The organism is Pseudomonas sp. S4_EA_1b, from assembly GCF_016307435.1.
GTDB lineage: Bacteria > Pseudomonadota > Gammaproteobacteria > Pseudomonadales > Pseudomonadaceae > Aquipseudomonas > Aquipseudomonas rhodesiae.
In genome coordinates, this window is sequence record NZ_JAEILC010000045.1 from 1 (window position 1) to 51,678 (window position 51,678).

A 51,678-nucleotide genomic window follows, 5' to 3' on the forward strand; every position below is an offset into this window, starting at 1 on the left:
TGCTGGGCGCACATAAAAAACCCGGCTCGATGGCCGGGTTCAGGGTTTCGTGTGCGTTTCGCGTTACTTGTGCACTATGGGAAAAGTACGCGGAATTCCCCGTCATGTCAATATGATTATGCCGCCTCCTGATCTTTTTCCGCGTGAATCACCTGCCACACCGGCTGCTGCGCCTGAATATCCACTTCCTTGATCACTTCTTTCAGGGATTCCCACAGGTCGAGCCAATCGCGAGTCCAGTTCTTCGGGTCGATGGTCACGCCGAAGAACGTGTTCATCTCGGCGGCTACCCGCGCCGGCCCCCACTCGGCAGATCCGGCCACCTCCCCTTTGTACGACTGCAGGGCCAGGGTCACCAGGTATTGCGCCTTCACGCGCTTGGCCGATGTCAGGTCCGGCAATGCTGCCTTGGCGGTGATCAGCAGCACCGCATTCAGCAGGTGCCGCATGTTCATCGCCGGGTGGTACAGGTAGTGGCCGAACTGCTGCACCTGGAAGGGCAGCGTGTCGATGGCGCGCAACACCTTACCGATGGTAGCCAGGTGAGCGGCGCGGGCAGTAGACCGGCCAAGCGGCGTTCCGCGTGTTTCGCTGATGCTGATCTTCTGGCGCACGACCTGAATGCGTTCCTCCTTGTCCTCCCCCAGTGCAGCAAATACGGCTTCTGCGCGCCGCATGCGCTGCCCCTTCTTGATCGGCGCGGATTGCGCTTTATCAATGGCCACGGCGCTGATCGACGCGTTCGATTCGTGCTGAGCCTCTGTCCAAACCTGCCTTGCGTTGATCAGCTTCATGCGGCTTGCTCCTTCTTCAGTGCGCGGGTCTTGGCCCGGTATTCGGCGGTGATCGCCTTGAGTTCTTCCACGGTGTGCTTGCGTGGCTGGTGATCGGCTTCGAGCGCTTCCACTGCTTCCAGGCCGATCCGAGCGACGAGCCCGGTGCGGAACGCCTGTGAAACGGTCTCGCCCTTGCGAGCGAACTTCGACGACCCGGCGTTACAGCTTTTGCACTGGAGCCAGATATTGGTCGGCACCAGCCTCAGTTCCGGGCGAGCGCCCTTGCCGAGGAAATGGCCTGCGTCAAATGCCCCTCCGGTCTTCCAGCCCTGGGCGCTCAGGATCGACTCCTGAGTGTCACCGCAGCTGATGCACCCACTGCCGATGCTCAGCTCGTAGGTGCGGCGGTAATCGCGCACGGCCTTCTCTGCATCCTTGAGGTGGTCGGCGCGACTTTTCAGGGCCTCCTTGCGGACCTTGATGTCCTTGCGCTCGATATCCGCCAGCGCCTTGCGTGCCTTCGGCTCATGCCTGGGCGCGTCGATCATTGCGCACGCTGGGCTGCACACCGCCTGACCCATGCGCGAAGGGACGAATAAGGCCCTGCACGTAGCAACGCGGCATTTCTTCGGCTTGGCCGGCTTCCGCTCGATGGTCATACAGCCTCCTTGGCTTTATGCTGCTCATGGGTGAATTCGCCGCGAAGGGGCATCAAATCGCTGGACTGATAAATCATTTCCCAGTACCTGGCGCGGCAAACCCACACATCCTTTGCAAGTGGTAGAGTCAATCCTTTGTAGGTCCAAACATCTCCAGTTTTTAGCGCCTCAATTAGCTCTACCTGGCTCATTGCCGGATACAGATCATTCCCCACCAGCGTCAGCGCCAAGTCGCCCGGCTTGAAGTTGTTAGTCATAGCGGCCACCCCAATGATCTTTTTGCGTCCAGCGCACCTGGTGCTCGGCGCCGAAGGCATGCACCCACTCGATCAACTCACCGCACTGCTTCACGGTGAGCTTGCTGGTGCGCTCGTAGATGACGTCGAAGCCGTTGCCGTCTACCGCCGGTATCATCTGCGGCTGATCGCCTGTCTCGCGCAGCCAGGCGGCCGTCAGAAGGCGTTTCCAGATCAGGACATCCCACTTCTTCCCGGCGTGTTCGACCTGGGCGGCGATATCGGCCAATGCCGCGTGCAGGGCCTTGTTCTGCTCCCCACTGCGGTCTACTTCGGTGATGGCCAGCTTCTTGGGCCTGGCCAGGTCCAATCCGGCGATGTAGCCCATGGCCCTGGTGCGGTCTGATTCATTGCGGATCTGGAGATTGGTCATGGCCGCTTCTCCAGGCTTTCGAGGTAGAACACCAGGGCACCACCGATCAGCAGGCCCAGCACGAATACGCCGAAGGTGGTCATGGCCGGTCTCCCTTGCCCATGGAGACGGCGTAATTCCAAACCTTGCACCATGCGCACTCCTTGCCGGCCTTGGAGCCGTTGTCTTCATCCCATACACCTGGAATTGAGTGACAGTGGCCGGGGGCATTCCCCGCACGGCTGATGCGCGCACCTGGAATCTCACTGACTACGGCGCTCATAACCCCTCGCAGCGCCTCGTTCTCAGCCTTCAGCTCAGCATTGACCCGCTCGTAGGCTTCGTAGCCGGTGCGTAGGCCGGCGACTTCGGCCTTGAGCGCTTCAACCTCCTGCCACAAGCGGTCTGCAAGTGGGTCATGCCAGCCTGGCATCTTCTGCAAGCTGCGCATGTGCACAGCGAGCTCGGTAGATGATTGCTCTCTGACGTAGGTCATGGCTTCACCTCAAACAGCTCAGGATGTAGTTGGCGTGCTGGACCTGCCATCCAGGGGCGCCGAATGACTACGTGGAATCTCCACGCCCAAATCGATAAGTGATTCGCCCCTCGGCTACGCATAAAGCTCCTGCATGCCTGATAGCGCCATGGCAGGAAGGTGACCTTCAGAAGGCAAGACTTCGGCAGGGCCTTGTGCTTGACCGTTGCGTCGTGTGGCATCGAATGAATGTTCATGACTTCACCTTCAGGCCGGCAGCTTCGACTGCCTCGTAGACATCACTCGAATACATGAGCGAACCAATTACCTTTGGCAGATCAATCACCAGCGCCTCGCGGGATGCCTGCCAGCCCCACCACGCAGATTGCACCAGCGAATTCAGGTAATCATCACAGTGATCCTTTGCGAAAACTGAAGGATCAAACCGCGCCACTGCACGGCTCAGGCATGCGGCCTGGTAGGCAACCTCAAACTCTTCACGCATCTTGTCGGTCATGTCCGCTTCTCCCCTGCTTCTGCGATCAATGCCATGCGCTCCAGGCGCTCGGCGGCCTGACTGGCCAGATTCATACCGTCCGCCTCATCCACCACCGGCATGCACACGAAACGGATTCCGCACTTGACCAGGGCGCTGGCAGCCTCAATGGATTGGCGTAGCTGGGCTGGGTTTGCTCGTTTCATCACGCGGCCTCCCGTGCATTCCAGCACTGGATGATTTTTTGAGAAAATTGAGAAAGTGCCCATTCGGCGCGACTGGCCTGGCGATGCTGTGCCAGCTTCCGGTGGTTGATTGGCCCGTGGAGGCCCTTCAGGTACGTCTCGCGCGCCTGACGATCCATCCAGCCGGTGATGACCTCTTCGACGATGTGGCCAATGCAGACGCAGTCAGGTCGTTGCTGATGCTCGCCGGCGGAAAGATATGCGGCGTAGGTGTGAATGCCGAACCACCGCCGTACCGCTGCGCCGATCTCGGCAGTCGAATAGCTGACCTCGCCGCGCTCACTGAAATAGCTCAGCATCCCGTGAAACAACTCACCGCCAATCATCTCGGCGCGGCCGTAAGCGAATACCACCGGGAATCCCGTGATTTGCTGGGCATCCCATGCCTTTTCACGCTCGGCCTGGCTCGGGACGGGCCCTTTAACTTCGACAAATGCGCCAACAGCCGGCAGGAAGAAGTCAGGCATGTAGCCGCCGTGGCGGGTGGTCACGGTGCGCGGCTCGTATAACCAGGCCACCCCCATCGCATCCATCATCGCCGCCCAGCGAGTCTCCGAATGGGAGCGCATTTCGTAACCGCCGTAGCGGAATATCGCTTGCTTGTCTCTCATCAGAAATTCACCTTTACGACGTTGTCTTGCCGGGCGTGGTTGGCCAGCGGCAGGAATCGGGACTTGGCACCCTGAAAGGCCGTAGGAACTGTGCCGATCTCGCCGTCTCGGTTCTTGCGGATGATGATTTCGCCAATCCCCTTGTCCTGGGTGTTTGGGTGGTACACCTCGTCGCGGTACACGAACATGACGATATCGGCGTCCTGCTCGATGGCGCCCGACTCGCGCAGGTCGCTGAGTACCGGGCGCTTGTCTGGACGGCTTTCACAGCCTCGGTTGAGTTGCGATAGGATGATCACTGGGCAATCAAGCTCACGGGCCAGCAGCTTGATTTGGCGGGACATGGCGGTAACGTCCTCAGTCCTACCCTTCCCTTCACCCTCAACCAAGCCCAGGTAGTCGATCACCACGAGGCCCAAAGAGCCCATGCGGTGCGACTGGCGACGGGAAATTGAGCGGATGCGCGGCATAGTCATGACCGGAACGTCCGACACGGCGATAGGCGCGTCACGCATGCGCATGACCGCCATGTTCAGCTCGGTGGCGTGATCATTGCTGCACTCACCAGTCTTCAGCGACGGGAGAGGAATCCCGCCTACGGCTGCAAGCAGACGATCCATCAGCTGGGTCTTGCTCATTTCCAAGCTGATCACTAGCACCGGTTTTTTCTGATTGATCGCCACGTCGGCGGCGATGTTCATTGCCAGAGTGGTCTTGCCCATCGCTGGGCGCCCAGCCACCACGACCATCTGACCGGACTTGAGCCCCTGGGTGTATGAGTCAAGATCAGGAATTCCGGTACCCAGTCCGTCGATGACGATCCCTGCGGCGAACTTGTCCAGACGATCTTGAAGTACCTCAACGTGTTCGATCAGGATGTCGCCAATCATCTGGCATTCACCATCGCTACCCGTGCTGTCCAGGCTAAGCACGATGGATTGAGCGAGGGAAATCTTGTCCTCGATGCTCGCCTCTTCGTGGGCCACCTCGTTGATTCTGGCGGCGGCGGCCGACATCAGGCGGCATACGGCGCGCTCCCGGATGATCTTCGCGTAGACCATTGCGTTGGCAACGCTGGCCGTATTCGACTGAATCTCGGCGGCATACGCGGCAACACGAACACCGCTGGCAAGTTCGGCGCGGCGGTCATGCAGCGTGACGATATCGACAGGCTGCCCGTCGGCGTGCATTTCGAGGATCAGGCGGTACAGCTCGGCGTTGTCTTCCCACGAGAAGGCGTCGGCCGATAACTGGTCGCTGAGCACATCGATCAGATGAGGCTGGCAAAGCATGGCGCCGATAACGCCGTGCTCAGCCTCGATACTGTGAAGTTCCATCATTGGGTCGCCTCCGAGATTTCGCGGAAGACGGCACGGTTGACCAGGGATTCAAGGCGAGGAGCCACGCTGGCGCCACGGAAGAACACTTGGCTGCGGTTGTTGGCCTTCTGGAAGAACGGGAGCCAGAAGCCCTGACCGCTTTGGTGCGACGGTGATTCATTCCAACGCTCGGCGATCATGCTGCGCAGCACTCTGTCGCTTGTCACGGTAACGGCTGGCAGGTTCGGGCAGACCTTGTGGTACAGGTCGATGATCTTGTCCACCGGAACACCTGCCTCGGACGCGCCCCATGGGTTTTTCTTGAATTCGCGCCCCAGCCAGTTGACCAGGAAGCGGCGCCAGTCCTTTTTCGGTTTGCTCCCGCTGGCCCAGGCGGCGGCACGTTTGATCTCGGCCTCAACGTCAATCGGCGAGTAGGCTTCTGCCCACTTGGTGATCAGGATGGCGTCGACTTCGAAATCTTCGCCATCGAACGAAACCAGCGTTGCGGCCTTTTCGATTTTGATTTCAGGCTGAGTGGGTTGAGCCCCTTGGGGGGCAGTAATCTGTTCCGTAGGAACAGTTACTAGGGGTTCTTTCTTTGTATAAAGAAGGGAGTCGTCGGATTTGGTCTGTCTCGCAATGCTGACGACTCGGCCAGAATGATCCGAGTCGGACGATATGGTCTGATTCGGACATTCTTTTTTTGTGTCGTAGAAGAGCCATTCAGAAGGCTCGCTGATACCGATATCACCACGCGCACCACCAACCCGGTACAGGATACGGCGCTTCAACAAGTGGCTGATGGCCTTGGAAGCCACGTCAGGGTGAATGTTGGTCGCCTTGGATATCTCGGTAGCCTGGATGCGTGCTTCGGCCACCTGATAGCCTATGGTGGCTCTGGCAACGTACAGCGCAACCTTCAGTTCGCGCCCAGGCAAATCGACAACCATCAAGGCCTCGATGAGCTTGTTTTCCATCCGGGTGAAACCCCCGGTGATTTTGAGAGGAATGACATTGCTCATGGGCGGACGCCTTTCGACGACGCCAGGAATGCCCGGAGCTGGTCAAGGCATTCGCGCACGAGCTTTGTCTTGGATGGCTTGGAGTACTGGAAGCGGATTTGCTTCGCGGCACTCATTGCTGCGCAAAGGTGAAAATCATTCCGCGCCACGTTTTGCGATTGCAGAAAACGTGGCGCGGATTCGTTAATGTTGACGACTGATTGGGGAATAGGCATTATTCGCTCCAGAACGTTTTTGAATGTGCTGCACGAAAAGCCACCATTGCCCGGTGGCTTTTTTGTGCGTCCGATTTACTGCTTGGTTGTTTCACTGGCAGATCCTCAATAGTCCCTGAGGGGCTAATCAGCCCTTTCGTCCTATGGAAGCGACGTTGCTCCGGCTCTTTGGTGGCCGGGTCATTCGATCCAGCGCCCGGTTCATGATTGTTGCGGCCAGCTCTTCGGGGGTTACTCCGTTGCGTCTGGCCAACAACTCCAGATCAGCGACTCCCTGCCAATCGAGCTGGATTTCCAGCGGTTTTCTTTCAGGCACAGTCCCTCCCTAGCCACTTCAGGCCACGTCTGTTTTCGCGTTAAGCTCTTCCATCATCTGGTTCAGGCCGCGCTCGAGGATTTCCCGGGCGAGTACTGCTTTCTGGGTCCGCTGGAACCTGGCCATGGCGGTCAGCAGGTCGTCGGCCACCTCATCCAGGCGGACCTTTGTGGGCTTGTCGTGCATGTGGCTTGGGTCAAAGTGCATCGTTTGTCTCCAGTGGCTGATGAATTGGTTTAAGCGGCTGATTTTTTAAGCTGGTTTTGGCTTGGGAACGGGCGAACCTCTTCGGCATGAAAGGTGCCGTCCGATGCCTCGGTCACGAAAATGTCCCGGCCAACCCTGAGTGCTTTGTTCAGCGCACCCTGGGACATACCGAGCAACTGAGCGGCCTTGGTTTGGCCCTTGCTGATAGCGAACTGATTGAGAGTGATTCGGCTCATGGCCATACCTCCATTGGCATTCATGCCGGCAGATTATCTCCCGTGGAGATACTTTGCAACTCCAATGGAGATGGTTAACTATTTCCTGTGGGAATATTCTTGCGAAATGAATAAAGAAAGACGCCAATTGCTTGATTGGGAGCGGGAGGAGTGCGCGGCCTTGAAAAAGGCCATTGCGGACTTCAATGCCTCACGCCCGAAGGACAAACGCCTGACCCAGGACGAGATCGCGCACGCTGTCGGTATGAGCCAGGGAACGCTTGGTAGCCATCTGAATGGCCATCGCCCGCTCACACAGAAGCTTGCTGTTTCTATGGCCGAAATGCTGGGCGTGCCGATTGGTTCTTTCAGTAAGCGCATCGAGGACGACATAGGCCGCATGGCTTCGGCTGCAGGCTTGAGTCAGGCGCTGGCCGCCCCAGATGCGGACGGCCGCACTCCCCCGCGCAGCTTCGATCTGAACGATGAGCCCGGGTACACCGGCGTACTGCAACTGACTGCGCGAGGATCAACCGGTGACGGCGAAGACAACCCGCACGTCGAGATCCGCGGCGTGATGGCGTTCAAGTCGGCCTGGCTGCGCGCAAACAACCTCAACCAGAAACACCTGGACGTGATCTATGCGAACGGACACAGCATGGAGCCGACAATCAATGACGGCGACGTGCTGCTGGTGGATGAGTCGAGAGTGGAACCGAAGGACGGCCAGATATTCGCCATGCAGAGCGAATCAAAGGGCACGATCGTGAAACGTCTGGTGAAGTCGGACTTCGACGGCTGGATCATTCGGAGCGACAACCCGCTCTACCGCGACGAGACACTGCGTGACGGGGAGATAAACGAGGTTCGCATTATAGGGCGCGTCGTCTGGCGTGGCGGGATGCTATAGGAGGAATCATGTCCCTTACCAAACCCAACCAGCAACTGCGCCGCGACCTGAAAGAGGCGGCGGCCCTGATCAAGTGGTCAGGCGTCGACCTGATGAAGATGGCCATAAGGCTGTCTGATGCGGGGTTCGAGAGTGATGCCAGGGAGCTGCTCACGATCATTGGCAGCTTTCCGGATGCCGAGGACAAGCTGGCGGGCTATGCGGATGAGGTCAGGGATCAGCGCATCACCAGGGCGAAATCGACATAGCCCTTTTCCTATATTGCATGCGATAGAATTCAACCTATGAACGACTCCAAGGAATAAGGATTCCGCATGCCTCTCATATCTTGCCCGGACTGCAACAAAGAAATATCTGATGCTGCCCCCATATGCCCTAGCTGCGGAAGGCCAATGGCAAGCGCTCCTTTTCGTGCAGATGCTCCCATTGGTGGAAGCTATGTCGCAAAAAGAAAAAGGTCGTCCGGACTCGGCTCTTTCGTTCTATTGCTGCTGGGCATGGCGATCACGGGCTGGTATTACCTGGGTGGAAATTCTGTTCGCACCACCAGCGATATGGTCCTGGAGTCTTACTTTTCTAGGCAGCCAATAGCGAGCGTAACTGCGCGCGATATAATTTCCGCATATGAGCAGAACGAAGTTTCCGCTGATCGCTCGTATCGCGGAAGCATTGTCGACGTAAGCGGATACATAGCAAGCATAAAGAAGGACCTAAGCGATGACCTGTACATAACGTTGGACGGTGCCGGTGCATCGCGATACCGATCTGTTCAGGCATATTTTTCTCCTGACCTTGCGAATCGCCTTGCAAGCCTCAGGAAAGGACAGGCGATTGTAGTCAGGTGTCGTATTGAGGGATTATTCATCAATGTCCGCGGACGGGACTGCACCCTTCCGTAAAGCTCATGGATATTAAGTAATTCCGGCCCGCCACTGAGCGGGCTTTTTTGTGCCTTCGATAAAAATTATCTCCATTGGAGTTGACACAAATATTTCCATAGGAGATATTAGCTCCATCGAGTCACCCAACAGGGACTCGCCAGGGCCTCACAGCCCGCCGCTCTTTACACAACCTGACGTGACCCAACGACGTACCGGCAACCCCGGTGGTGAGAAAGCTAAACCGTCGTCCATGCAGCCTCTGGTAGCTGCCGTACTCCCACATGTGAGTACGCGAAACCACGCACACAAACTGGCAATGCATCGAACACGAAATGTGCGGCGCCGGTGAGAGACGACTCGGACCGATGCGTGGTGGAGACAACAGATTTCCTCGATGACCTTGGCGACAGGGTCATCCGGAAAATCAAACGAGGGCAAGACGATGGGACTGGATATCACCGCTTACAGCAAGCTCGTAGAGGCGCCTGATGCTGAGCGCGATAGCGACGGCAAGCTGGTCGATTACGACAACTTCACCTCGTTCTACAGCAACGAGGACTTTCCAGGGCGGATGCAGGGGCTGACCGAGGGCATGGCTTACCGCACCGACGGTGAATGCTCAGGCCTCAGCACTGGATACGGCACCTACAACGCTTGGCGGGAAGAACTAGCCAAGCTTGCTGGCTACCCGGCTGAGATACGCGAACAGTACGGCCGCCAAGTTGAAAGCTATTGCGTTGCTTGCTGGGGCGGCGCTCAGGGGCCATTCGCCGAGCAGATCAACTTCAGCGACTGCGAAGGCACGATCGGCCCAGTGGTAAGCGCGAAGCTTGCTAAGGATTACGCCGAGTTCTCCGAAAAGGCCGAAGCAGTAGGCGGCTATTTCTGGGAGAAATACCAAGAGTGGCGCGTTGCTTTTGACCTCGGCGCAGATAACGGCGCCGTCTCCTTTCACTGAACAACCAGCGCCACGACAGCCTGTCGTTAACTGCCCGATCCCCTGGCGCCTGAAGGCATGCTCAGGCCGTATCGGATATAGCTCGGCCTTCTCTGTGATAGCAGGGTGGCCACCTTGTCCTGAGCCAGAGCGGGTTTTGTCGCGGCGAAGACGGGCAACATTCGGAGGGATTCGAGCTATATCCGATGCGGACGAAACTGCGGCCTATAACCGCCCACCTGCATCCCCATTCATTCCAGTGAGCGAACAACGGAGGGCTTCATCATGGACTAGCCAATAGCTGCCCGACGCCTCATGCGCCCGGCAGGCTTGTTACATACGAAGGTAAAAGCCCGGGCAATGTTCGGGCTTTTTTACGCCTCGCCTTTAACCGGGTGAACCAACGAATGGAGAGAGTCATGACGACGATTTACTTGGTCTGGAATGAGTCAGGTAGTGAGTGCGTGGGCTTCGATGATCGCGCTGACGCAGATTACGCGGCCACGGGGTTTACATCGGGCAATGGCGGCGGGGTTTCAACTCTTGCCGAGGCATTCCGCGAAAACTACGCGGACGATGACCCTGACGCAGAGTTTGAAGTTACCGAAATCGAAGCCTAACCCCAAACACTGGAGGTCGCCATGAGCGATTGGAAGGAAATTGCGAGTGCGCCGCGCGATGGCACCGAAATCATCCTGCGCAAAGGCGACCGGGTAACAGCGGGTGCCTGGATTGAATGGACAAAATCAGAAGCAGAGTTCCACTCAAATGGCACCTACTTGGGCAACTACGAGTATGACTCAGGAGCATGCTGGTCATCGTGGGATGGCGGCTTCTGTGACGACGACGAGCCGACCCACTGGCAGCCACTCCCCGCCCCGCCCACCGAATAACGCCACCCTGGAGGCAATCATGGAACACGAAATAGTTGTTGAGGGGTTTGTCCTCCAGGTGGAGGTGACCCATTGCGTGAATGAGCCGCCGTGCTATGGCAGCTGGAACAGCGACTGGGACGCCCAGGGCGACCGGGAACTGGAGTTCAAGCTGGTGTCGGGCGTCTGCTACGACGAGGACGGTGTTCGGATGGATGTGCCGGACTATCAACTGCCGGTGCTGGCCCATCAGTACGGGCCGCAGATCACCGTGGCCCTTTGGCATGAAATTGATTCCCGCAAGAGCCGGGAAAGGCGGTGTGCAGCATGAGCCTAAGTGAGCATTCACCATCCCAGCACGACCTCGCTGTCGGCATGCTGGAAAGCTACATCGCACGGGTGATTGACCCCGAGTGCAGCCCGATAGCCGTCAAGGCTTCGGCCAACACCGCAATCCTGATCTTCCGCACCCTTGGCGTGATCGACGCTGCCGAGGATGCCCACTACACCGAGCGCCTGCACCGTATCTACGAGAGCAGCTATCAAGGAGACGCGGCATGACAATCACCGCCGGTTCATTCAAAGGTATCGCCGAGGCCCTGAGAAATCAGGGTTTCTTGTTTCTGGTAGACGTGAAATGGATCGAGCAGCCTTGCAAGTGTGCGGGCCGCTGGACTTGCAAGGTGAGTGTATGAACCCGCGTATCGAGAAGAAGCTGAGCAAGCGCCTTGTTCAGCTGTATCCATGCTTGTACGGGCGAGCCTGGATCGATGATGACCACTCTGAACTTGCCTACGATGAAAACTCAAATGTTCGTCATTGCCCGAGCGTCGGCGGCGGGTATGACTCATACAGCGGCGACAGCTACGAGTCGTACACCGTATGGGCTTCCTGGCTCCAGATGTGGCCTTGGCACGGCCCGTTCAAAGAGTATCCACACGATCATCAATTCGCGATGTATCCAAATACCGAGGGCTTCAGGCCGACTACACGGAATCTCCTGAAACTGGCTGCGGAATGCGAAAAAGCTGAACGGGTATAGCCATGACCAATTACCAAAGAGCCAAGCGCTACTGCTTCTGGCGCGGGTCTGCCATAGCACTCGCATTGTTTACGACCTGGATGATGCTCAGCGCATACGCCGGGGCAATTACTCAATAACCAATACCTTCAATCGCTGCGAGCATCGCGGCAAGGATTCTCTATGTCCGCAGTAATGAAGCAGGACGACAATACGCCTGCGATGTCCGAGGCCGCTCTCGTTGAGGTGCTGAGTAGCAGCCTCTACCCCGGCGCAGAAAAGAACTCTGTTGTGATGGTCCTGGCCTACTGCCAGGCCGCGCACCTGGACCCAATGTTGAAACCGGTGCACATCGTTCCGATCTGGAACTCGAAGACGAAAAAGATGCAGGACACGGTGATGCCCGGCATCGGCCTGTACCGCATCCAGGCAGCGCGCACCGGCCAGTACGCAGGAATCAGCGAGCCAGAATATGGCCCTCCAGTGACTGCGAAGTTGAGCGGCGTAGATGTCACGTACCCAGAATGGTGCCGCGTGACGGTCAAGCGCCAGATGAGCAACGGCCTGGTGGCCGAATACACAGCCAACGAGCGCTGGATCGAAAACTACGCAACAGCCAGCAAGGACACTGCGGCGCCCAACGCCATGTGGAAGCGTCGAGCATTTGCCCAGCTCGCCAAATGCGCCGAGGCCCAGGCCCTGCGCAAAGCATTCCCTGAAGTCGGATCGGCGCCAACGGCGGACGAGATGGAAGGCAAGGCCTTCGAGGAACCGCCGCGCGATGTCAGCCCTCGGCAGCAAGCCCAGCCCGAACCGGAAGCGCTGCCCGCCTACTCCGACGACTTGCTGACCGAGAACATCGTGAAGTGGCAGCCACTAATTGACTCGAACCGCACCAGTCCTGAACACCTCATTGCGACCATCAGCAGCAAATACACGCTGAGCCCGGCGCAGATTGAAAAAATCACCAACCTCAAAGCCCTCGATGGAGACGCAGCATGAAAATTCACAACGTAGCTCAAGGCTCCGCCGAGTGGCTTGCCCTCCGCGCTCAGTACCGCACCGCTTCCGAAGCCCCCGCAATGATGGGCGTGTCAAAGCACCAATCGCGCACCGACTTGCTGAAGGCCAAAAAAACCGGTATCACACCGGACGTCACGCCATCGCAGCAGTTCATCTTCGAAAAAGGCCACGCAACCGAAGCCATGGCCAGGCCGTTGACCGAAGCGCTGATCGGCGAAGAGCTTTATCCGATCGTTGCTACCGAGGGCAATCTGCTCGCCTCCATGGATGGCGCCACAATGCTCGGCGAGACGCTGTTCGAGCACAAGCTTTGGAACGAGTCGGTCGTGGCCCAGGTGAAGGCTGGCGACCTGGCTCCGCACTATTACTGGCAGCTAGAGCAGCAACTGCTGGTGAGCGGCGCCGAGCGAGTGATCTTTGTTTGCTCGGATGGCACCCCGGAAAACTTCGTGCACATGGAATACCGGCCCGTCGCCGGGCGCGCGGCCCAGTTGATCGAGGGCTGGAAACAGTTCGAGGCAGACTTGGCCAGCTTCGAGATGGCCGATGCGCCCTCAATTGTCGTCGGCAAGGCGCCTGATGAGTTGCCAGCCTTGCGCATCGAGCTGACTGGCATGGTTACCGCCAGCAACCTGAAGGCGTTCGAAGACTCGGCGCTGGCTGTCATCGACTCGGTGAAAACCACACTTTCTACGGACCAGGACTTCGCCGACGCGAAGAAGGCAGTCAAGTGGTGCGGCGATGTTGAGGAGGCTGTCGCTATCGCCAAGAAACAAGCTCTGTCGCAGACCCAAAGCATCGACGAGCTGTTTTCGTCGCTGGATCGCATCAGCGCCCATGCCCGCGAGACCCGCCTGAAGGTAGACAAGCTGGTTAAGGCTCAAGAGCTGCTGGTGAAGACCAACATCAAGCAGAAGGCCGAATTGGCGCTGGCGGATCATATCGCCGCAATCAACAAAACCCTTGGCAAAGTCACGCTACCTCATGTCGTTTCGGACTTCGCCGGCGCCATGAAGAACAAGCGCACCATCGCCAGCCTTCAGGATGCAGTTGATACCGAGCTGGCCCGCGCGAAGATCGATGCAAGTCAGGCAGCGGACAGCATTCGATTGAACCTGACCAGTCTGGCGGAACTCGCTGCTGATTACGACTTCCTGTTCAGCGATGTGCAGCAACTGGTTACCAAGGCCAATGACGACCTGGTGACGCTGATCAAATTCCGAATCTCCGAACACCAGAAGGTGGAGCGAGAAAAGGCCGAAGCGAAGCGTATCGCCGAAGAGCAGGAAGCGGAACGCTTGGCAGCCATCAAGCCAGAGCCGGTCGTAGAGAAAGCGGCGACACCAGAGCCAGTCCGCGCCGCGCCGATCCAGACGGCCCCCGCCGCTCAGACCGCAAAGCCAATATCGAGCCAAGCGGTGGAGCAGGTAACGCTGCAGGCCAACGTGACGGACTTCGAGGCCCTGGTGAAATCCGTGGCATATGGTCAAGCGCCGATCAGCGTCCTTTCGGTCAACTGGGAAACGCTCGACGCGATGGTCGCGGCGCAGGGCGCAAACTTCAGTATGGCCGGGGTGACACTCGGCAAGGCGGCAGCATGATCAGCATCCTACAGAACGAAGTAGAGCGCCTTCGGCCAGCGTCCGACGAACTGGCGGCCCAGGTTGCGCAGTTCCTGGCAGACGGCGGCAAGATCGACAGCTCTGGAAAGTCAAAGCCCAGGCCGGAAGTACTCGCCAGCCTCAAGCAGCCACCATTCTTTCAACGCCAAGCGGTCAAAACTGAGACCGATCTACAGGTGGCGCGCATCCGCGAGATGGCGCCAACCATGAGCCGCCGCGATATCTGCGAGAAGGAAGGCATCACCATCGGCGTATTAAAAGGGATCGCTGGCCGGTACGGAATCACATTCCCCATCAGGCCAAAGCAGCCAAGCCCGCCAAACAAAGTTGACTCAATCATCGATGCGTTTTTGGTCGTCCGTATCGGCGAGTGCATCGCCGCTGGGGTCAGTCAGAATCAGTGCAGCATCAAGCTCAAGATCAGCTCAACCCTGCTCCGGCGCCTGATCAAGGAATACGAGATCGACTATCCAAAGCTGAAACCCGCATTCCGATGAAGCGGCGAGTTCAGCAACGCAAACGTCAAACCTGGCTCGCACTGCCGGCCAGCGGAATAGAAGAGGTAGGCCATGGCCAAGACTCCCACAGAACGAAAACGCGAACAGCGCGAGCGGGACAAGATGACCAAGGCGGACAAAGAAGCCGCCCTGCTGTCTCGCCAGATCGTCACGAAGCTCTATCACAACGATGACGCAGCGCTTAAACGGGTCATGGCCAGGACCGGGATCGACGAAGAGCAAGACCTTATTTCTCGATTCATCCGTGGCGACGACCGCATGACCGATGAGCAACTGGCTGCGCATATTCGCATTGCGTGACATGCCGTCGTGACTACCCCACTCCACCGCCCGGGCATGGCCCGGCAAGGAATACCGTATGACTACTGAAGCCAAGCTTCTTGCGGCAGATAACGACCGCGACATGCTTGAGTACCTGCATGACGCGTTCTCTAGCCAGGTCAATGTTTGCGATAACTGCGGGCATGAGACTGCCACCAGTGAATGCGATTCCGCTTCGGACCTGCGCGACTATCTGAGCAATTTTCCAACCCTGCCGCAACCCATCTACAACGAGGCCAAGGAGCGGGAGTTGTTTGAAGCTTCGCTTGGGTCGACGTTAGTCTCACTCAACACCAAGGGTGACTACTTGTACGTCTCATCCCGCGATAAATGGGAGGGCTGGAAAGCTTGCGCCCAGTCCCGCGCCAAAGCTGGGGAGGTGGGTCATGAGTGAAGTTCACCGATACCAGGTCGTGACGATGCTTTCCGACGCTGGCAACAAGATTGCGTACGACCCGCACGGCCCGTGGATTGTGATGGCGGCCGATCACGACCGCGTAACCGCCGATCAGAAAGAGGGAATCGCCAAGCACTGGCAGGTGGTCTGTGATCAGCGGGCAAAGATCGACGCCCTGCAACAGCGCCTGACCGCAGCGGATGAGCGGGTGGATGTGCTGGAGGGGTTTTTGCGCAAGGCGCCTCGTGGCGTTCCTGGCTTTGCAGAGTGGGAGAAGAAAAGCATTGCCGCACTCAAGCAAGCGGAGGCGCCCCCTAAGAAGGTCAAGCCAACGTGTCACTGGGCTTGTACGGGTTGCGATATTTGTGGGAGCGCGGGCCGTGGCGACACCTGGTCTTAATCCCCAACTCCCCGCCTACTGCTGGTGCCTGCTGGCACTGGCACAACTGATTTGAGGTGATTTATGAGTGAATTAAGCCAAAAACCGAAAGCCAACAATGCACCGACCTACATGTGCTTGTATCCGGGGCTGGCAGAGATCGCCCGAGCCAATGGTTACGCGCTTGCAGTGCACGGATCCCTGGCTCGCGATATGGACCTGATAGCTGTTCCATGGATTGACAACCCATCCTCGCCAGAGGCTGTGATCGCAGCCATTGAGTCCGATTACGGAATTCGCCGCATCGGTGATTTGACTGCTGCACCGCATGGGCGAATGGTTCAGACGATAGGTATCCAGTTCGGGGAATGCTTCATCGACCTTAGTTTCATGCCTTCATCAGGTCGAAACTTCAATGCAGGAACCGCGTCAGACGCCCAGCCCAGTGGCGATCATATGGAGAGTGGGGAATTCAACGATCCACTTTACAACGCCGAGTCTGATGCCAGAAACGCTGCCGCGCTGCTTGAAGAAGTACTTGAGTGGTTCGATGACGGCGTCGGGCGCAGCCCTGAGGAATTCAGGTTGATGCGCCGGATCGGAGACTGGCTGGGCCGAAGCGTTGCAGAAATCAAAGATAGCAGTGATGAGTGCGCCCACAGTGAGGCGAACAAGATCGGCTGCCCTGAATGCGGGGAGGTTTTCAAGTGATTAGCGAGAAACCAGAATTGCTGAACTGCCCATTTTGCGGAAAGGAACCGCGCTATGTTCCTGCAGATTACGTTGATAACCACGGTAGACCATGGCCATTCGCAGAATGCGATCCATGTAGCGTTGGCGCACCAGTAGAGTTTTGGAACAGGCGAGCCGGTGACGCTGCTCTACCTGCTCGGGTGTCTGTCGAAAGCGGCCCTCACTACAGTGATAACCCCGCATCAGAATACGGTTATCTGGCTGGCTGGAACGCCTGCCTAGACGAGCTGAAACGCCTCAACCCCTCTCTGTAACCCCTCCCCCTTCAAAGTCAGCCGCTATAGCGGCAAGGACAGGTATCGTCATGCCCAAACATCAGCCAGAACTGGCCCGCATCTACAACGTGTTCGGTCTCAGCTCAAACCATGAGCTTTCGACCCTGCTGGTCAATATCGAAAACACGAAGCGTTTCTCCGATCTGTTGCACGCAGTTGAGCGCGAGTTTTTCATGGTGCCCGGCGAGCCATCTGATGAACCCGAAGACACAGGGCATCCGGTAGATGACGACTGCCTGGTAAATAGCTGGGGGTCCACACCGGCTGACTATCTCAAGCAATTCAAGGCAGCATTACCGATAGCTGCCGCGAACTCGGTACCGGCCTATGAGGCGCTCGTGACCGGTGAAAAGTGGTCGTTGGACGGCGAAAACGGCTCCTGGGATTACGACAGCCTGGACGAGCTGCTCAAGGACAACTACGGCCACGACAGCGATGGCGACGGGCATCCGGCAAGCTACAGGCCAGGCCTCTACGAAGGCGGCACGGTCTATCGCGGGACGGTGTGCAAGGACGACCCCGCTCGCTTCCTGCCAGATGCCAACGATGTGACCGAGCGAATGTACGAAAACGCCTGCGATAGCGACGCTGGAGAATGGGTTGATGCCTATCCAGACATAAGCACGGCGGCCGAGGCAGAACTGCAGATCGCCCTCGCACCGCTAAAGGCCTGGGCGCGCAAGCATTGCCAGCCAGATTTCTTCACGATCAAGGACGTTACGCCGCACATCGTCACCGAAGAGGATGTCACCCGGAGCAGGAAGTCGTGATCGCCACCCTCTGGTTCGCCTACGTCTTCATCTACCGAGGTCCAAAGCCATGAACGATTGTGAGCTTTTGGATCTGGCGGCGAAGGCGGCAGGCATTGATCTCGAAGAAAACCGCCACTGCCCTTCCGGCGGGATGTGGATTGTCGATAAAAAGTCAGGACTTGATGTCGTCTGGTCCCCGCTGACCAATGACGGCGATGCGCAGCGCCTGGCAACAAGCCTTCAGCTCAGCATCCTCTGGTTCACCAACCTGCAATACGTGATGGTGGAGCGCTGCGGTTTCGGCGAGAACATCGGCTGGACCGATGACGCGGGCCGAGGTGGCGCGCTCCGCAGAGCAATCACCGCCGTCGCAGCACAAATCGGCAGCACGCTTCCATAACCCCAATCCCCTGCATACCTGCCGTCGAATGGCGTCAGGGCAATTGACTATCAACCCAGCGCTCAGCAGCAGCCATTGCCTCATCGAGCGCCGCCGGATAGTCAGGCCAGGGCCCGGTCAGTTCAGCAGCAACTTCGCCCAACCCATCAATTGACGCGGGCTCGATGATCTTCGCGGCAACCGGTGCATCGTCGTTCGGACGTCGCCAGTCGAACTTGAGGAACATCGTGTGACCCCGATATGCGTGGGCAATCGGAACATCTATTTGGTGTGACACACGCCCTCCTGGCAATTGGGTGGAATGAATACCCGTTTTACACCCATCCCAACAACACAGATATATAGGCATAACGCCATCACTCCATTCCCCTACATGCCTGCCGGTGAGCGGCGGGCGAGGTACTTCCGCATGCTCGAAACTATTGAGGTGTCGCGCGTGAAGCGCTTCGCCGCAAACACTGCCGGCCGGGATTTCGCGGTTGGCGACATTCACGGGCACTTTACCCGGCTACAGATGGCACTCGATGCGGCCGGGTTCGATCCTGCCGTTGACCGACTGTTCAGCGTAGGCGATCTGGTTGACCGTGGGCCAGAGTGTCGAGCTGTGATCGACTGGCTGGCAAAGCCTTGGTTCCACCCTGTGCGCGGCAACCATGACGACTACGTGGCGCGCTTCGATACCTGCGACGTCGAAAACTGGGTCTACAACGGTGGCAGTTGGTTCGCCGGACTGGCATGGGATGAGCAGCGAGAGTTCGCCGTGCAGTTCCGCGACATTCCAATCGCGATTGAGGTTGAGACGGAAGGCGGATTAATCGGCATCTTGCACGCTGACTGCCCCTTCCCGTCATGGGGCCAGCTACGCACCGAGCTTGAGGCTCCAGAGAGCAACAAGCGCCTGAAGCTGGTGCAGAACACCTGTATGTGGTCGCGCAGCCGCGTCGAGCAGTTAGACCAAACCTTCGTGACAGGTGTTCGTGCGCTGGTAGTCGGACACACGCCAATGAAGCGGCCAGCCGTCCTGGGTAACGTCCATCACATCGATACGGGTGGATGGATGCCGGAGCGCGGCTATTTCACCCTCCTCAACCTCGAAACGCTCGAAACCATCCCCTCAACCCTGCCTGCACTCAGTCAGGACTGGGATTAACCACCTTCAGCCGCCCAGCGCGGCAAGGACACCCTATGTTCGCAATCAAACTCACCCTGATCCTGCTGGGCGCTTTGCTGTACCTGGTCGGCAGCGGCTGCTGGTTCTTCTGGGCCGGGCCTGACCTTGTGGGCGCTGGCACCACCGAGGCACTGCTCTACGCCTTCGCCGGCACATGCGCCTGGCTGCTGATCAGCTTCGGCCTGGCCATCCACATCATCAATACAGCGCGGCCCACGGTGGTCGGGAGGTAGGCATGGCAGTAGCGGAAAAACTTAGCGATGAGTCGGGCCACGACAAGGTCACCGAAAAAAGGATGGCCGAGCTGCTGGGCACCACGCCGAAAGCCCTGCAGCGCAAACGAGAACGTAACATCATCCCCGCCGGCGTCTGGTCGAAGATCGACGGACGAATCATGTACAGCAAATGGAGGTACGACGAATGGCTAGAGAGCCAATGGAGCTGCCCACCGGAGTTGAGCTTGTCGGGAAATCGATCAGGATCAGGTTCTCCTGGAACAAGAAGCGGCACTGCGAAACGCTCGCTCTCCCGCAAACCCCAAAAGGAATCGCAGCAGCCGAGGCTTTACGTTCTCAAGTGATACAGCTGTCAAAGCTGGGAGCGCTCACGCCAGAGAAGTACAGGGAGCTATTCCCCAATAGTAGGAGCGATTCGACTGGGCATATGCCGATATTCTTCGACTACGCCCAGGACTGGCTGAACAGCCTTCAGATAGAAGACAGCACCCGCAAAAACTACCGCAGCACCATGCAAACCTACTGGGTGCCGTACCTCGCCGAGTACCCACTCGACAAGATCACCCCAGTACTGATGCGGAAAATCGTCAACGGGATTACTTGGACCTCTCCAATTCGCCGGAAAGGCGCCATCCGGCTGGTGACTGGCCTCCTGACACAGGCTGTGAATGACGAACTGATATTGAGGAATCCGGCCAACTCGATCCCGCCGACCCGGGTAACCAAGCGCGAAATCGACCCGTTCAGTCGCGAAGAGGCGGACGAGTTGATCAAAAAGCTGTACGAATTGACGAGCGGTTTGCAGGCCATTTACGCGTGTTTTTTTGAGTTTTCTTTCTATACAGGAATGCGTCCAGGCGAGGCTATGGCCCTGCGGTGGAGCGAGGTTGATACGCGCTCGCGGCGCGCCAAGGTGTGCCGTATCAGGCTGTACGGCAAGATCAAGGAGAGGACCAAAACGAAGGTCTCGCGGGAAGTTTTATTGAACGATCGAGCTTTGCAGGCACTCGAAAAAGCCAGACTACTTACGGCGGCGCGCTCTGATTACGTTTTCGCGCCGGACGGTTCGGGTGACAGATCAGAGCTATACATCCGATCCGAAACTGGAGCTAAGCGTTATTGGTTGTCAGCACTGCGCAAGAGCGGAATGCGGTATCGCCGGATGTATGACACCAGGCACACCTACGCAACAATGTGCCTGATGTCCGGAATGAACCCCGCATTCATCGCTGCGCAACTTGGGCACAGCGTCCAGGTCCTGCTTTCAACCTACGCCAAGTGGATCAGTTCCTCGAGTGATTTCGCGGAGCTTGAAAAGCTGGATTTACCGAAAATCGGTACAAGTTTGGTACATGAATCTCGGTAGATGCGCCTAGGTCCAGCAAATACAAGGCCCTATGCAATATGTGCGGATTAGCTGGTGAGTTACGTTTCGATGCCCAACCTGCCGACCTGGCTGCGGTTGAGCGCATCACCCATCATTTGGCGCCACGCGGCCCTGACGCGTGGGGCTTCCATGCCCAAGGGCCGATTGCCCTGGGCCATCGCCGCCTGAAAATCATGGACCTGTCGGATGGCTCCGCCCAGCCGATGGTCGACGCTCAACTCGGGCTGTCCCTGGCATTCAACGGCGCGATCTATAACTTTCCGGAGCTGCGCGAGGAACTTGAAGCCCTCGGCTACGCGTTCTATTCCGGCGGCGACACCGAAGTGCTGCTCAAGGGCTATCACGCCTGGGGCGAAGCGCTACTGCCCAAGCTCAATGGCATGTTTGCCTTCGCCATCTGGGAGCGCGACGCGCAGCGGCTGTTTATCGCCCGCGACCGCCTTGGCGTGAAGCCGTTGTACCTGTCGCGCACCGGCCAGCGCCTGCGCTTTGCCTCTGCATTGCCGGCACTGCTCAAGGGCGGCGATATCAACCCGATCCTCGATCCGGTGGCGCTCAATCACTACCTGAATTTCCACGCGGTGGTGCCAGCGCCGCGCACCTTGCTGGCGGGCATCGAGAAGCTGCCTCCGGCCAGTTGGATGCGCATCGACGCCCAGGGCAACATCGAGCAGAAAACCTGGTGGACCCTGCCCTACGGTCCCCATGACGATGAGCAACACCTGACCCTGCAAGACTGGACCGACCGTGTGCTCGACAGCACCCGCGAAGCCGTGGCGATCCGCCAACGTGCCGCGGTGGATGTGGGCGTGCTGCTGTCCGGTGGTGTGGATTCGAGCATGCTCGTGGGGCTGTTGCGTGAAGTCGGCGTGCAGGACCTGTCGACATTTTCCATCGGTTTTGAAGATGCCGGCGGCGAGCGCGGCGACGAGTTCCAGTACTCGGACCTGATCGCCAAGCATTACGGCACGCGCCATCACCAATTGCGCATTGCCGAAAGCGAAATCATTGAGCAATTACCTGCGGCGTTCCGCGCCATGAGCGAGCCGATGGTCAGCCACGACTGCATCGCGTTCTACCTGCTGTCGCGAGAAGTTGCCAAGCATTGCAAGGTGGTGCAGAGCGGCCAGGGCGCTGACGAATTGTTCGCCGGTTACCACTGGTATCCGCAGGTCGATGGCGCCAGCGATCCGTACGCAGCCTATCGCGAAGCTTTTTTCGACCGCAGTTACGACGACTACGCGGCCACCGTCGCGCCCAAGTGGCTGACCGTCAACGACGCTGCCGGCGATTTTGTGCGCGAGCATTTTGCGATGCCGGGCGCCGATGCCGCAGTGGACAAGGCCCTGCGCCTGGACAGCACGGTGATGCTGGTGGACGACCCGGTCAAACGCGTCGACAACATGACCATGGCCTGGGGCCTGGAAGCGCGCACGCCCTTCCTCGACTACCGCCTGGTGGAACTCTCGGCCCGTGTGCCATGTAAGTTCAAACTGCCCGATGGCGGCAAGCAAGTGCTGAAAGAAGCCGCGCGCCGAGTGATCCCCAGCGAAGTCATCGACCGCAAGAAGGGCTACTTCCCCGTGCCCGGCCTCAAGCACTTGCAGGGCGACACCTTGAATTGGGTCCGCGAACTGCTGCTGGACCCGAGTCAAGACCGCGGCCTGTTCAACCCGGCCATGCTCGATCGTCTGCTGACCGACCCTCAAGGCCAATTGACCCCGCTGCGCGGCTCCAAACTGTGGCAACTGGCGGCGCTGAACCTGTGGCTCAGCGAACAAGGAATCTGATTGATGAAACCTCACGCCGCGGCTTACAGCCAACGTTTGCTGAAGGGCCAGACGCCGACCTATGAGCGCCTGCAAGCCCGCCTGGCCGAAGATGGCAGCCCCCTGGCCGCCGAGCCGATTGCCGTGCACTGCGGCTGGGGCCGCTTGTTGATCGGTCACACCTTCCCAGACCCGTCCAGCCTGGCCCAGGAACTGCTCAAGGAGCAGCCGGGCGAGCGCGATATCGCGCTGTATGTGGCCGCGCCCCAGCAGATTCTGGGGATCGACCCGCAGCAATTATTCCTCGACCCGTCCGACACCTTGCGTCTGTGGTTCAGCGATTACCGCCCGGCCACTCGTGTGTTTCGCGGGTTTCGTATTCGTCGCGTACAGAGCGAGGCCGATTGGCAGGCGGTCAACCGTTTGTATCAAGGCCGCGGCATGTTGCCGGTGGACGCTGAACGCCTCACCCCGCGTCATCAGGGCGGCCCGGTCTACTGGCTGGCTGAAGATGAAGACAGCGGCGCGGTGATCGGCAGTGTGATGGGCCTGAATCATCAAAAAGCCTTCCACGACCCTGAAAACGGTTGCAGCCTCTGGTGCCTGGCGGTCGACCCGCAGTGCACCCGCCCCGGCGTGGGCGAAGTGCTGGTGCGCCACTTGGTCGAACACTTTATGAGCCGTGGCCTGAGCTACCTTGACCTGTCGGTGCTGCACGATAACCGCCAGGCCAAGAACCTCTACGCCAAGCTGGGTTTTCGCGCGCTGACCACGTTTGCGATCAAGCGCAAGAACGGTATCAACCAGCCGCTGTTTCTCGGCCCCGGTCCGCAAGCGGAGTTCAACCCCTATGCGCGGATCATCGTCGAAGAGGCCCATCGCCGCGGCATCGATGTGCAGGTGGACGATGCCGACGCGGGCCTCTTCACCCTCAGCCACGGCGGGCGCCGCGTGCGCTGCCGCGAGTCGCTGAGCGACCTGACCAGCGCCATCAGCATGACCCTGTGCCAGGACAAGAGTCTGACCCACAAAGCCTTCAAGGCGGCCGGGTTGAATGTGCCGTCCCAGCAGTTGGCGGGCAGCGCCGACGACAATCTGGAATTTCTCGACGAACATCAGCGCGTCGTGGTCAAGCCCCTCGACGGCGAGCAAGGCCAGGGCGTGGCCGTGGATCTGCAAACCATCGAAGAGGTGCAGCAGGCCATCGAGGCGGCGCGGCAGTTCGACAGTCGTGTGCTGTTGGAGAGCTTCCACGAGGGCTTGGACCTGCGCATTCTGGTGATCGGCTTCGAAGTGGTCGCCGCCGCGATCCGGCGCCCTGCTGAAGTCACCGGCGATGGTCAGCATTCCATCGGCGCGCTGATCGAAGCCCAGAGCCGACGCCGCCAGGCCGCCACCGACGGCGAAAGCAAGATCCCATTGGACGGCGAAACCGAGCGTACCCTCGCCGCCGCCGGCTATGACTACAGCAGCATCCTGCCACGCGGCAAAACCCTGGCTGTGCGTCGCACCGCCAACCTGCACACCGGCGGTTGCCTGGAGGACGTCACCGCGATCCTGCACCCCACGCTGGTGGACGCTGCCGTGCGCGCCGCCCGGGCCCTGGACATCCCCATGGTCGGCCTGGACCTGATGGTGCACGCCGCCGATCAACCCGAGTACGTGTTTATCGAAGCCAACGAACGGGCCGGCTTGGCCAACCACGAGCCGCAGCCAACGGCGGAAAAATTCGTGGATCTGTTATTTCCCCATAGCCAGCCCAGCGCTCTATAGCCGCTGGCGCACTGGCTTTCTGTGGTGACGGCCTGCTCGGTTGAGCAGGCGTGTCGGGCAAGTCAGCCCACTCCACCACCGTGTTAAATCATCAGGAGTTCTTATGACCCGAACCATTCCCGAACCGGATCTCAACTACCTGCAAAAAGTCCTGCTGGAAATGCTCGCCATTCCCAGCCCTACCGGTTTTACCGACACCATCGTGCGGTATGTGGCCGAGCGTCTGGAAGAACTGGGCATTCCGTTTGAAATGACCCGGCGCGGCACCATTCGCGCCACCCTCAAAGGTCAGAAAAACAGCCCGGACCGCGCAGTGTCGGCGCACTTGGACACCATCGGCGCCGCCGTGCGCGCGATCAAGGACAACGGCCGCCTGACCCTGGCGCCGGTGGGCTGCTGGTCGAGCCGCTTTGCCGAAGGCAGCCGCGTCAGCCTGTTCACCGACAACGGCGTGATCCGCGGCAGCGTGTTGCCCCTGATGGCCTCCGGGCACGCATTCAATACCGCCGTGGATGAGATGCCAGTGAGCTGGGACCACGTCGAACTGCGCCTGGACGCCTACTGTGCGACCCGTGCCGACTGCGATTCACTGGGCATCAGCGTAGGTGACTACGTGGCATTCGACCCGTTGCCCGAGTTCACCGAGAGCGGACATATCAGCGCCCGTCATTTGGATGACAAAGCCGGCGTCGCCGCCCTCCTCGCCGCCCTCAAGGCGATTGTCGATAGCGGCGAACCGTTGCTGATCGACTGTCACCCGCTGTTCACCATCACTGAGGAAACCGGCAGTGGTGCGGCGGCGGCGCTGCCGTGGGATGTGAGTGAATTCGTGGGTATCGACATCGCGCCGGTCGCCCCCGGTCAGCACTCCAGCGAACATGCGGTGAGCGTGGCCATGCAGGATTCCGGCGGGCCCTACGACTACCACCTGTCCCGGCACCTGCTGCGTCTGGCGGCGGATAACGAACTGCCGGTGCGCCGCGACCTGTTCCGCTATTACTTCAGCGATGCCCATTCGGCAGTGACCGCCGGCCACGATATCCGCACCGCGTTGCTGGCATTCGGCTGCGATGCCACCCACGGCTACGAACGCACCCATATCGACAGCCTTGCCGCCCTGAGTCGCCTGCTGGGTGCGTATATCCTCAGCCCGCCGGTATTCGCCAGCGATGCGCAACCGGCCCAGGGCTCACTGGACCGCTTCAGTCATCAGATCGAGCACGAAACGCAGATGGAGAGCGACACGCGAGTGCCGTCGGTGGACAGCCTGGTGGGGCAAAAGTCCTGACACTGGCAACTGGGGTCCCGGCGCAGTAGGATCGCCGGGATCCAACACCTGAGGCTTGTATGCTGATTCCCTACGATGCACTTGAAGTCGATACCCTGACGCGCCTTATCGAAGACTTCGTCACCCGCGATGGCACCGACAACGGTGACGACACGCCCCTGGAAACCCGTGTACTGCGTGTGCGCCAGGCGCTGACCAAGGGCCAGGCCCTGATCGTGTTCGACCCTGAGAGCGAACAGTGCCAACTGATGCTCAAGCACGACGTGCCCAAGCATCTGTTCGATTGACGGAGGTTATTCAGGGGTTGGGGACTGCCGCCGGGTGTGTGGCGGCAGCTTGGCGTTTGCGGATTTTCTGATGCACCTCGGCGCGATGAACATTCACCCCGGCCGGTGCGTGGATGCCGAACTTCACTTGGTTACCGTTCAATTCGACGATGTGCAGGGCGATTTCATCGCCGATGGCAATGCTTTCGCCTACAGCGCGGCTTAAAACCAGCATGGCGGTTGTCCTTTTTAGAATGACAGGACCCCGACCATGCTCGCCCGATGTAGAAGCATCAATGCCCTGCCACTAAAACAGGCAGGACCTACATCAACTGGTAATTTAGCTGACAGACTAAGTGAAAGATGCAGAGGGTTTTCCCCGCTTTCATAAATCCAAACGCTGACGCATAACCCATCGGGGGCAAGCCCCCTCCCACAGTTGGACGTGTTCACAGTTCAAAAGGTGGGAGGGGGCTTGCCCCCGCTATGGCTACAGGTAGCTGCACATCTTCGGTGAAAACTTACCCTGAGAATTGAGGTTCTTGTGGTGAGTTCAGCTTTTGGTCGCCTGTGCTTTGGCGCGCATTTTGTCGGCCATACTGGTCATCTCATCGTAGAGCAGCTGCGGATTCTTCTGCTTCAACGCCCACGCCATCCGCCCTTGCTCGTGGGGCAGAATCATGAATTCTCCCTCAGCCACACGCTGGTAGATGTAATCGGCAATATCCGCCGCCGAAATCGGCGAACTCTCCAGCAACTTACCGACCTGCGCTTTCATGGCCGGCGTCGGGCCTCGGAACGAGTCCAACAGGTTGGTCTGGAAGAACGATGGGCAGACCACATGCACACCGACCTCCTGCTGCTTGAGTTCCACCAGCAGACTCTCGGACAGCGCCACCACACCGGCCTTGGCCACGTTGTAGTTGCTCATGGCCGGGCCCTGCATCAGTGCCGCCATGGAGGCGATGTTGATGATGCGCCCCTTGCTCTTCTCCAACAGCGGCAGGAACGCCTTGCAGCCCTTGACCACCCCCATCAGGTTGATTGCGATCTGCCAGTCCCAGTCTTCCAGCGACAACTCGGCGAAGAACCCACCGGAAGCCACCCCGGCGTTGTTGACGATCACATCGATGCCTCCCAGCTTGACCTCGCAAGCCTGGGCAAACGCGGTGAGCTGGCTGTAGTCGCGCACATCGCAACGCTGCACGAAACCATCGCCGCCGGCTTCGCGTACCTGCTTGAGGGTTTCCTGCAGGCCGGGCTCGCTGACATCCGACAAGGCCAACTGCCAGCCCTCGCGTGCCCAGCGCAGCGCGATTTCGCGACCCAGGCCGGAGCCGGCACCAGTGATCATCATGCGATTTTGCATAAGAAGTAGCCTTGTGGTTCACAGTAGAAGTGATCGGCAGTGTAGCGAAGGTTTCCACGCGCCCCACGCACCATCAGAGTGATGAATGCCCCAGGCAAACCCGCGGCCGGGTCAGATGCCTCAGCTCTCTCTAAGTTCAATCTTTTTCAACTAAGCAGGGTTTTAGCCACGTATTTAAAAGAAATAACCAGGTTATCGAAATGCTTTAAAAAAACAGGGAATTTTCTGTGAAGCACTACAGTCGGAGTTGTTAAGGCGCCCGTAACTAAGAGTACGGTCCTACCGTTAAATAACCTGTCCTTGCATAAGGCCTATAAGGAAATAAAACCATGAGCCTCATTCTCATCATCATCCTGATTCTGTTGCTAGTCGGCGGTCTTCCGGTGTTCCCGCACTCGCGTAACTGGGGTTATGGCCCGTCGGGTATTCTCGGCGTGGTACTGGTCGTACTGCTGGTGCTGTTGTTGCTCGGCAAAATATAAAACCGCGGTAAAAAAAGAGGCCCTCAAGAGGGCCTCTTTTTTATTGCCGGTTAATCAGTCCGGCTTGCCGTCCACCACACCGGCGGTGTTATCCAACAGGCTCTTGGTCGCCGTTTGCAGGAACGACTCAAGTTTCTGCTTGAGGGCCGCCTCATCCGAAGACTCCGGAATCAGTTTGCCGGTCGGGTTGGCACCCAACTCGTACTGCCACAACTTCGGTGGCATTTCCTTGGGCAGTACCAGGATGCGGTCCGCAGTGACCAACGCCACGGTCTGATCGCTGCCCGAAGGCTTGATCACGCCGAAACCCTTGTCCCCTTCCGGCAGGTTGAGCAGGTCGCGGCCCCAGCACTGGTGCAGAGTTTCCCCACCCAGGCGGCCCATGATGGTTGGCACGATGTCGATCTGCGTACCCACGGTGTGGTCGCGCTCGCCGAACTTTTCCTGCATGCCCGGCGCAATCATCAGCATCGGTACGTTGAAGCGGCCCAGGTCCATCTCAGTGATTTGCTGTTCGTTGCCGAAGCCGTGGTCGCCGACGATCACGAACAAGGTTTCCTTGAAGTACGGTTCCTTGCGCGCCTGCTCGAAGAACTGGCCCAGGGCCCAGTCGGAGTAACGCATCGCGGTCAAGTGCTCGTTGAGGCTGCCACGGTCAGTGACTTTCTCTACCGGCAACGGCGTCGGCAACGCGTACGGCGTGTGGTTGGACAGGGTTTGCAGCAGCGCGTAGAACGGCTTGCCGCCTTCACGGGCCTTCAGCTCTTGCAGGCCACGGTTGAACATATCCTGGTCGGACACGCCCCACGTCGGGTCGGAGAATACCGGGTCGACGAAGTCATTGCGGCCAATGAAGTTGGTCATGCCCTGGTTGCTGAAGAAGCCAGACTGGTTGTCCCAGGCGAAGTCGCCGTTGTAGACATACACGTCGTCAAACTTGCGAGCGCTGAGCAACTGCGGCAGGCCCGACAGTTTGTGGCTGCCTTCGGGGGTCTGCATCAGGTATTCGAAACCGGGCAGGTTCGGGAAGCAGGCCATGGTGGCAAACATGCCCTGGTGGGTATGGGTGCCGTTGGAGAAGAAGCGATCGAACAGCAGGCCTTCCTTGGACAATTTGTCGAAGTACGGCGTGATGTTGCCCGGACGGCCCAGCGCGCCCACCGAGTGGCCGGCGAAGCTTTCCATCAGGATCACCACGACGTTCTTGATCGGCAGGGTTTTCTCGGCCGGCGGCAGGAAGTTACGGCGCACGGCGGCGGTGTCGGTATCCACCAATTTTTCCGTCGGCAGTACCAGCATGTCGCGCACGGTCTGGGTCGCCAGCGGCTGCTCCAAAGTGGCCTTCCAGATGTTGGAGCGGTCTTCGGAGAAGCGCGACTTGGCCGCCGCAATCAGCGACAGCGTGCCATTAAGGCCCAACTGGTTGGCGAAGTTGGAGTCAGTGGTGTACACGTCGCCCCAGCGCAGCGGCGGGCCCTGGCGCAGGGTGCCACGGGCGGCGACCACGGCCACCAGCAGGCACACCACGAACACGGCGATGCGCGAATACCACGGCGCCACTTGGCGCGTGCCGATGCTGCCGCCGCTGAACGGGCCGCGCGGGCGCGTGGCGCGGTCGGCGCCTTTGAAGGCCATGCTCAGAATCAACGTACCCACGGCCCACGCCAGCAGGTAACGCACCACCGGGAAACCGTACCAGAGCATGCTCATCACGGTTTTCGGGTCTTCCTTCACATATTGGAAGACCAGGCCGTTGAGGCGCTGGTGAAACTCGCGATAGAAGTCCATTTCCATCAGGCCCAGGAACAGGGCGATGCTGGACGCGACGGTCAACCACAAACGGAAGAACCCACGCGCGGCCATCGCGCGCACGCTGAACAGCGCCAGCAACAGCGGAATGCTCAGGTACACCACCAAGCGCAAGTCCAGGCGCAGGCCGTTGCCGAACGCTTCAAGGAAGGTCGAGGCCGGTGTGTCGAGGATCATCTCGCGGTTGTATACCAGCAGCGCCAGGCGCAGCAGGGAGAACATCACCATCATGACCAGTGCGCAGAGCAGCGTGTATGCCAGATGGGATTTGACGGTCGGTTGCAGCAGACGAGTCGAGGCTCGCTGCTGGCTCAGGGCGTCCGGGTTTGCCATGTCGTTTCAGGACCCATTGGAAGTTGAAGTGGCGAAGTATTGCGTGGCGCGAATGGTGCCCGATCAAGGCCGGCAAGGCTATTAAATTACTGAACGGGGAGCTTTACCGCGCCTTGATTGGCGCGCAGCTAGAACCGGGGGGAATTGTCTTGGAGGGAATGTGAAAATTCCGTGCAACGCATATTTCGATACACAAATTTCCAGACCGGACGGCAAGCCCGTGTGGGAGGGAATGGCTCCCTCTCACACATAGACCCTGAACCCGTGGTCAGATCCGCACGTTACCGCGCGGGCCGGCGATCGCCCAGATAATCAGGCCCAGTACCGGCAGCAGCAGGATCAGCAGGATCCACAACACCTTGGCCCCGGTGCTGGCGCCGCTTTTGAAGACGTTGATGATCGCCCAGATATCCAGCGCGAGGATGATCAGGCCGATCAGGCCATTGAACGTGGAACCCATGGTGTCGCTCCTAAGTGAGGGCATGCCCTTGTAGGATAGTCAGCCCCTGCCAGGGTTCCGTTTTATTTCAGACATGTACGGCGACTTTCAGGGCTTCCAGGGACGGCTCGGCCTTGATCCCGACCTCGGCGCACAATTCCAGTACCCGTGGCAGGACGTTGCCATAAACCAGCACCACTTGAATCTCATCGTCCAGCAACTGGCTGAAGTTCACCAGCACATAGCCACCGTCTTCCTGGCTCAGGGCGCTCATCTGCACCTGGATGCGATTGAGCGCGGTCAGCGCTTCGGTCTTGGCCAGTTGTTTGGCCTTAAGGTTGAACGCCACACCCGGGCCGAACGACGCGACGATCTGGGCAAACAGGTCGCCATAAGTGTCAGCCTGGAACAGCACCGTGTCCGGCAGGCTGCCGACCACCACCCACTCCCCCAGGGGGATCGGGAAAGTGTCGTCGTAGTTGATATCCGGGTTGGCGGCCAGAAACGCCGCCGGATCGGCGTAGGCCTGAGCGGCCTCCTCGGCGATGCGCGCCACCTCATCCTGGCCCATGACGCCGGCGCTGATGTGGCTGATGAGTTCGACGAGGGCGGTTTTCATGGGGCGTTCCTGTTGCGGGCTGATTTTCGAGGGCGCAAAGCCTACACCAGATTCTGCAAGCGCGCCGCCGTATCCATCGCGCCCATGGTCTGCGCCGCTGCCAACGCGGTGGCGCCCTGGGCGTCGGTGGCCTTGGGGTTGGCGCCCTGGGCGAGCAGGTAGTCGAGCATTTCGACGCGATTGAACATCGCCGCCATCATCAATGCGGTGCGACCGTCCGACGACGCGGCTTCCACCGGCGTGCCGCCTTCGATCAAGGCCTTAACTACGGGCAGGTTGCCTTTGAACGCCGCGCCGGCAATCGGCAATTGGTTCTTATCGTTAGCGATCAACGGGTCGGCCTTGAACTCCAGCAGCACTTTGACCGCCTCGGCGTGACCGTGGTACGCCGCCAGCATCAGCAAGGTGTCGCCATTGTGATTGCGAAAGTTGGCCGGCAAGCCCTTAGCCAGCAGCGCGGCGAGCATGGCGGCATCGCCTTTGCGAGCCACATCGAAAACCTGTTCGGCAAATTCGGCGGCTTCGTCTTCGGTCATTTGTTTGGGGGCAGACATGGGGGCTCCTTGGCGGGTGCGAGTTCAAGTACTGAATATGGCGCCCAGTGTCGCGATGGAGTTCCCCACTGTCATGGCTTTTTTGTCAAAAGTTTCCATAGACACACTCAATCAATAGCGGAAATGGCCACCCTGAATCTGCGCCAATAGCTCGCCAGTGATCGGCACGTAACCATCCGACCCCGGCAGCCAGGCATACACCGGGTCGTTGCCCGCCTTGGCCGGGTCGAAAGCCTCTTCCTTGAGCCGCACCTTCTGGTACTTGAATGTGCCGGTGGTTTCCATCTGCACCTTGATCCGCAGGAACAGCGGCACCGCGTATGGGGGCAACTGGCCGTGGGCGAATTGCAGCAGTTCACGCATGTCCAGCGCGGCCAGGGACTCGCTGGGGGTGATGGCGACCATGCCGGCGCGGCCATTGGTGTTGTCGATTTCCACTCCGTAGGCCACCACTTCGGCAATCTGCGGGTGTTGCAGCAGGACGTTTTCGACTTCGGTGGTGGAGACGTTTTCCCCTTTCCAGCGATAGGTGTCCCCCAGGCGATCGACGAACTGCGCGTGGCCGAAACCGATGCTGCGTAATAGATCGCCGGTGTTGAAATAACGGTCGCCCGGTTCGAAGACGTCGGTGAGGATGACCTTGCGGTTTTTTTCTGGGTCGGTGTAGCCGTCGAAGGGCGACTTGTCATCGATCCTGGCCAGCAGCAGCCCCTGCCCGCCCGTCTGGACCTTGCGCATGAAGCCATCGCCGCCACGGATCGGTTCGCCGCTGTCGTGGGCGTAGTCCACCAGCGCCCAGTGCTGCAGGCAAAAACCGATGGTGTTGTCGAAATTCAACACATTGGTGAAGCCGATGTTGCCGTCGCTGGCGGCGTACAGCTCGCAGATATGAGCCACGCCATAGCGCGCCTTGAACTGCGCCCACACGCCGGGGCGTAGGCCATTGCCGACCATCTTGGTGACGCGGTTGTCGCGGTCGTTTTCGCTGGACGGCTGGTCGAGCAGGTAACGGCACAACTCACCCACGTAGCCCAGGGTGGTGGCGTTGAACTTGCGCGCATCGTCCCAGAACTGACTGGCGCTGAACTTGCGACGGATGGCGAACCCAGACGCGCCGACAATCGCCGAGCCCCAGCACACACATAGGCCGGTGGCGTGGTACAGCGGCAAGGTGCAATACAGGACGTCGTCGGGGCCCATGTCCAGGGCAATGCGGCCGAAACTCACGGCGGTCTTGGTCCAGCGTCCATGTTTCATGATGCCGGCCTTGGGTAGGCCAGTAGTGCCGGAGGTGTAGATATAGAAGCAGGGGTCGTTAAAGAACACCTGGGCGGTGCTGGCAGGGTTAGCCTGCGCGCAGTCGGCGCTGGCTGCGATCAGGTCGACATAGCCCTCGGGCAGCGACGCTGACGACTGATCAGGCACGAACCATGTCCGTTCGGCCTGGATCGGCACCTGATCGCGCACCGCGTCATAAACACCGACCAACTCCGCGCCAACCACGATCGCCACCGGGCTGACCAGGTTAAGGCTGTGCACCAACGTCGCCTGGGTTTGCGCGGTGTTGACCATCGCGCAGATGCCGCCCAGCTTGGCCACGGCCAGTACGCACAGCAATAATTCCGGGCGGTTTTCGATAAACAGCGCCACCACATCGCCCTTGCCAATGCCTTGGGCGTGTAAGTGGTGGGCAATCCGATTGGCCTGTCGGTTGACATCGGCGTAACTGAGCACGCGGTCGCCGTACAGCACCGCGTTGCCGTCGGGGTTGCGCAAGGTGGCTTGCTCGAACTCCCAACCCAGCCCGCAAGGTTGGCCGGGGTCGGTGACATTCGCCGCGCGCATGCCACGCACCACGCGCGGCAAAGCGCGAACAATGGCGGGCACCTTACGTAGCATCTTGCCCCAGGTGATCATGTCGTCATGCGGAGGGTTCATGGCGGAACGTCCTTTTTCTTATTCTTCGTATGATCCGCACACAGCAGCATCACCGTAGGAAGCTGCTAAATGCCTTGCAGGAAAATACGTCAGCCCTTCTTCAGCTGTACACGCAGGATTTGAAAAGTTTTGTATCCCGACGGATGCGCTCGGGAAAAAGGGAATTTAGCCGCGCTTAAACAGTCTTTAAACGTAATGAGGCACCAGTGGCACCGCGCCGGGTAACGCAAAATGCAGGATGCATGATGGCCATTCATGCAAATTGCACGAAAACGAAAACTTCTATTTTTTATAAGGCCCTGATTTATAAGGAATTTTTAGTATTCGTTAAGCTGGCACAATCGCTGCACCTATCACTCCATGCTTGCCCACTTGAGCCAATGGAGCTGATAAACATGAGCCTGATCCAAGATAAATTCGCTTCGGTATTTTCCAACTACGACGTCACCACTCAGCCTCGTCCGGACGGCGGCATCCTGTTGACCTTGCGTAACAGTGAAGGCAAGCAGGTCAAACGCTCGATCTCTTACCAGCAATTGCATACTGCCGACCAACTGACCTGGGTGATCAGCGCCATCCGTCGTGACCTGGCTGAGCAAGCCAGTGAGCTGCCGCAGATCTCCATGCTGCAAAGCCAGAATCGCTTCGCCCTGCCGACCTACCACTCCGCGTAAGTCAGCCGCGCACAAAAAGGGNNCGTCGCGGCCCTTTTTTATGGGCTTAACACAGGCCCTGGCGCGCGGCTTCGTTCATGGCCTGTACGCGGTTGTTGACCTGCAACTTGCCGTAGATGTTGCGCAAGTGGAACTTCACCGTGGCCTCGGAGGTGCAGCGAATCTGGCTGATCTCCCAGACGGTCTTGCCTTCGGAAGCCCATCGCAGGATTTCCAACTCCGACGGCGTCAGCGGCTTCCCCCATAAGTTAAGGCGTCTTCTGACGGCATTGGGCACGGTATACGACGACTCAAACGACTCCTCTGGGCGATTCATTGCGTCTCTCCTTTTTATTGGCTAATGCCCGATCACCCTTCGGATTCCTCCTATTGACAGGTGACATAAACACTGAGGCCGCAGAAGAGTTACACAACCCATGCACGTCGTGGGCAGGGGTCCGCATAAACAGCAAAGCCCTACAGATAACCAAGCCACTTCCCACAGCAATTTCAAATTTGCCGGGGTTGAAGATCCTATTCGTTGAGGTTAGTCGTCCAAACCCGGAAAGCGTTCGGCGAGAGTATCGCCCGTCAACGCAGGCTTGGTGCCCTCGGCACTGTTGAACAACCGCAGCATGACAAAATGCCCATGCTCGCCCTGATCAAACCAATGCGCCATGCCAGCCGGAATCATCAACAGATCGTTTTTTTCGCAGCGTACGCTGTAGACGTAATCGCCGACATGCAGGCTGAACAGCCCCTGCCCCGCGATAAAGAAGTGGGCGTGGGCTTCGCGGCAACGTTGCTCGGCAAGCGGCGGGCGCGGGTCGATGACTGTGAGCACCTCGACGTTGGCATACCCCAGATCATTGATCGGCGCCTTATACGCCTCGATCAGCGCGCTATCGGTGGCGCCCTTCTCGATCGCGGCCGGTTGCCAGCGCTCGAAGCGCGCGCCGTGCTCGGCCAGGGTGCTGGCGATATCGTCGAGATGGGTCAACACCTTGTTCGGCGTATCCGGTGTAGCGACGTGGTAGACGGCGACATAACTCATTGAAGGGTTCCTTGGTTCTGCTCGTGCAATCGAAAGCCGATGATAACGGCCGCGGCCAGGGCGGCGACGCTGGCAAGACTAAAGGTGAAGGTCGGGCCCAGCAGGTTCCAGCTGTAGCCGGCATACAGCGCGCCCAAGGCTCCGCCGGTGCCGGACAATGCGGCGTACAGCGCCTGGCCCTGGCCCTGTTGTTTAGCCCCGAAGCTGCGCTGCACAAAGGCAATCGCCGCCGCATGGAAACTGCCGAAGGTAGCCGCATGCAGCACCTGCGCCAGCAGCAGCACCCAAAAGAATTCGGCCAATGTGCCTAGCAATACCCAGCGCAGCGCCGCCAGCAGAAAACTCGCCAGCAGCACCCGGCGCAGCGAAAAGCGCGTAAGGATACGGCTCATGCCCAGAAACATCAGCACTTCGGCCACCACCCCCAGCGCCCACAGCAGTCCGATCACGCCCCGGCTGTAACCCAAGTGTTCGAGGTGCAAGGTCAGGAACGTGTAATACGGGCCATGGCTCATCTGCATCAGCGCCACACAGGCGTAGAACGCCAGCACGCCGGGGCTGCGCAGTTGCTTGAGGAATCCGTCCCCGGCCAGGCGATTGCCGTGGTTGGCCGGCTGTGCATTCGGCACCCACAGGCTGGCACCGATGATGCCGGCCATGATCACCACAACCACCACCGGGTAGATGTCCAGGCTTAGCCAGTCGAACAGGCGGCCCATGATGACCACGGTAAGAATGAAACCGATGGAGCCCCAAAGGCGGATCTGGCTGTAGCGCGAGGTGTGTTTTTGCAGATGGGCCAGGGTGATCACTTCAAACTGCGGCAGCACTGCGTGCCAGAAGAACGCATGCAGCGCCATCACCAGCGCCAGCCAGGCATAGGTGTGGCTGACGAAAATCAGCGAGAAGCTCAGCAACGTGCACACCGCGCCAAAACGCACGATGGCCAGGCGGCGGCCGGTGTAATCCCCCAGCCAGCCCCACAGGTTCGGCGCCACGCAGCGCATCAACATGGGGATGGCCACCAGCTCGCCGATGCGCGCGCTGGAGAACCCCAGGTGATCGAAGTACAGCGCCAGGAACGGCGCGGTGGCGCCCAGCAGGGCGAAGTAGAACAGGTAGAAGCTGGAAAGGCGCCAGTACGGGATCAGCATGGTGTGGGGGGCTGCTTCGCAGCCCGGCGCGAGCAAGCTCGCTCACCACAACAATTTCGCTTACCACAGCCAATATTGCGGACGGTCACAGCTGGCCCAGTACCGGGGTCGTCACCTGCACGTCGGCGTTCTGCCCGCGATTGCGCAGCAGGTGGTCCATCAGCACGATGGCCATCATCGCTTCGGCGATCGGCGTGGCGCGGATGCCGACGCAGGGGTCATGACGGCCTTTGGTGATCACGTCCACCGGGTTGCCGTGCACGTCGATCGAACGGCCCGGGGTGGTGATGCTGGAGGTGGCCTTGAGGGCCAGGTGCGCGACGATGGGCTGACCGGACGAAATACCCCCGAGAATGCCACCCGCGTTATTGCTGAGAAACCCTTGGGGCGTCAGCTCATCGCGATGCTCGGTGCCGCGCTGGGCGACACAGGCGAAACCGGCGCCGATTTCCACGCCCTTGACCGCGTTGATGCTCATCAGCGCGTGGGCCAGCTCAGCGTCGAGGCGGTCGAAAATCGGCTCGCCCAGGCCCGGCTTGACGCCTTCGGCGACCACGGTGATCTTGGCGCCGACCGAGTCCTGGTCACGGCGCAGCTGATCCATATAGGCCTCCAGCTCCGGGACTTTGTCCGGGTCGGGGCAGAAAAACGCGTTGTCTTCCACGCTGTCCCAGGTCTTGAACGGGATTTCAATCGGGCCCAACTGGCTCATGTAGCCACGGATCAGGATGCCCTGGGTCGCCAGGTATTTCTTGGCGATGGCCCCGGCCGCCACGCGCATGGCGGTTTCCCGGGCCGAGCTGCGGCCGCCGCCACGGTAGTCGCGCTCGCCATATTTGTGGTGGTAGGTGTAGTCGGCGTGGGCCGGGCGGAACAGGTCTTTGATCGCCGAGTAGTCCTTGGACTTCTGGTCGGTATTACGAATCAGCAGGCCGATGGCGCAGCCGGTGGTGCGGCCTTCGAACACGCCGGAGAGGATCTCGACTTCATCGGGTTCCTGGCGCTGGGTGGTGTGGCGGCTGGTGCCGGGTTTGCGGCGGTCGAGGTCACGCTGCAGGTCGTCCAGGGTCAACTCAAGGCCGGGCGGGCAGCCGTCGACAATGGCGACCAACGCCGGGCCATGGCTTTCGCCCGCGGTGGTGACAGTGAACAGCTTGCCGAAGGTATTGCCGGACATGCAGGGCGCTCCGTGAAATCAGTTGTAATCACTCAGGGGTGATAACCAAGCGCGCCAGTATACGCGGGCACACCGACTAGTTCATCCTCGAAACCTTACCGGTCGGCATGGGTCCAACCGGCACTTCCCTGATGATGGCGCGATGATGCTGCGAGTTTTGCTGTTCACCCTCACCCTCTTGACCACCCTGGCCCACGCCGCGTCCCCTGTTGTCCTACAACGGCCCATCAGCCTCGACACCGGCAGTGGCAAGCTATTCGGCTCGTTGTTGCTGCCGCAGTCCGACAGCCCGGTGCCAGTGGTATTGATCATCGCCGGTTCCGGCCCCACCGACCGCAACGGCAACAGCGCCGACGGCGCGCGCAACGACAGCCTCAAGCGCCTGGCCTGGGTGTTGGCCCGGCACAATATCGCCAGCGTGCGCTACGACAAGCGCGGCGTGGCCGCCAGCCTGGCCGCTACCCCGGACGAACGCAACCTGACCCTGGATGCCTACGTCGCCGACGCGGTGGCGTGGGGCAACCTGCTCAAGGCCGATAAGCGCATGGGCCCATTGATCGTACTGGGCCATAGTGAAGGTGCACTGGTGGCCGCGCTGGCCGCGCCGCAGTTGCAGCCTGCCGGGGTGATTTCCCTGTCCGGCAGCGCGCGCCCGGTGGATCAAGTGATCCGCCAGCAACTGGCGGATCACCTGCCCCCTGCCCTGTTGTTACGCAGCAATGAAATCCTCGATCACCTCAAGGCCGGTCAGGTGGACGCCGATGTGCCTGGCCCGCTGCAAGGCATTTTCCGACCCAGTGTGCAGCCGTATCTGATCAGCCTATTCCGCGCCGATCCATCGGCCGCGTTCGCCAAGCTGAACATGCCGGCGCTGATTATCCAGGGCACCCACGATATCCAAGTGGGCGTGGGCGATGCCCGGCAACTCAAGCAGGCCAAGCCCGACGCGCAACTGGTGGTGATCGACGGCATGAATCATGTGATGCGCATCGTGCCCAAGGAAGTGAAACAGCAACTGGCGTCCTACAACGACCCGCAATTGCCCCTTGCCGCTGAATTGGGGAAGCGCATCGTGAGCTTTATCGACGGACTTCAACCCCGTTAAGCAACAAATGGCCTCCAGTCCTGGCAAATCCGGCCGATAAGCCCAGGGTCGACAGTAAAAAGACCGTCGACTCGCTGGGCCTGGACAGGATCGCACCGCATGACAACCACAGAAGCACTACCCGAACCGACCGCCGACACCTCGGCCGCAACACCCGAGGCCGCCGACACGGCGCCTTTGCCATGGGCGGACGTTCAAGCCGAACATTTCAAGATGCTGCGCCTGGCTCCCCTGGCCACCGACCGCGCCACCGGTGCGCGGCCGTTGCGGTTTGTGCAGTTCGGCTATGCCGAGCGCAACGACAAACACCACAGTCTTTTGCGCATGGTCATCCAATTGCCCGGTCAGCGCGTGCGCCGCGAGCAGAACCATTTGGATGTGTGGGTCGACCACGATAAACATCGCGTGCATTTTGGCCCCGGCAACAGCCTGGAAATCGAGCCGCCCAACCGTGGCATCGGTCGATTCCTGGTGGCCCAGGCCGCGGCTTGGGCGAAAAAGCACTGGTCCCATTACCGCGTCGATGGCGTCGACCTGTCCAACAAGGACGCCCTCAACGAATCCACGCGCCTGCGCCGCGATCACTTTTTGCGCATCCAGGGTTTCGATGTGGCCTACGCCGATGTGCAGCACCTCAAAGGCAACGTACAGCCCGGTAAGGTCAGCGCGGTGCTGGACAGTTGGAACACCGAGAAGGTGCAGTTCGTGGAAATCCTCGAAGCCGCACAGATGCTGCAGCAGGCCGAGCAGAATCTGCTGGAACAGGAAGTGAAGCTGCGCAAGGAAGAAGAAAAGGTCACCAAGTTCAAGCGCGAAGACAGCGGCTTGCGCTTTACGATTACCTGCCTGGTGGCGTTTACAGTGTTTCAGGCGGGGTTGTTGATCTGGATTGCGACGCACCGATAGCCGTTTGAAAGGCGATCGATGTGGGAGGAGGCCCCCTCCCACATCTTTAACGGTGGTCCCGCCGTTACACCTTGGCCGCGAACACCGCTTGATGGGCGCGGCACTGTTCGGCGGTCAACATAAACACACCGTGCCCGCCACGCTGGAACTCCAGCCAGGCGAAATCCACCTCCGGGTACAACGTTTCGACGTGAACCTGGCTGTTACCGACCTCGACGATCAACAGGCCTTTCTCCGTAAGGTGGTCCGCCGCCTCGGCCAACATGCGTCGCACCAGGTTCAGGCCGTCGTCGCCACAGGCCAGGCCCAGCTCGGGTTCGTGCTGGTACTCGTCCGGCATGTCGGCAAAATCCTCGGCGTCCACATACGGCGGGTTGGAGACGATCAGGTCGAACCGCTGGCCCGGCAGGCCGTCGAAGCCGTCGCCCTGCACGGTGTACACGCGCTCGTCGACGCCATGACGCTCGATGTTCTGGTTGGCCACTTCCAGGGCTTCAAAGGACAGATCCCCCAACACCACTTCGGCCTCCGGAAATTCGTAAGCGCAGGCGATGCCGATGCACCCGGAGCCGGTGCACAGGTCGAGAATGCGCGCCGGCGGTTGGGCCAGCCAGGGTTCAAAGCGGTTTTCGATCAGTTCGCCAATCGGTGAGCGAGGGATCAGCACGCGTTCATCGACGATAAACGACATGCCGCAGAACCACGCCTCCCCCAGCAGGTAAGCGGTGGGCACGCGTTCATGAATGCGACGATGCAGCAGGCGCTGTACGTGGGAGATTTCCTCTTCTTCGAGGTTGCAGTCCAGGTAGCTGTCGGCCATTTCCCAAGGCAGGTGCAAGGCGCCGAGTACCAACTGGCGGGCTTCGTCCCAGGCATTGTCGGTGCCATGCCCGAAAAACAGCTCTTCCCCATGGAAACGGCTGACAGCCCAACGGATATGGTCGCGCAAGGTGCGCAGGCGGGAAGTGATCACGGGGCAGACTCCTGGAAAAAACGACTGGCGATTCTAACAGCCTTCGCCTGTACCGACGATGTACGAAAAACCTGGCGCCGTACGTCGGTTTTCATCCAAATTGCCAGTATTGCGCCCCACACGCCCACCCCTTGACATCGCTGCACGCCAGCAACGGCGTACCTTACGATCGTAGCGATTCACAGAAGCGCTCAGCCAGTGGACAATGTCGCAAACGCCCCCCTCACAGGAGCCCCAGAATGTCCGTTCCAAAGACGATGTTTCAACTCAGCGGTCGTGGTTACGCAGCTGCCAATCTCAGCCATGCGACCCTTGTGATCATCGACGCCCAGAAGGAATACCTCAGCGGCCCGCTCGCCCTCTCGGGCATGGACGCGGCCGTGGCCAATATCAAGCAATTGGTCGCCGCGGCGCGGGAAGCCGGGCGCCCTATCGTGCATGTACGTCACCTGGGTACCGTCGGCGGCCTGTTCGACCCACAAGGTGAGCGCGGTGAATTCATCCCCGGCCTGGAACCCAGCGCTGACGAAACCATTATTGGCAAGCTGCTGCCCAGCGCGTTCCACGGCACCGAACTGCTCGACTGCCTGCAGAACCTGGGTTCCCTGGATCTGATCGTCTGCGGGTTCATGAGCCACTCCAGCGTCAGCACCACTGTGCGCGCCGCCAAGAACCTGGGCTTTCGCTGCACCCTGGTGGAAGACGCCTGCGCCACCCGCGACCTGCCGTACAAAGGCGGCGTGCTGAGCGCCGAGCAGGTGCAGCAAACCGAAATGGCCATCATGGCCGACAACTTCGCCACCCTCGCTTTGACCAAAGATCTGATCTGATCGCCGCCGGGATGAGCGGCGGGTTTATTGCCCCGCTCATCCGCTAAGCCCTTTCATTTGGCGCAATTACCCCTGCCCCCGGAACAAGCCGGGTATCTTCCGGTCGAAGGGCCGATACCCTGGAGGAAAGGTCGGGATGAAGATATCCGATGGTTTTGACGCTCGTCGCTTGCGCCCCAAGGGCCCGAGCAATTGGCGTCTGCGCTTGGTGGCCGGCATTGCCGCGCTGCTGGCGATTGTAGGTGTGCTGTTGGCGGGCGCCGGTGGTGCTGGTCTGTTTGGCCATTCGCCGGCCCTGGGCGAACTGAATGCCAGCCCGGGCGGTTCTGCCTTGCTGTTGGGCATTGGCCTGCTGGTGCTGTGGTTGGGTGTGTGGTTGTGGCGCCGCAGCCGACGCCGCATGCGGCAGCCGCTGTCGTTGAACATTGCCTCACACCTGATGAAGAAGCACGACTAGTGGCGCTTGGATAGCGTTTCCTGCGCCCGGCCGCCGCGATTTAGGTAAACTGCCCGCCCTTCGCGGAGGCTGACATGCAAGACGACGATTTTTCCCTGTTCAAAAACGAGCTGCGCGGTGTCAAGCCGATCAAGCATGACCGTGCCGACACCGGTAAACCCAAGACCGATCGCGCGCAGATCGCCAAACTGCGCCAGGCCGCGACCGTGCGCACCGACGCCACCACCGTGGATGGCCTGTCGGACCAGTTCGTCATCGACGTCGGCCCCGAAGACGAGCTGATGTGGGCCCGCGACGGCGTGCAGGAAAGCCAGATGCGCAAGCTCAAGGCCGGCCAGATCCCTTTCGAAGGCAGCCTCGACCTGCACGGCATGACCGTGGAAAAAGCCCGGGAAACCTTATGGGCCTTTCTCGCCGAAGCCACCAAGTTCGAAATCCGCTGCGTGCGCGTTACCCATGGCAAAGCCGTGCGGCTCGACGGCAAGCGGCCAATGATCAAGAGCCACGTCAATACCTGGCTGCGCCAGCACACACAAGTACTCGGCTTCACCTCCTGCCAGGCCCGACACGGTGGCGCGGGGGCGGTGTATGTGATGCTCAAGCGGACCATGATGGAAGGGCGTGACGAGTAGGTAATTCAACAAAAAGCCCAGCGGATTAGCTGGGCTTTAAAGGAGCCTCTCAGAGGTTCAACTGTCGAAAAGCTCTCTTGCTTTCTTCTCCCTCGCCTGCAAGATCATTTCTTTTTGCAGAGTTATCGCAGCATTGGCGACACAACGGTATACCGCACGCCTTTCCTCCACCGAACCACTTCGAAAAAAATCCGACATCGTGGTTGAAGACGTCCCTATGACTTCTGTGACTTCACCTTTCATAAGGCTACTCCGGTCAAAATTTGCTCAAGTTGGTCTGGATGGTAGGGCTGCCTGACCAGTTCGTCAATTTCCTCGGCCGATAGATCGATGCCAATTTCCGCCTCGCCTCCATCGGTATCTTTAATAAGAACATCGACTTGCAGATGTCCCAGAAACTCTCGCTTCAATCCGCACACTGTCGTCTTTGAGGCATAAAATTGACGGATGAACTCCTTACACGGAATGTTTCGACCTTCTACCGCCTCCCGTGCCAGCACAAACTCCCAGGCAAGCTCAGGTTTTTGATAAACATAAATGATTTGTGCAGACCTGTTTTCCTTATCCAGCGCGCGCTGAATGTTCTTACGAGCCACTGCGAAATTCGCCAACGTCCCGTCCAACAAGAAGGATTGGTTCTGCTGATAAACCAAGTCTATGGTCCGTTCGACCATCAAAGTTACGCCACGTTGAAACAGGCTGGAGTTCGCTCCGTTGTATTCAGGAAAATAAACCCGAAAATCATCGGGGTCTATTCGCAATGCGCTAGTCCCGCCATCCTCCATTAGGCGAATAAAGGATTTAGAGACTTCTGTCTTCCCCGCCCCCGGAGAGCCGGCCATAAATACCGACACTGGGCAGCGTTCACCCGGATATTTAGTCAAGCAGGCCAACTCACGCGCGATACGCGTGCGATTTGCCTTGGCAAGATCAGCGCACGCTCGGAAACACTACGATCCTGCAAGGTCATCAGATCCTCCCTCTGAACGGAGGTCGACTCTAGCACTGACATCGCCCAGGAATACAACTGTCCGCGTACCTAGGCTACTATGTGCGCCACATTAACTGCTGCCGCTGCATACGGCGCAGCGCTCCATCTTGGTACAGGCATACACCGTACCGTCCTGAAACCCATACGGAAACAGTCCTGTGACATTGGAACAGAATTACACCGCGATCCTCGGCCAACTCGGCGAGGACGTTTCCCGCGAGGGCCTGCTCGACACGCCCAAGCGTGCCGCCAAGGCGATGCAATACCTTTGCCGCGGTTATGAACAGACGCTCGAAGAAGTCACCAATGGTGCCTTGTTCAGTTCCGACAACAGCGAAATGGTGCTGGTCAAGGACATCGAGTTGTACTCGCTGTGCGAACACCACCTGCTGCCGTTCATCGGCAAGGCCCATGTGGCCTATATCCCGAGCGGCAAGGTGTTGGGCCTGTCCAAAGTGGCGCGGATCGTCGATATGTATGCGCGTCGCCTGCAGATCCAGGAAAACCTCAGCCGCCAGATTGCCGATGCCGTGCTGCAGGTGACCGGCGCACTGGGCGTGGCGGTGGTGATCGAGGCCAAGCACATGTGCATGATGATGCGCGGCGTGGAGAAGCAGAATTCGTCGATGATCACTTCGGTGATGCTCGGTGAATTCCGCGAAAACGCAGCCACCCGCAGCGAATTTCTCAGCCTGATCAAGTAAGCGGCTGCGTAGGAAAAGACCGGCGTTCATCGCCGGTTTTTTTTCGCCTGCACAAATCAGGTAAGCTGCGGCCCCTTCTGTGTTGGGCAAGAGGTTTCAGCCATGTTCGTCAAAGCACTTCGAGTGGGCCTCGGCCACGTCATCATCGCGGGCGATTTACTGACCCGTCCCCGTAAAAAGCAGCGCCCCGCCGAGCAACAGGCACAGGTCAACGAAGCGGCCAAGGGCCTGACCCTGTATCAGTTCCACGCCTGCCCGTTCTGCGTGAAGACCCGCCGCACTCTGCATCGCCTGAATGTGCCGGTAGCGCTGAAGGACGCGAAGAACAATGAGCAGGACCGTCAGACCCTGCTGGAGCAAGGCGGCAAGATCAAGGTGCCGTGCCTGCGCATCGAAGAAAACGGCCAGACCACCTGGATGTACGACTCCAAGGTGATCATCGATTACCTGGATAAACGCTTCGCCGCCGTCTGACAGACTTATCGCCCTTTTGCCGGGGTGAGCTCCAGATCCAGCAGCGCCGAGCCTAGACACTTGCCATGGGCATCCAGGGCCAGCGAGCGGGTTACGCCGCCGCGCAGTATCCCCGGCAGCACGAAGTTCAGCGCGTGCACATGGGGCAGTTCATAGCGCCGCACCGGTGCGGCGCCCGGGCCGAGCAACCCGGCGAAAAACTCGGCGACCCGTTCGGCGGTGAGCTGTTCGCACAGCCTTGGGTAATCCTCGGCGCGGTAAGCAATGATCGAGATATTCGACGTATCGCCCTTATCGCCGGTACGGGAATGGGCCAGTGTGTGCAGTTTCATGCCTGAATCCTCGGGTTGACCGCATCACGGGGCAGCAGCAACGAGGCCACCGCCACCACCTGGCGTAGGCTTTTGCTGGCACCGCCGCCGCCGGACGGGCCGTTGGTGTACAGGGTTTCCACCTCGTTGCCGATGCGCACGGCGTCGCTACGCTCTTCACAGCGGGCGGCGACGCGCAGGCGCACTTCCCAGGGCTCCACGCTATTGCGCGGACCGTGCAGCGAGTCGATACCGATCAGTTCGGCGCGTACGTCCTGCATCTTCACTCCCATCAATTCAAGACGCTTGAGCACCACATCCCGCGCCAACTGCGCCCGTGCGACAGCGCCGGGGCCGCCGTAGGACATCTGCCCTTCCCCGATCCAGCCATCCAGATAGCCCACGCTGACCTTCAACTGCGACGGGCGCCCACGGCCATCGGCGCCTTGGGCCCGAACGCGATCCACACCCTCGTCGACAAAGCTCACCTGGGAAAAGTCCGCGGTCACGTCGGGGGTGAGATAGGCCGCCGGGTCATGCACCTCATAGATCAATTGCTCGGTGCAAGTGGCGCGGCTGACCCGCCCACCGGAACCCGCAACCTTGGTGATCACCGCGCTGCCCTCGGCATCGATCTCGGCCAAAGGGAAGCCGAGCCGCGCCAGATCCTCCACGTCCTTGAACCCCGGATCGGCGAAATAGCCGCCGCTGACCTGTCCTGCACATTCGAGCAAGTGCCCCACCAAGGTGCCCCGGCCCAGGCGCGGCCAATCGTCCGCGGCCCAGCCGAATTCAAACATCTGCGGCGCAAGGAACAACGACGGATCGGCCACGCGCCCGGTGATCACCACATCGGCCTCGGCGCGCAGGGCCTCAAGGATGCCATCGACGCCCAGATAGGCGTTCGCCGAAATCACTCGCGCGCCGAGTGAGGCAAGGGTTTGGCCGTTATCCAGCACCTGCTCGGGGCTTAGCAGCGGCAATACGTCGTCGCCGACCACCGCCACAACTTTGAGGTCCAGGCCCAGTTCATCGGCGATGCACCGTACGTGTTCGGCCGCCGACAGCGGGTTGGCCGCGCCCATATTGGTGATCACCCGCAACCGCCGGCGCCCCGGCTGCGCGCCGACAAACGGCAGCGCACGGCGCATGCGCTCGCCCAGCAGCGGGTCGTAGCCGCCCTGGGGATCGCTGATGCGTGCTTGTTGGGCCAGGGCGATGGTGCGTTCGGCCAGGCATTCAAAAACCAGGTAATCCAAGTCGCCGTGCTCGGCCAGTTCCACGGCCGGTTCAATGCGGTCGCCGGAATAGCCGGCGCCGGAACCGATGCGCAAGGTGTTCATGTCAGATCACTCCCAAAAGCAACGCGGTCAGGGTCATCAACACTGACGCGGCAAACAGAAACGGAATGGTGAAGCGTTGGTGATCGGCCAGTTCGATCTTGCACAGGCCCACCAACAGGAAGGTCGCCGGCGTCAGCGGGCTGACCGGGAAACCGGTGGTGTGCACGCCCAACAGCGAGGCCTGGGCCACTTGCAGGGGGTCCACGCCGAGGGCCTTGCCGACTTCGGCAATCACCGGCATCACGCCGAAATAGTAGGAATCGGGGTCGAACAGCATGCTCAGGGGCATGGATATAAAGCCCACCACCGCCGGGATTAGCTTGCCGTGGCCCGCCGGAATCTGCGCCACCGCCACTTCGGCGATGGCCTTGAGCATGCCGGTGCCCTGCATGATGCCGGTGAACACCCCGGCGGCGAGCAGGATACTGGCCATGGTCAAGGCGGTTTTTGCATGGGCGTCGATGCGCGCACGCTGGGCGTCCACGTTCGGGTAATTGATGCACAGCGCCACGACGGTGCCGAGCATGAACATCACCACCGGGTCGACCCAACCGGCAATCATCACCACCATCACCAGCACGGTCAGGATCAGGTTGAGCCAGAACAGCCGTGGGCGCCGCAGCTTGAGGTCGTCCTCGCTGAGTACGCGTTGCGGCACGGCGTCTACCGTAGAACCGGCGCCCAGGCCCAGACGTTTTTCTTCGCGCCGGCCCAGCCACCAGGCGCAGGCGAACACAAAGATCAGCCCGACGATCTGCACGGGAATCAGCGGTTGGAACAGGTCCGCCACCGGCACATGCAGCGCGGCCGAAGAGCGCAGTACCGGGCCGGTCCACGGCAAAAAGTTGACCCCGGCGGCCATGGCGCACACACACGCGAGGATGCGTTTGTCGATGCCCAGCCGCGTGTAGAGCGGCAACATCGCCGGCACCGTCACCAGGAAGGTCACCGCACCGGAGCCGTCCAGGTGCACCAGCAGCGCCAGGGTCGCGGTGCCGACGACAATCCGTGTAGGGCGCGTGCCCACCGTGCGCAGGATGCGGTCAATGATGGGGTCGAGCATGCCTGCGTCGGTCATGATCCCGAAAAACAGGATGGCAAACACAAACATCCCCACAACAGGCGCGACGTTCTTGATTCCGGTGATGATGAAGGCACTGGTTTGCAGGCCGAACCCGCCGAGCAGCGCGGCGATGATCGGCAAGGCGATCAGGGCCACCAGTGGCGAGAGGCGTTTGCTCATGACGGCAATGAGCAGGCACAGGATGGTAATGACACCCAGGGTAGCGAGCATGGGGACTCCAGAGCGGCCTTTGCTGGCCGGTTATTGTTTTCCACGGAGTATTGGAAGCGCGGTAGTCTTTGTAAATTGGAATATTCAGCCCGGCATGTTCGGAAAAACAAAACGATGAAAAATTCGATCCAGCATATCCAAGCGTTTCTCACCGTCGCGCGCACCGGCAGCTTTACCAAGGCCGCCAGCGAAATGAACCTCTCGCCGTCGGCGCTCACCGTGCAAGTGCAGCAATTGGAAGAGTGGCTGGGCATCGCCCTGCTCGACCGCAGCCCGCGCCACGTCAGCCTCACCCCCGCCGGGCAGGAAGCGCGCGGCCCTATGGAAAAGCTGCTGCTGGACCTGGATAACATTGTCACCGGCTCGCGCGACCTCGCCGCGTTGCGCCGGGGCATGGTGACCATTGCCGCCCTTCCCTCGGTGTGCGCCGGTAGCCTGCCACCGGCACTGCGTCTGTTCCGCGAGCGCTTTGCCGGAATCGATGTGCGCCTGCACGACGTGGTGGCCCATCGCATTCATGCCCAGGTGCGCGCCGGCGACGTGGACTTTGGCATCGGCGTGCGGGCGCGCTTAAGCCATGGCCTGGATTTCGTGCCGGTGCTCAATGACCGCCTGTGTGCGTTTGTGCCGCTGGCTCATCCCTTCGCGGCTTTGCCACGCTTGTCCCTGGAGCAACTGGCGGACCAGCCGATCATCCTCACCGGCCGCGACAGCAGTGTGCGCGAGCAGGTGGACGCGCTGTTCGACCAGACGCGGCTGAGCATGACGGCCGGCATGGAGGCTAACTACATGTCGACGGTGCTGGCCTTGGTGCGTCAAGGGTTGGGGATCAGTGTGCTGCCGGAATCGGCGGCGGACAGTTTGGAGGGGTTACAGCGAATCGCCATCGATCATCCCGGGGTAAGCCGGGAGATCGGCCTGATCAGTCGCAGCGGCACAACGCTGAGCCCGGCGGCGCAGCGCTGTTTCGACCTGCTGAGCGATGAGTTATCTGACACGTCATCGAACTGAATGGAGTGATCAGTCCAGCATCGCCACATGCTTGGGATGACTGGCTACCCGTGCCAGCCAGGCCTGCACCGCCGGGTACGGCGCCAGATCGAAGCCGCCTTCGTGGGCCACATGGGTGTAGGCATACAGCGCGATATCGGCAATCGAATACTGCTCGCCCACCAGATATGGCGTGGCTTGCAGTTGGCGTTCCATCACCCGCAGCGCCTTGTAGCCGCCCTTATGGGTGGTTTTGTATTCCTCCAAGCGATCTTCCGGCATGTTCAGGTAGTACTGGATAAACCGCGCCACGGCGATGTAAGGCTCGTGGCTGTACTGCTCGAAGAACTGCCATTGCAGCACCTGGGTGCGCAAGCGCGGCTCGGTGGGCAGAAACTCACTGCCGTCGGCGAGGAAGTTGAGGATCGCGTTGGATTCCCACAGGCAGGTGCCGTCTTCCAGTTCCAGCACCGGGATTTTGCCGTTGGGGTTCTTGGCCAGGAATTCGGCGGTCTGGGTGTCGCCGTTGAGGATGTCGACATTCACCCATTCATACGGGATACCCAGCAGGTTGAGCATCAGTTTGACTTTGTAGCAGTTGCCCGAGCGGTAATCGCCATAAACCTTGTACATGGGGTTCCCCTTATGCCGCTTGCGCGTGCTGTGCTTGACGGATCACGGCGGCCAGACGCATCAGACCTTCGTCCAGGCGGGACGGGTCGATATGGCTGAAATTGAGCCGCAGTGAGCCCAGGTGCTGGTCCGGCTCGGAAAAGAACGGTTCGCCGGGCATGAAGGCGACGTTCTGAGCGAGCGCGGGCGCCAACAAAGTGCGGGTATCGAGCGGCTGTTTCAAGGTCAGCCAGAAGAATAATCCGCCCTGGGGCACCTGCCAGTCGGCGAGTTCGCTGAAATGCCGTTCCAGTGCGGCCTGAAACCCATCGCGGCGCTCGCGGTAAAAACGGCGCAGTTCAGCCAGGTGCTGCTGATAATTCGGCGTGCCGATCCACTGCATCGCCTGCCACTGGCCCACGCGATTGGTGTGCAGATCCGCCGATTGCTTAAGCTTGAGCAGGTGCGGGAACAGGTCGGGGCTGGCAATCAGGTAACCGACGCGCAGGCCCGGCAGCAGGGTTTTGGACACGGTGCCGGTGTAGATCCAACTGGCCTTGTGCAGGCGGCTGACGATGGGCCGCGCGCTGGCGCCGTCGAAGGTCAGTTCGCGGTAGGGTTCGTCTTCGATCAGGGTCACGCCGAATTCGTCGAGCAACGCGGCGACGGCGTCGCGCTTGGCCTCGCTATAGCGCACCGCCGACGGGTTCTGGAAGGTGGGGATCAAGTAGATGAACGCCGGGCGATGACGCTCAAGCTTGGCGCGCAACGCGGCCAGGTCGGGGCCGTCGTCCTCCAGGGGCACAGTAAGGCAATCGGCGCCGAACAGCTGGAAGATCTGCAACGCGGCCAGGTAGGTCGGGCCTTCGAGCAGGATGGGCGTGCCTTGATCGATATACAGCTTGGCCGCCAGGTCCAGGGTCTGCTGGGACCCGCTGACCACCAGCACCTGGCTGGCCTGGCACGGCACGCCCAGGGCGCGCGCGTCGGCAGCCAGCAATTCACGCAACTGTGGCTCGCCTTCGCTCATGCCGTATTGGCCGATGTTCAATGGCATGTCATCCCAGTTCAACGCCGGCAGCATGCTTTCGGCCGGCAGCCCGCCGGCGAACGACATCACTTCCGGGCGCTGCGCCGCGGCGAGGATTTCACGGATCAAGGAGCTTTTAAGGCGCGTAACACGTTCGGAGAAGGCCATAAGGTCACCGCTGGCGAAGACTGTGGGAAATACGTCAAACTGGTTGACCGAAATTACGACAGCTCACCTGGATACGTCAACATGATTGACCTTAAAAACCCAAACAGCCAGCAGCAAGCCATGGAAGCATTTTTCTTCGGCTACCAGGCGTTCACCGCCAAGGCCGATGAAATGCTCGAACGTCGCGGCCTGAGCCGGGTCCATCAGCGCATTGTGTTTTTTATCGCCCGCTACCCGGCCCTGAGCGTGACGCAGTTGCTGGCATTGCTGGGGGTGAGCAAGCAGGCGCTGAACATGCCGTTGCGCCAATTGCAGGAAATGCACTTGGTGAGCAGCGTGGCGTCGCAGACCGATAAGCGCAAACGCCTGCTGGAGCTCAGCGAAGAAGGTCGGCGGTTCGAACAATCCCTGCGCCGCGAGCAGGTGAAGTTGCTGCAGCGCGCCTTCAGTGAAGCCGGCGAAGAGGCGGTGAAAGGCTGGCTGGCGGTGAATATGGCGCTGAGCGCGAAAAACTAGAGGTTTGCCTTTCATCCCTTTCGCACACAAAATGGAAAACATTATTTGCTTTCTTTGTATACAAAAGCATAATTCGCTTCGTGCGAGTTCCTGACCTATTAGTCAACAAAACCCGCCGGTAACCTCACAGCGCCCTGCGCTGGCCATAACAATAAAATGCTTGAGGAGTACTCGCTGTGGATAGCCGCAAATCCGAAGCCCCTACGCTGGACCTGTCACCCTCCTCCCAAGGCGGTTGGCTGGAACGCCTGTTCAAACTGCGCATGCATGGCACCACAGTGAAGACCGAGCTGATCGCCGGCCTCACCACCTTTATCACCATGGCCTACATCATTTTCGTTAACCCCAACATCATGGCCGATGCCGGCATCGATCACGGTGCGGCCTTTGTCGCCACCTGCATCGCCGCCGCCCTCGGTTGCCTGCTGATGGGCCTGTACGCCAACTGGCCGGTGGGCCTGGCGCCGGGCATGGGCCTGAATGCGTTTTTCACCTACACCGTGGTCGGCACCATGGGCTATCACTGGGAAACCGCCCTGGGTGCGGTGTTTATCTCCGGGGTGCTGTTTATGCTGCTGACGCTGTCGCGCATCCGTGAGTGGC

The 51,678-nt window shown here is 59.8% G+C and carries 72 protein-coding genes (1 of these 72 only partly in view); 39 read left to right on the forward strand and 33 right to left on the reverse strand.

Annotated features, from left to right (window positions below):
- Positions 1–116: 116 nt before the first annotated feature.
- From YA0848_RS14880 to YA0848_RS14940, 13 genes are all read right to left on the reverse strand, one after another.
- Positions 117–794 (reverse strand): hypothetical protein, encoded by a 678-nt coding sequence (locus tag YA0848_RS14880; RefSeq protein WP_198731353.1) that lies wholly within the window; start codon positions 792–794, stop codon positions 117–119.
- Positions 791–1,435 carry a recombination protein NinG gene (locus YA0848_RS14885; protein WP_198731354.1) on the reverse strand — a complete coding sequence of 215 codons (645 nt, stop codon included), beginning with the start codon at positions 1,433–1,435 and terminating at the stop codon, positions 791–793. The genes YA0848_RS14880 and YA0848_RS14885 overlap by 4 nt, the downstream gene beginning before the upstream one ends.
- On the reverse strand, positions 1,432–1,692 hold the full coding sequence (locus tag YA0848_RS14890) for a hypothetical protein (protein WP_198731355.1): 261 nt from the start codon (positions 1,690–1,692) through the stop codon (positions 1,432–1,434). The genes YA0848_RS14885 and YA0848_RS14890 overlap by 4 nt, the downstream gene beginning before the upstream one ends.
- Positions 1,685–2,104, reverse strand: coding sequence for a recombination protein NinB (locus YA0848_RS14895; RefSeq protein ID WP_198731356.1), 420 nt, complete (start codon positions 2,102–2,104; stop codon positions 1,685–1,687). The genes YA0848_RS14890 and YA0848_RS14895 overlap by 8 nt, the downstream gene beginning before the upstream one ends.
- A gap of 79 nt (positions 2,105–2,183) precedes the next feature.
- Complete coding sequence (locus tag YA0848_RS14900; protein WP_198731378.1) at positions 2,184–2,579, reverse strand: hypothetical protein; 396 nt, start codon at positions 2,577–2,579, stop codon at positions 2,184–2,186.
- 232 nt (positions 2,580–2,811) lie between these two features.
- Positions 2,812–3,075, reverse strand: coding sequence for a hypothetical protein (locus YA0848_RS14905; protein ID WP_198731357.1), 264 nt, complete (start codon positions 3,073–3,075; stop codon positions 2,812–2,814).
- A complete protein-coding gene (locus YA0848_RS14910) occupies positions 3,072–3,260 on the reverse strand; it encodes a DUF1382 family protein (RefSeq protein WP_198731358.1) in 189 nt (62 codons plus the stop codon). Before YA0848_RS14910 ends, YA0848_RS14905 begins: the two co-directional genes overlap by 4 nt.
- Positions 3,260–3,910, reverse strand: coding sequence for a hypothetical protein (locus YA0848_RS14915; protein ID WP_198731359.1), 651 nt, complete (start codon positions 3,908–3,910; stop codon positions 3,260–3,262). The genes YA0848_RS14910 and YA0848_RS14915 overlap by 1 nt, the downstream gene beginning before the upstream one ends.
- On the reverse strand, positions 3,910–5,250 hold the full coding sequence (dnaB, locus tag YA0848_RS14920) for a replicative DNA helicase (protein ID WP_198731360.1): 1,341 nt from the start codon (positions 5,248–5,250) through the stop codon (positions 3,910–3,912). Before dnaB ends, YA0848_RS14915 begins: the two co-directional genes overlap by 1 nt.
- Positions 5,247–6,254, reverse strand: a complete 1,008-nt coding sequence (locus YA0848_RS14925; RefSeq protein WP_198731361.1) for a replication protein — start codon at positions 6,252–6,254, stop codon at positions 5,247–5,249. Before YA0848_RS14925 ends, dnaB begins: the two co-directional genes overlap by 4 nt.
- Positions 6,251–6,469 carry a hypothetical protein gene (locus tag YA0848_RS14930; protein WP_198731379.1) on the reverse strand — a complete coding sequence of 73 codons (219 nt, stop codon included), beginning with the start codon at positions 6,467–6,469 and terminating at the stop codon, positions 6,251–6,253. Before YA0848_RS14930 ends, YA0848_RS14925 begins: the two co-directional genes overlap by 4 nt.
- Before the next feature lie 334 nt (positions 6,470–6,803).
- Entirely contained in the window at positions 6,804–6,992 is a 189-nt protein-coding gene (locus YA0848_RS14935; protein WP_010568074.1) for a hypothetical protein, read from the reverse strand.
- A gap of 29 nt (positions 6,993–7,021) precedes the next feature.
- Positions 7,022–7,228: a Cro/CI family transcriptional regulator gene (locus tag YA0848_RS14940; protein WP_044274852.1), complete on the reverse strand. Its 207-nt coding sequence runs from the start codon at positions 7,226–7,228 to the stop codon at positions 7,022–7,024.
- Between the two features lie 106 nt (positions 7,229–7,334).
- Between YA0848_RS14940 and YA0848_RS14945 the strand changes: the two genes are divergently transcribed.
- The 19 genes from YA0848_RS14945 (at position 7,335) to YA0848_RS15035 (ending at position 18,268) form a co-directional block, all read left to right on the forward strand.
- Positions 7,335–8,117 carry a LexA family transcriptional regulator gene (locus YA0848_RS14945; RefSeq protein ID WP_044274917.1) on the forward strand — a complete coding sequence of 261 codons (783 nt, stop codon included), beginning with the start codon at positions 7,335–7,337 and terminating at the stop codon, positions 8,115–8,117.
- An 8-nt stretch (positions 8,118–8,125) separates the two neighbouring features.
- Entirely contained in the window at positions 8,126–8,365 is a 240-nt protein-coding gene (locus YA0848_RS14950) for a hypothetical protein (protein WP_044274853.1), read from the forward strand.
- Between the two features lie 306 nt (positions 8,366–8,671).
- The gene (locus YA0848_RS36665) at positions 8,672–9,016 is read left to right on the forward strand and encodes an OB-fold protein (protein WP_373562126.1); all 345 of its coding nucleotides are present in this window, start codon (positions 8,672–8,674) and stop codon (positions 9,014–9,016) included.
- Between the two features lie 424 nt (positions 9,017–9,440).
- Positions 9,441–9,956 (forward strand): hypothetical protein, encoded by a 516-nt coding sequence (locus tag YA0848_RS14960; RefSeq protein ID WP_198731362.1) that lies wholly within the window; start codon positions 9,441–9,443, stop codon positions 9,954–9,956.
- Positions 9,957–10,354: 398 nt separating this feature from the next.
- Entirely contained in the window at positions 10,355–10,555 is a 201-nt protein-coding gene (locus YA0848_RS14965) for a hypothetical protein (RefSeq protein ID WP_198731363.1), read from the forward strand.
- Positions 10,556–10,576: 21 nt separating this feature from the next.
- On the forward strand, positions 10,577–10,828 hold the full coding sequence (locus tag YA0848_RS14970; RefSeq protein ID WP_198731364.1) for a DUF551 domain-containing protein: 252 nt from the start codon (positions 10,577–10,579) through the stop codon (positions 10,826–10,828).
- A gap of 19 nt (positions 10,829–10,847) precedes the next feature.
- Complete coding sequence (locus YA0848_RS14975) at positions 10,848–11,138, forward strand: hypothetical protein (protein ID WP_198731365.1); 291 nt, start codon at positions 10,848–10,850, stop codon at positions 11,136–11,138.
- Complete coding sequence (locus tag YA0848_RS14980; RefSeq protein ID WP_198731366.1) at positions 11,135–11,368, forward strand: hypothetical protein; 234 nt, start codon at positions 11,135–11,137, stop codon at positions 11,366–11,368. Before YA0848_RS14975 ends, YA0848_RS14980 begins: the two co-directional genes overlap by 4 nt.
- Positions 11,365–11,502, forward strand: a complete 138-nt coding sequence (locus tag YA0848_RS14985) for a hypothetical protein (protein WP_178114446.1) — start codon at positions 11,365–11,367, stop codon at positions 11,500–11,502. Before YA0848_RS14980 ends, YA0848_RS14985 begins: the two co-directional genes overlap by 4 nt.
- Entirely contained in the window at positions 11,499–11,849 is a 351-nt protein-coding gene (locus YA0848_RS14990; protein WP_198731367.1) for a hypothetical protein, read from the forward strand. Before YA0848_RS14985 ends, YA0848_RS14990 begins: the two co-directional genes overlap by 4 nt.
- Before the next feature lie 174 nt (positions 11,850–12,023).
- Positions 12,024–12,830, forward strand: a complete 807-nt coding sequence (gene bet / locus YA0848_RS14995) for a phage recombination protein Bet (protein WP_198731377.1) — start codon at positions 12,024–12,026, stop codon at positions 12,828–12,830.
- The gene (locus tag YA0848_RS15000) at positions 12,827–14,452 is read left to right on the forward strand and encodes a YqaJ viral recombinase family protein (RefSeq protein WP_198731368.1); all 1,626 of its coding nucleotides are present in this window, start codon (positions 12,827–12,829) and stop codon (positions 14,450–14,452) included. Before bet ends, YA0848_RS15000 begins: the two co-directional genes overlap by 4 nt.
- Entirely contained in the window at positions 14,449–14,970 is a 522-nt protein-coding gene (locus tag YA0848_RS15005) for a hypothetical protein (protein WP_198731369.1), read from the forward strand. Before YA0848_RS15000 ends, YA0848_RS15005 begins: the two co-directional genes overlap by 4 nt.
- 72 nt (positions 14,971–15,042) lie before the next feature.
- The gene (locus YA0848_RS15010; protein WP_198731370.1) at positions 15,043–15,291 is read left to right on the forward strand and encodes a hypothetical protein; all 249 of its coding nucleotides are present in this window, start codon (positions 15,043–15,045) and stop codon (positions 15,289–15,291) included.
- A gap of 58 nt (positions 15,292–15,349) precedes the next feature.
- The gene (locus YA0848_RS15015) at positions 15,350–15,706 is read left to right on the forward strand and encodes a hypothetical protein (RefSeq protein WP_198731371.1); all 357 of its coding nucleotides are present in this window, start codon (positions 15,350–15,352) and stop codon (positions 15,704–15,706) included.
- Positions 15,699–16,109: a hypothetical protein gene (locus tag YA0848_RS15020; protein ID WP_198731372.1), complete on the forward strand. Its 411-nt coding sequence runs from the start codon at positions 15,699–15,701 to the stop codon at positions 16,107–16,109. The genes YA0848_RS15015 and YA0848_RS15020 overlap by 8 nt, the downstream gene beginning before the upstream one ends.
- Positions 16,110–16,172: 63 nt before the next feature.
- Positions 16,173–16,799: a hypothetical protein gene (locus YA0848_RS15025; RefSeq protein WP_156358954.1), complete on the forward strand. Its 627-nt coding sequence runs from the start codon at positions 16,173–16,175 to the stop codon at positions 16,797–16,799.
- Between the two features lie 346 nt (positions 16,800–17,145).
- Positions 17,146–17,886 carry a hypothetical protein gene (locus YA0848_RS15030; protein WP_198731373.1) on the forward strand — a complete coding sequence of 247 codons (741 nt, stop codon included), beginning with the start codon at positions 17,146–17,148 and terminating at the stop codon, positions 17,884–17,886.
- Between the two features lie 49 nt (positions 17,887–17,935).
- Positions 17,936–18,268 (forward strand): hypothetical protein, encoded by a 333-nt coding sequence (locus YA0848_RS15035; RefSeq protein WP_198731374.1) that lies wholly within the window; start codon positions 17,936–17,938, stop codon positions 18,266–18,268.
- Positions 18,269–18,302: 34 nt separating this feature from the next.
- On the opposite strand, the gene YA0848_RS15040 is transcribed toward YA0848_RS15035, so the two are convergent.
- A complete protein-coding gene (locus YA0848_RS15040) occupies positions 18,303–18,494 on the reverse strand; it encodes a hypothetical protein (protein ID WP_221440259.1) in 192 nt (63 codons plus the stop codon).
- A gap of 183 nt (positions 18,495–18,677) precedes the next feature.
- Between YA0848_RS15040 and YA0848_RS15045 the strand changes: the two genes are divergently transcribed.
- The 8 genes from YA0848_RS15045 (at position 18,678) to YA0848_RS15075 (ending at position 26,179) form a co-directional block, all read left to right on the forward strand.
- The gene (locus YA0848_RS15045; protein ID WP_169902436.1) at positions 18,678–19,418 is read left to right on the forward strand and encodes a metallophosphoesterase; all 741 of its coding nucleotides are present in this window, start codon (positions 18,678–18,680) and stop codon (positions 19,416–19,418) included.
- 35 nt (positions 19,419–19,453) lie between these two features.
- Positions 19,454–19,672 carry a hypothetical protein gene (locus YA0848_RS15050; protein ID WP_198712603.1) on the forward strand — a complete coding sequence of 73 codons (219 nt, stop codon included), beginning with the start codon at positions 19,454–19,456 and terminating at the stop codon, positions 19,670–19,672.
- Between the two features lie 2 nt (positions 19,673–19,674).
- The gene (locus YA0848_RS36525) at positions 19,675–20,019 is read left to right on the forward strand and encodes a hypothetical protein (protein ID WP_332873553.1); all 345 of its coding nucleotides are present in this window, start codon (positions 19,675–19,677) and stop codon (positions 20,017–20,019) included.
- On the forward strand, positions 19,920–21,041 hold the full coding sequence (locus tag YA0848_RS15055) for a tyrosine-type recombinase/integrase (protein WP_332874078.1): 1,122 nt from the start codon (positions 19,920–19,922) through the stop codon (positions 21,039–21,041). The genes YA0848_RS36525 and YA0848_RS15055 overlap by 100 nt, the downstream gene beginning before the upstream one ends.
- A gap of 38 nt (positions 21,042–21,079) precedes the next feature.
- A complete protein-coding gene (locus YA0848_RS15060) occupies positions 21,080–22,852 on the forward strand; it encodes an N-acetylglutaminylglutamine amidotransferase (RefSeq protein ID WP_184315782.1) in 1,773 nt (590 codons plus the stop codon).
- Positions 22,853–22,855: 3 nt separating this feature from the next.
- A complete protein-coding gene (gene ngg / locus YA0848_RS15065) occupies positions 22,856–24,604 on the forward strand; it encodes an N-acetylglutaminylglutamine synthetase (protein WP_184315784.1) in 1,749 nt (582 codons plus the stop codon).
- Between the two features lie 103 nt (positions 24,605–24,707).
- A complete protein-coding gene (locus YA0848_RS15070; protein ID WP_034099320.1) occupies positions 24,708–25,892 on the forward strand; it encodes an osmoprotectant NAGGN system M42 family peptidase in 1,185 nt (394 codons plus the stop codon).
- A gap of 59 nt (positions 25,893–25,951) precedes the next feature.
- On the forward strand, positions 25,952–26,179 hold the full coding sequence (locus YA0848_RS15075) for a YheU family protein (protein ID WP_003192759.1): 228 nt from the start codon (positions 25,952–25,954) through the stop codon (positions 26,177–26,179).
- Between the two features lie 10 nt (positions 26,180–26,189).
- On the opposite strand, the gene csrA is transcribed toward YA0848_RS15075, so the two are convergent.
- Positions 26,190–26,393, reverse strand: a complete 204-nt coding sequence (gene csrA / locus YA0848_RS15080; protein WP_034099321.1) for a carbon storage regulator CsrA — start codon at positions 26,391–26,393, stop codon at positions 26,190–26,192.
- Between the two features lie 318 nt (positions 26,394–26,711).
- A complete protein-coding gene (locus YA0848_RS15085) occupies positions 26,712–27,527 on the reverse strand; it encodes an SDR family oxidoreductase (protein ID WP_034099322.1) in 816 nt (271 codons plus the stop codon).
- A 329-nt stretch (positions 27,528–27,856) separates the two neighbouring features.
- On the opposite strand from YA0848_RS15085, the gene YA0848_RS15090 reads away from it, so the two are divergent.
- On the forward strand, positions 27,857–28,009 hold the full coding sequence (locus YA0848_RS15090; RefSeq protein WP_003192767.1) for a DUF3309 family protein: 153 nt from the start codon (positions 27,857–27,859) through the stop codon (positions 28,007–28,009).
- Between the two features lie 54 nt (positions 28,010–28,063).
- Here YA0848_RS15090 and YA0848_RS15095 read toward each other — a convergent pair whose 3' ends face one another.
- The 5 genes from YA0848_RS15095 to YA0848_RS15115 all read right to left on the reverse strand — a co-directional run bounded on the left by YA0848_RS15095 (position 28,064) and on the right by YA0848_RS15115 (position 33,701).
- Positions 28,064–30,151: an LTA synthase family protein gene (locus YA0848_RS15095; RefSeq protein ID WP_034114640.1), complete on the reverse strand. Its 2,088-nt coding sequence runs from the start codon at positions 30,149–30,151 to the stop codon at positions 28,064–28,066.
- Between the two features lie 268 nt (positions 30,152–30,419).
- Positions 30,420–30,611: a PLDc N-terminal domain-containing protein gene (locus tag YA0848_RS15100; RefSeq protein WP_003172956.1), complete on the reverse strand. Its 192-nt coding sequence runs from the start codon at positions 30,609–30,611 to the stop codon at positions 30,420–30,422.
- 67 nt (positions 30,612–30,678) lie between these two features.
- On the reverse strand, positions 30,679–31,209 hold the full coding sequence (locus tag YA0848_RS15105) for a hypothetical protein (protein WP_169902382.1): 531 nt from the start codon (positions 31,207–31,209) through the stop codon (positions 30,679–30,681).
- A 41-nt stretch (positions 31,210–31,250) separates the two neighbouring features.
- Positions 31,251–31,763, reverse strand: coding sequence for an ankyrin repeat domain-containing protein (locus YA0848_RS15110; protein ID WP_034099327.1), 513 nt, complete (start codon positions 31,761–31,763; stop codon positions 31,251–31,253).
- Positions 31,764–31,874: 111 nt separating this feature from the next.
- Entirely contained in the window at positions 31,875–33,701 is a 1,827-nt protein-coding gene (locus YA0848_RS15115) for a long-chain-acyl-CoA synthetase (protein WP_034099329.1), read from the reverse strand.
- A 395-nt stretch (positions 33,702–34,096) separates the two neighbouring features.
- Between YA0848_RS15115 and YA0848_RS15120 the strand changes: the two genes are divergently transcribed.
- Entirely contained in the window at positions 34,097–34,375 is a 279-nt protein-coding gene (locus tag YA0848_RS15120; protein WP_003172952.1) for a DUF3509 domain-containing protein, read from the forward strand.
- 46 nt (positions 34,376–34,421) lie between these two features.
- Here the strand turns inward: YA0848_RS15120 and YA0848_RS15125 are convergent, their stop codons facing one another.
- The 4 genes from YA0848_RS15125 to aroC all read right to left on the reverse strand — a co-directional run bounded on the left by YA0848_RS15125 (position 34,422) and on the right by aroC (position 37,739).
- Entirely contained in the window at positions 34,422–34,691 is a 270-nt protein-coding gene (locus YA0848_RS15125) for a response regulator transcription factor (protein WP_034099331.1), read from the reverse strand.
- A 210-nt stretch (positions 34,692–34,901) separates the two neighbouring features.
- On the reverse strand, positions 34,902–35,408 hold the full coding sequence (locus YA0848_RS15130; RefSeq protein ID WP_169902383.1) for an acireductone dioxygenase: 507 nt from the start codon (positions 35,406–35,408) through the stop codon (positions 34,902–34,904).
- The gene (locus YA0848_RS15135; protein WP_034099335.1) at positions 35,405–36,562 is read right to left on the reverse strand and encodes an MFS transporter; all 1,158 of its coding nucleotides are present in this window, start codon (positions 36,560–36,562) and stop codon (positions 35,405–35,407) included. Before YA0848_RS15135 ends, YA0848_RS15130 begins: the two co-directional genes overlap by 4 nt.
- Before the next feature lie 85 nt (positions 36,563–36,647).
- Positions 36,648–37,739 (reverse strand): chorismate synthase, encoded by a 1,092-nt coding sequence (gene aroC / locus YA0848_RS15140; RefSeq protein ID WP_034099336.1) that lies wholly within the window; start codon positions 37,737–37,739, stop codon positions 36,648–36,650.
- A 142-nt stretch (positions 37,740–37,881) separates the two neighbouring features.
- On the opposite strand from aroC, the gene YA0848_RS15145 reads away from it, so the two are divergent.
- Both YA0848_RS15145 and YA0848_RS15150 read left to right on the forward strand, forming a co-directional pair.
- Positions 37,882–38,844 carry an alpha/beta hydrolase gene (locus YA0848_RS15145; protein ID WP_169902384.1) on the forward strand — a complete coding sequence of 321 codons (963 nt, stop codon included), beginning with the start codon at positions 37,882–37,884 and terminating at the stop codon, positions 38,842–38,844.
- Positions 38,845–38,943: 99 nt separating this feature from the next.
- Positions 38,944–39,750 carry a hypothetical protein gene (locus YA0848_RS15150; RefSeq protein WP_034099339.1) on the forward strand — a complete coding sequence of 269 codons (807 nt, stop codon included), beginning with the start codon at positions 38,944–38,946 and terminating at the stop codon, positions 39,748–39,750.
- A 64-nt stretch (positions 39,751–39,814) separates the two neighbouring features.
- Here YA0848_RS15150 and prmB read toward each other — a convergent pair whose 3' ends face one another.
- The gene (prmB, locus tag YA0848_RS15155; RefSeq protein WP_034099341.1) at positions 39,815–40,723 is read right to left on the reverse strand and encodes a 50S ribosomal protein L3 N(5)-glutamine methyltransferase; all 909 of its coding nucleotides are present in this window, start codon (positions 40,721–40,723) and stop codon (positions 39,815–39,817) included.
- A 239-nt stretch (positions 40,724–40,962) separates the two neighbouring features.
- On the opposite strand from prmB, the gene YA0848_RS15160 reads away from it, so the two are divergent.
- The 3 genes from YA0848_RS15160 to YA0848_RS15170 all read left to right on the forward strand — a co-directional run bounded on the left by YA0848_RS15160 (position 40,963) and on the right by YA0848_RS15170 (position 42,642).
- The gene (locus YA0848_RS15160) at positions 40,963–41,553 is read left to right on the forward strand and encodes a cysteine hydrolase family protein (RefSeq protein ID WP_034099343.1); all 591 of its coding nucleotides are present in this window, start codon (positions 40,963–40,965) and stop codon (positions 41,551–41,553) included.
- 136 nt (positions 41,554–41,689) lie between these two features.
- Positions 41,690–42,010: a hypothetical protein gene (locus YA0848_RS15165; protein WP_034099345.1), complete on the forward strand. Its 321-nt coding sequence runs from the start codon at positions 41,690–41,692 to the stop codon at positions 42,008–42,010.
- Between the two features lie 74 nt (positions 42,011–42,084).
- On the forward strand, positions 42,085–42,642 hold the full coding sequence (locus tag YA0848_RS15170) for a Smr/MutS family protein (protein WP_034114655.1): 558 nt from the start codon (positions 42,085–42,087) through the stop codon (positions 42,640–42,642).
- A 57-nt stretch (positions 42,643–42,699) separates the two neighbouring features.
- On the opposite strand, the gene YA0848_RS15175 is transcribed toward YA0848_RS15170, so the two are convergent.
- Both YA0848_RS15175 and YA0848_RS15180 read right to left on the reverse strand, forming a co-directional pair.
- Positions 42,700–42,885 (reverse strand): hypothetical protein, encoded by a 186-nt coding sequence (locus YA0848_RS15175; protein ID WP_040268968.1) that lies wholly within the window; start codon positions 42,883–42,885, stop codon positions 42,700–42,702.
- Positions 42,882–43,526, reverse strand: a complete 645-nt coding sequence (locus tag YA0848_RS15180; protein ID WP_232925125.1) for a zeta toxin family protein — start codon at positions 43,524–43,526, stop codon at positions 42,882–42,884. The genes YA0848_RS15175 and YA0848_RS15180 overlap by 4 nt, the downstream gene beginning before the upstream one ends.
- 265 nt (positions 43,527–43,791) lie before the next feature.
- Here YA0848_RS15180 and folE point away from each other — a divergent pair, with 265 nt between their 5' ends.
- Positions 43,792–44,337, forward strand: coding sequence for a GTP cyclohydrolase I FolE (gene folE / locus YA0848_RS15185; RefSeq protein ID WP_003175229.1), 546 nt, complete (start codon positions 43,792–43,794; stop codon positions 44,335–44,337).
- A gap of 102 nt (positions 44,338–44,439) precedes the next feature.
- Positions 44,440–44,811: a glutathione S-transferase N-terminal domain-containing protein gene (locus YA0848_RS15190; RefSeq protein WP_034114659.1), complete on the forward strand. Its 372-nt coding sequence runs from the start codon at positions 44,440–44,442 to the stop codon at positions 44,809–44,811.
- A 5-nt stretch (positions 44,812–44,816) separates the two neighbouring features.
- On the opposite strand, the gene YA0848_RS15195 is transcribed toward YA0848_RS15190, so the two are convergent.
- Genes YA0848_RS15195 through YA0848_RS15205 form a run of 3 tightly spaced genes read right to left on the reverse strand, consistent with a single transcriptional unit; the run spans position 44,817 to position 47,759 of the window.
- A complete protein-coding gene (locus YA0848_RS15195) occupies positions 44,817–45,143 on the reverse strand; it encodes an AtuA-related protein (protein WP_034099357.1) in 327 nt (108 codons plus the stop codon).
- Positions 45,140–46,465 carry an acyclic terpene utilization AtuA family protein gene (locus YA0848_RS15200; RefSeq protein WP_169902439.1) on the reverse strand — a complete coding sequence of 442 codons (1,326 nt, stop codon included), beginning with the start codon at positions 46,463–46,465 and terminating at the stop codon, positions 45,140–45,142. Before YA0848_RS15200 ends, YA0848_RS15195 begins: the two co-directional genes overlap by 4 nt.
- Before the next feature lies 1 nt (position 46,466).
- Positions 46,467–47,759 carry a CitMHS family transporter gene (locus YA0848_RS15205; RefSeq protein WP_034099360.1) on the reverse strand — a complete coding sequence of 431 codons (1,293 nt, stop codon included), beginning with the start codon at positions 47,757–47,759 and terminating at the stop codon, positions 46,467–46,469.
- Between the two features lie 114 nt (positions 47,760–47,873).
- Here YA0848_RS15205 and YA0848_RS15210 point away from each other — a divergent pair, with 114 nt between their 5' ends.
- Positions 47,874–48,770: a LysR family transcriptional regulator gene (locus YA0848_RS15210; RefSeq protein WP_169902440.1), complete on the forward strand. Its 897-nt coding sequence runs from the start codon at positions 47,874–47,876 to the stop codon at positions 48,768–48,770.
- Positions 48,771–48,779: 9 nt separating this feature from the next.
- Here the strand turns inward: YA0848_RS15210 and YA0848_RS15215 are convergent, their stop codons facing one another.
- A complete protein-coding gene (locus YA0848_RS15215; protein WP_034099363.1) occupies positions 48,780–49,382 on the reverse strand; it encodes a glutathione S-transferase family protein in 603 nt (200 codons plus the stop codon).
- Between the two features lie 10 nt (positions 49,383–49,392).
- Positions 49,393–50,559, reverse strand: coding sequence for an aminotransferase-like domain-containing protein (locus YA0848_RS15220; RefSeq protein ID WP_034114665.1), 1,167 nt, complete (start codon positions 50,557–50,559; stop codon positions 49,393–49,395).
- An 81-nt stretch (positions 50,560–50,640) separates the two neighbouring features.
- Between YA0848_RS15220 and YA0848_RS15225 the strand changes: the two genes are divergently transcribed.
- On the forward strand, positions 50,641–51,075 hold the full coding sequence (locus YA0848_RS15225) for a MarR family winged helix-turn-helix transcriptional regulator (protein WP_169902441.1): 435 nt from the start codon (positions 50,641–50,643) through the stop codon (positions 51,073–51,075).
- 263 nt (positions 51,076–51,338) lie between these two features.
- Positions 51,339–51,678 carry the 5' portion of an NCS2 family permease gene (locus YA0848_RS15230; RefSeq protein WP_371263967.1) on the forward strand. 923 nt of this gene lie beyond the right edge of the window, so the window shows 340 of its 1,263 coding nt (coding positions 1–340); it begins with the start codon at positions 51,339–51,341; its stop codon lies beyond the right edge, outside the window.

What these genes read in the sequence shown, in the direction of transcription:
- YA0848_RS14880 (WP_198731353.1), bottom strand. Translation starts at nt 794, where the DNA reads ATGAAGCTGATCAACGCAAGGCAGGTTTGGACAGAGGCTCAGCACGAA.
- YA0848_RS14885 (WP_198731354.1), bottom strand. Translation starts at nt 1,435, where the DNA reads ATGACCATCGAGCGGAAGCCGGCCAAGCCGAAGAAATGCCGCGTTGCT.
- YA0848_RS14890 (WP_198731355.1), bottom strand. Translation starts at nt 1,692, where the DNA reads ATGACTAACAACTTCAAGCCGGGCGACTTGGCGCTGACGCTGGTGGGG.
- YA0848_RS14895 (WP_198731356.1), bottom strand. Translation starts at nt 2,104, where the DNA reads ATGACCAATCTCCAGATCCGCAATGAATCAGACCGCACCAGGGCCATG.
- YA0848_RS14900 (WP_198731378.1), bottom strand. Translation starts at nt 2,579, where the DNA reads ATGACCTACGTCAGAGAGCAATCATCTACCGAGCTCGCTGTGCACATG.
- YA0848_RS14905 (WP_198731357.1), bottom strand. Translation starts at nt 3,075, where the DNA reads ATGACCGACAAGATGCGTGAAGAGTTTGAGGTTGCCTACCAGGCCGCA.
- YA0848_RS14910 (WP_198731358.1), bottom strand. Translation starts at nt 3,260, where the DNA reads ATGAAACGAGCAAACCCAGCCCAGCTACGCCAATCCATTGAGGCTGCC.
- YA0848_RS14915 (WP_198731359.1), bottom strand. Translation starts at nt 3,910, where the DNA reads ATGAGAGACAAGCAAGCGATATTCCGCTACGGCGGTTACGAAATGCGC.
- dnaB (WP_198731360.1), bottom strand. Translation starts at nt 5,250, where the DNA reads ATGATGGAACTTCACAGTATCGAGGCTGAGCACGGCGTTATCGGCGCC.
- YA0848_RS14925 (WP_198731361.1), bottom strand. Translation starts at nt 6,254, where the DNA reads ATGAGCAATGTCATTCCTCTCAAAATCACCGGGGGTTTCACCCGGATG.
- YA0848_RS14930 (WP_198731379.1), bottom strand. Translation starts at nt 6,469, where the DNA reads ATGCCTATTCCCCAATCAGTCGTCAACATTAACGAATCCGCGCCACGT.
- YA0848_RS14935 (WP_010568074.1), bottom strand. Translation starts at nt 6,992, where the DNA reads ATGCACTTTGACCCAAGCCACATGCACGACAAGCCCACAAAGGTCCGC.
- YA0848_RS14940 (WP_044274852.1), bottom strand. Translation starts at nt 7,228, where the DNA reads ATGAGCCGAATCACTCTCAATCAGTTCGCTATCAGCAAGGGCCAAACC.
- YA0848_RS14945 (WP_044274917.1), top strand. Translation starts at nt 7,335, where the DNA reads ATGAATAAAGAAAGACGCCAATTGCTTGATTGGGAGCGGGAGGAGTGC.
- YA0848_RS14950 (WP_044274853.1), top strand. Translation starts at nt 8,126, where the DNA reads ATGTCCCTTACCAAACCCAACCAGCAACTGCGCCGCGACCTGAAAGAG.
- YA0848_RS36665 (WP_373562126.1), top strand. Translation starts at nt 8,672, where the DNA reads ATGGTCCTGGAGTCTTACTTTTCTAGGCAGCCAATAGCGAGCGTAACT.
- YA0848_RS14960 (WP_198731362.1), top strand. Translation starts at nt 9,441, where the DNA reads ATGGGACTGGATATCACCGCTTACAGCAAGCTCGTAGAGGCGCCTGAT.
- YA0848_RS14965 (WP_198731363.1), top strand. Translation starts at nt 10,355, where the DNA reads ATGACGACGATTTACTTGGTCTGGAATGAGTCAGGTAGTGAGTGCGTG.
- YA0848_RS14970 (WP_198731364.1), top strand. Translation starts at nt 10,577, where the DNA reads ATGAGCGATTGGAAGGAAATTGCGAGTGCGCCGCGCGATGGCACCGAA.
- YA0848_RS14975 (WP_198731365.1), top strand. Translation starts at nt 10,848, where the DNA reads ATGGAACACGAAATAGTTGTTGAGGGGTTTGTCCTCCAGGTGGAGGTG.
- YA0848_RS14980 (WP_198731366.1), top strand. Translation starts at nt 11,135, where the DNA reads ATGAGCCTAAGTGAGCATTCACCATCCCAGCACGACCTCGCTGTCGGC.
- YA0848_RS14985 (WP_178114446.1), top strand. Translation starts at nt 11,365, where the DNA reads ATGACAATCACCGCCGGTTCATTCAAAGGTATCGCCGAGGCCCTGAGA.
- YA0848_RS14990 (WP_198731367.1), top strand. Translation starts at nt 11,499, where the DNA reads ATGAACCCGCGTATCGAGAAGAAGCTGAGCAAGCGCCTTGTTCAGCTG.
- bet (WP_198731377.1), top strand. Translation starts at nt 12,024, where the DNA reads ATGAAGCAGGACGACAATACGCCTGCGATGTCCGAGGCCGCTCTCGTT.
- YA0848_RS15000 (WP_198731368.1), top strand. Translation starts at nt 12,827, where the DNA reads ATGAAAATTCACAACGTAGCTCAAGGCTCCGCCGAGTGGCTTGCCCTC.
- YA0848_RS15005 (WP_198731369.1), top strand. Translation starts at nt 14,449, where the DNA reads ATGATCAGCATCCTACAGAACGAAGTAGAGCGCCTTCGGCCAGCGTCC.
- YA0848_RS15010 (WP_198731370.1), top strand. Translation starts at nt 15,043, where the DNA reads ATGGCCAAGACTCCCACAGAACGAAAACGCGAACAGCGCGAGCGGGAC.
- YA0848_RS15015 (WP_198731371.1), top strand. Translation starts at nt 15,350, where the DNA reads ATGACTACTGAAGCCAAGCTTCTTGCGGCAGATAACGACCGCGACATG.
- YA0848_RS15020 (WP_198731372.1), top strand. Translation starts at nt 15,699, where the DNA reads ATGAGTGAAGTTCACCGATACCAGGTCGTGACGATGCTTTCCGACGCT.
- YA0848_RS15025 (WP_156358954.1), top strand. Translation starts at nt 16,173, where the DNA reads ATGAGTGAATTAAGCCAAAAACCGAAAGCCAACAATGCACCGACCTAC.
- YA0848_RS15030 (WP_198731373.1), top strand. Translation starts at nt 17,146, where the DNA reads ATGCCCAAACATCAGCCAGAACTGGCCCGCATCTACAACGTGTTCGGT.
- YA0848_RS15035 (WP_198731374.1), top strand. Translation starts at nt 17,936, where the DNA reads ATGAACGATTGTGAGCTTTTGGATCTGGCGGCGAAGGCGGCAGGCATT.
- YA0848_RS15040 (WP_221440259.1), bottom strand. Translation starts at nt 18,494, where the DNA reads ATGTTCCTCAAGTTCGACTGGCGACGTCCGAACGACGATGCACCGGTT.
- YA0848_RS15045 (WP_169902436.1), top strand. Translation starts at nt 18,678, where the DNA reads ATGCTCGAAACTATTGAGGTGTCGCGCGTGAAGCGCTTCGCCGCAAAC.
- YA0848_RS15050 (WP_198712603.1), top strand. Translation starts at nt 19,454, where the DNA reads ATGTTCGCAATCAAACTCACCCTGATCCTGCTGGGCGCTTTGCTGTAC.
- YA0848_RS36525 (WP_332873553.1), top strand. Translation starts at nt 19,675, where the DNA reads ATGGCAGTAGCGGAAAAACTTAGCGATGAGTCGGGCCACGACAAGGTC.
- YA0848_RS15060 (WP_184315782.1), top strand. Translation starts at nt 21,080, where the DNA reads ATGTGCGGATTAGCTGGTGAGTTACGTTTCGATGCCCAACCTGCCGAC.
- ngg (WP_184315784.1), top strand. Translation starts at nt 22,856, where the DNA reads ATGAAACCTCACGCCGCGGCTTACAGCCAACGTTTGCTGAAGGGCCAG.
- YA0848_RS15070 (WP_034099320.1), top strand. Translation starts at nt 24,708, where the DNA reads ATGACCCGAACCATTCCCGAACCGGATCTCAACTACCTGCAAAAAGTC.
- YA0848_RS15075 (WP_003192759.1), top strand. Translation starts at nt 25,952, where the DNA reads ATGCTGATTCCCTACGATGCACTTGAAGTCGATACCCTGACGCGCCTT.
- csrA (WP_034099321.1), bottom strand. Translation starts at nt 26,393, where the DNA reads ATGCTGGTTTTAAGCCGCGCTGTAGGCGAAAGCATTGCCATCGGCGAT.
- YA0848_RS15085 (WP_034099322.1), bottom strand. Translation starts at nt 27,527, where the DNA reads ATGCAAAATCGCATGATGATCACTGGTGCCGGCTCCGGCCTGGGTCGC.
- YA0848_RS15090 (WP_003192767.1), top strand. Translation starts at nt 27,857, where the DNA reads ATGAGCCTCATTCTCATCATCATCCTGATTCTGTTGCTAGTCGGCGGT.
- YA0848_RS15095 (WP_034114640.1), bottom strand. Translation starts at nt 30,151, where the DNA reads ATGGCAAACCCGGACGCCCTGAGCCAGCAGCGAGCCTCGACTCGTCTG.
- YA0848_RS15100 (WP_003172956.1), bottom strand. Translation starts at nt 30,611, where the DNA reads ATGGGTTCCACGTTCAATGGCCTGATCGGCCTGATCATCCTCGCGCTG.
- YA0848_RS15105 (WP_169902382.1), bottom strand. Translation starts at nt 31,209, where the DNA reads ATGAAAACCGCCCTCGTCGAACTCATCAGCCACATCAGCGCCGGCGTC.
- YA0848_RS15110 (WP_034099327.1), bottom strand. Translation starts at nt 31,763, where the DNA reads ATGTCTGCCCCCAAACAAATGACCGAAGACGAAGCCGCCGAATTTGCC.
- YA0848_RS15115 (WP_034099329.1), bottom strand. Translation starts at nt 33,701, where the DNA reads ATGAACCCTCCGCATGACGACATGATCACCTGGGGCAAGATGCTACGT.
- YA0848_RS15120 (WP_003172952.1), top strand. Translation starts at nt 34,097, where the DNA reads ATGAGCCTGATCCAAGATAAATTCGCTTCGGTATTTTCCAACTACGAC.
- YA0848_RS15125 (WP_034099331.1), bottom strand. Translation starts at nt 34,691, where the DNA reads ATGAATCGCCCAGAGGAGTCGTTTGAGTCGTCGTATACCGTGCCCAAT.
- YA0848_RS15130 (WP_169902383.1), bottom strand. Translation starts at nt 35,408, where the DNA reads ATGAGTTATGTCGCCGTCTACCACGTCGCTACACCGGATACGCCGAAC.
- YA0848_RS15135 (WP_034099335.1), bottom strand. Translation starts at nt 36,562, where the DNA reads ATGCTGATCCCGTACTGGCGCCTTTCCAGCTTCTACCTGTTCTACTTC.
- aroC (WP_034099336.1), bottom strand. Translation starts at nt 37,739, where the DNA reads ATGTCCGGCAATACCTTCGGCAAGCTGTTCACTGTCACCACCGCGGGC.
- YA0848_RS15145 (WP_169902384.1), top strand. Translation starts at nt 37,882, where the DNA reads ATGATGCTGCGAGTTTTGCTGTTCACCCTCACCCTCTTGACCACCCTG.
- YA0848_RS15150 (WP_034099339.1), top strand. Translation starts at nt 38,944, where the DNA reads ATGACAACCACAGAAGCACTACCCGAACCGACCGCCGACACCTCGGCC.
- YA0848_RS15160 (WP_034099343.1), top strand. Translation starts at nt 40,963, where the DNA reads ATGTCCGTTCCAAAGACGATGTTTCAACTCAGCGGTCGTGGTTACGCA.
- YA0848_RS15165 (WP_034099345.1), top strand. Translation starts at nt 41,690, where the DNA reads ATGAAGATATCCGATGGTTTTGACGCTCGTCGCTTGCGCCCCAAGGGC.
- YA0848_RS15170 (WP_034114655.1), top strand. Translation starts at nt 42,085, where the DNA reads ATGCAAGACGACGATTTTTCCCTGTTCAAAAACGAGCTGCGCGGTGTC.
- YA0848_RS15175 (WP_040268968.1), bottom strand. Translation starts at nt 42,885, where the DNA reads ATGAAAGGTGAAGTCACAGAAGTCATAGGGACGTCTTCAACCACGATG.
- YA0848_RS15190 (WP_034114659.1), top strand. Translation starts at nt 44,440, where the DNA reads ATGTTCGTCAAAGCACTTCGAGTGGGCCTCGGCCACGTCATCATCGCG.
- YA0848_RS15195 (WP_034099357.1), bottom strand. Translation starts at nt 45,143, where the DNA reads ATGAAACTGCACACACTGGCCCATTCCCGTACCGGCGATAAGGGCGAT.
- YA0848_RS15200 (WP_169902439.1), bottom strand. Translation starts at nt 46,465, where the DNA reads ATGAACACCTTGCGCATCGGTTCCGGCGCCGGCTATTCCGGCGACCGC.
- YA0848_RS15205 (WP_034099360.1), bottom strand. Translation starts at nt 47,759, where the DNA reads ATGCTCGCTACCCTGGGTGTCATTACCATCCTGTGCCTGCTCATTGCC.
- YA0848_RS15210 (WP_169902440.1), top strand. Translation starts at nt 47,874, where the DNA reads ATGAAAAATTCGATCCAGCATATCCAAGCGTTTCTCACCGTCGCGCGC.
- YA0848_RS15215 (WP_034099363.1), bottom strand. Translation starts at nt 49,382, where the DNA reads ATGTACAAGGTTTATGGCGATTACCGCTCGGGCAACTGCTACAAAGTC.
- YA0848_RS15220 (WP_034114665.1), bottom strand. Translation starts at nt 50,559, where the DNA reads ATGGCCTTCTCCGAACGTGTTACGCGCCTTAAAAGCTCCTTGATCCGT.
- YA0848_RS15225 (WP_169902441.1), top strand. Translation starts at nt 50,641, where the DNA reads ATGATTGACCTTAAAAACCCAAACAGCCAGCAGCAAGCCATGGAAGCA.